The organism is Pantoea osteomyelitidis, assembly GCF_044342975.1.
Classification (GTDB): domain Bacteria; phylum Pseudomonadota; class Gammaproteobacteria; order Enterobacterales; family Enterobacteriaceae; genus Pantoea; species Pantoea osteomyelitidis.
This window is the reverse complement of record NZ_JBGFSN010000012.1, coordinates 115,153-171,624: the sequence shown is the minus strand read 5'-3', so window position 1 is coordinate 171,624 and position 56,472 is coordinate 115,153. Positions and strand designations below refer to the sequence as shown.

General features: G+C 53.0%; 54 protein-coding genes and 2 pseudogenes (1 of these 56 only partly in view). 40 read left to right on the top strand and 16 right to left on the bottom strand.

The window, feature by feature from the left end; all coding sequences use genetic code 11:
* Positions 1 to 622 precede the first annotated feature (622 nt).
* Complete coding sequence (locus tag ABU178_RS19900; protein WP_397218180.1) at positions 623 to 1,369, top strand: SDR family NAD(P)-dependent oxidoreductase; 747 nt, start codon at positions 623 to 625, stop codon at positions 1,367 to 1,369.
* A gap of 50 nt (positions 1,370 to 1,419) precedes the next feature.
* On the opposite strand, the gene rarD is transcribed toward ABU178_RS19900, so the two are convergent.
* The 4 genes from rarD to ABU178_RS19880 all read right to left on the bottom strand — a co-directional run bounded on the left by rarD (position 1,420) and on the right by ABU178_RS19880 (position 4,571).
* Positions 1,420 to 2,325 (bottom strand): EamA family transporter RarD, encoded by a 906-nt coding sequence (gene rarD / locus ABU178_RS19895; protein WP_397218178.1) that lies wholly within the window; start codon positions 2,323 to 2,325, stop codon positions 1,420 to 1,422.
* Between the two features lie 100 nt (positions 2,326 to 2,425).
* A complete protein-coding gene (locus ABU178_RS19890; RefSeq protein ID WP_397218176.1) occupies positions 2,426 to 3,412 on the bottom strand; it encodes a saccharopine dehydrogenase family protein in 987 nt (328 codons plus the stop codon).
* Entirely contained in the window at positions 3,409 to 3,810 is a 402-nt protein-coding gene (locus ABU178_RS19885) for a VOC family protein (RefSeq protein ID WP_397218174.1), read from the bottom strand. The genes ABU178_RS19890 and ABU178_RS19885 overlap by 4 nt, the downstream gene beginning before the upstream one ends.
* A gap of 17 nt (positions 3,811 to 3,827) precedes the next feature.
* Positions 3,828 to 4,571, bottom strand: coding sequence for an SDR family NAD(P)-dependent oxidoreductase (locus tag ABU178_RS19880; protein WP_397218172.1), 744 nt, complete (start codon positions 4,569 to 4,571; stop codon positions 3,828 to 3,830).
* Between the two features lie 136 nt (positions 4,572 to 4,707).
* On the opposite strand from ABU178_RS19880, the gene ABU178_RS19875 reads away from it, so the two are divergent.
* Positions 4,708 to 5,616 carry an AraC family transcriptional regulator gene (locus tag ABU178_RS19875; RefSeq protein ID WP_397218193.1) on the top strand — a complete coding sequence of 303 codons (909 nt, stop codon included), beginning with the start codon at positions 4,708 to 4,710 and terminating at the stop codon, positions 5,614 to 5,616.
* A 122-nt stretch (positions 5,617 to 5,738) separates the two neighbouring features.
* On the opposite strand, the gene ABU178_RS19870 is transcribed toward ABU178_RS19875, so the two are convergent.
* Together ABU178_RS19870 and ABU178_RS19865 are read right to left on the bottom strand one after the other, a co-directional pair.
* Positions 5,739 to 6,131 (bottom strand): VOC family protein, encoded by a 393-nt coding sequence (locus ABU178_RS19870; protein WP_397218170.1) that lies wholly within the window; start codon positions 6,129 to 6,131, stop codon positions 5,739 to 5,741.
* A 16-nt stretch (positions 6,132 to 6,147) separates the two neighbouring features.
* Positions 6,148 to 6,747 (bottom strand): TetR/AcrR family transcriptional regulator, encoded by a 600-nt coding sequence (locus tag ABU178_RS19865; protein ID WP_397218168.1) that lies wholly within the window; start codon positions 6,745 to 6,747, stop codon positions 6,148 to 6,150.
* Between the two features lie 138 nt (positions 6,748 to 6,885).
* On the opposite strand from ABU178_RS19865, the gene ABU178_RS19860 reads away from it, so the two are divergent.
* Positions 6,886 to 7,632 (top strand): SDR family NAD(P)-dependent oxidoreductase, encoded by a 747-nt coding sequence (locus ABU178_RS19860; RefSeq protein ID WP_397218166.1) that lies wholly within the window; start codon positions 6,886 to 6,888, stop codon positions 7,630 to 7,632.
* Positions 7,633 to 7,903: 271 nt separating this feature from the next.
* On the opposite strand, the pseudogene ABU178_RS19855 reads toward ABU178_RS19860, so the two are convergent.
* The 3 genes and pseudogenes from ABU178_RS19855 to ABU178_RS19845 all read right to left on the bottom strand — a co-directional run.
* Positions 7,904 to 8,229: pseudogene (locus tag ABU178_RS19855) on the bottom strand (mechanosensitive ion channel family protein); the annotation flags it as partial.
* A gap of 263 nt (positions 8,230 to 8,492) precedes the next feature.
* Positions 8,493 to 8,990, bottom strand: a complete 498-nt coding sequence (locus tag ABU178_RS19850) for a hypothetical protein (protein WP_397218164.1) — start codon at positions 8,988 to 8,990, stop codon at positions 8,493 to 8,495.
* Between the two features lie 171 nt (positions 8,991 to 9,161).
* The gene (locus ABU178_RS19845) at positions 9,162 to 9,878 is read right to left on the bottom strand and encodes an HNH endonuclease (RefSeq protein WP_397218162.1); all 717 of its coding nucleotides are present in this window, start codon (positions 9,876 to 9,878) and stop codon (positions 9,162 to 9,164) included.
* A gap of 178 nt (positions 9,879 to 10,056) precedes the next feature.
* Here ABU178_RS19845 and ABU178_RS19840 point away from each other — a divergent pair, with 178 nt between their 5' ends.
* From ABU178_RS19840 to ABU178_RS19805, 8 genes are all read left to right on the top strand, one after another.
* Complete coding sequence (locus ABU178_RS19840) at positions 10,057 to 11,358, top strand: DUF1173 family protein (protein ID WP_397218160.1); 1,302 nt, start codon at positions 10,057 to 10,059, stop codon at positions 11,356 to 11,358.
* Between the two features lie 415 nt (positions 11,359 to 11,773).
* Positions 11,774 to 12,280, top strand: coding sequence for an antirestriction protein ArdA (locus ABU178_RS19835; protein WP_397218158.1), 507 nt, complete (start codon positions 11,774 to 11,776; stop codon positions 12,278 to 12,280).
* 776 nt (positions 12,281 to 13,056) lie between these two features.
* Complete coding sequence (gene ssb / locus ABU178_RS19830; protein WP_397218156.1) at positions 13,057 to 13,605, top strand: single-stranded DNA-binding protein; 549 nt, start codon at positions 13,057 to 13,059, stop codon at positions 13,603 to 13,605.
* Between the two features lie 52 nt (positions 13,606 to 13,657).
* The gene (locus tag ABU178_RS19825) at positions 13,658 to 13,900 is read left to right on the top strand and encodes a DUF905 domain-containing protein (protein ID WP_397218154.1); all 243 of its coding nucleotides are present in this window, start codon (positions 13,658 to 13,660) and stop codon (positions 13,898 to 13,900) included.
* A gap of 69 nt (positions 13,901 to 13,969) precedes the next feature.
* Complete coding sequence (locus ABU178_RS19820; protein ID WP_397218152.1) at positions 13,970 to 15,973, top strand: ParB/RepB/Spo0J family partition protein; 2,004 nt, start codon at positions 13,970 to 13,972, stop codon at positions 15,971 to 15,973.
* A gap of 43 nt (positions 15,974 to 16,016) precedes the next feature.
* Complete coding sequence (psiB, locus tag ABU178_RS19815; RefSeq protein WP_397218151.1) at positions 16,017 to 16,448, top strand: conjugation system SOS inhibitor PsiB; 432 nt, start codon at positions 16,017 to 16,019, stop codon at positions 16,446 to 16,448.
* Positions 16,445 to 17,173 carry a plasmid SOS inhibition protein A gene (locus ABU178_RS19810; protein WP_397218148.1) on the top strand — a complete coding sequence of 243 codons (729 nt, stop codon included), beginning with the start codon at positions 16,445 to 16,447 and terminating at the stop codon, positions 17,171 to 17,173. The genes psiB and ABU178_RS19810 overlap by 4 nt, the downstream gene beginning before the upstream one ends.
* A gap of 228 nt (positions 17,174 to 17,401) precedes the next feature.
* Entirely contained in the window at positions 17,402 to 17,581 is a 180-nt protein-coding gene (locus ABU178_RS19805) for a hypothetical protein (protein ID WP_397218146.1), read from the top strand.
* Positions 17,582 to 18,229: 648 nt separating this feature from the next.
* Here ABU178_RS19805 and ABU178_RS19800 read toward each other — a convergent pair.
* The gene (locus ABU178_RS19800) at positions 18,230 to 18,688 is read right to left on the bottom strand and encodes a transglycosylase SLT domain-containing protein (RefSeq protein ID WP_397218143.1); all 459 of its coding nucleotides are present in this window, start codon (positions 18,686 to 18,688) and stop codon (positions 18,230 to 18,232) included.
* 469 nt (positions 18,689 to 19,157) lie between these two features.
* Between ABU178_RS19800 and traM the strand changes: the two genes are divergently transcribed.
* The 27 genes from traM (at position 19,158) to ABU178_RS19665 (ending at position 49,343) form a co-directional block, all read left to right on the top strand.
* Positions 19,158 to 19,544 (top strand): conjugal transfer relaxosome DNA-binding protein TraM, encoded by a 387-nt coding sequence (gene traM / locus ABU178_RS19795; protein ID WP_397218141.1) that lies wholly within the window; start codon positions 19,158 to 19,160, stop codon positions 19,542 to 19,544.
* Positions 19,545 to 20,211: 667 nt separating this feature from the next.
* Complete coding sequence (locus ABU178_RS19790; RefSeq protein ID WP_397218139.1) at positions 20,212 to 20,487, top strand: helix-turn-helix transcriptional regulator; 276 nt, start codon at positions 20,212 to 20,214, stop codon at positions 20,485 to 20,487.
* A gap of 219 nt (positions 20,488 to 20,706) precedes the next feature.
* Positions 20,707 to 20,883, top strand: coding sequence for a hypothetical protein (locus tag ABU178_RS19785; RefSeq protein ID WP_397218136.1), 177 nt, complete (start codon positions 20,707 to 20,709; stop codon positions 20,881 to 20,883).
* A gap of 125 nt (positions 20,884 to 21,008) precedes the next feature.
* A complete protein-coding gene (gene traA, locus ABU178_RS19780) occupies positions 21,009 to 21,368 on the top strand; it encodes a type IV conjugative transfer system pilin TraA (RefSeq protein WP_397218134.1) in 360 nt (119 codons plus the stop codon).
* A gap of 1 nt (position 21,369) precedes the next feature.
* Positions 21,370 to 21,675, top strand: coding sequence for a type IV conjugative transfer system protein TraL (gene traL, locus ABU178_RS19775; RefSeq protein WP_397218132.1), 306 nt, complete (start codon positions 21,370 to 21,372; stop codon positions 21,673 to 21,675).
* Positions 21,676 to 21,694: 19 nt separating this feature from the next.
* Positions 21,695 to 22,258 carry a type IV conjugative transfer system protein TraE gene (traE, locus tag ABU178_RS19770; protein WP_397218130.1) on the top strand — a complete coding sequence of 188 codons (564 nt, stop codon included), beginning with the start codon at positions 21,695 to 21,697 and terminating at the stop codon, positions 22,256 to 22,258.
* Complete coding sequence (gene traK / locus ABU178_RS19765; protein ID WP_397218128.1) at positions 22,248 to 22,988, top strand: type-F conjugative transfer system secretin TraK; 741 nt, start codon at positions 22,248 to 22,250, stop codon at positions 22,986 to 22,988. The genes traE and traK overlap by 11 nt, the downstream gene beginning before the upstream one ends.
* Complete coding sequence (gene traB, locus ABU178_RS19760) at positions 22,975 to 24,336, top strand: F-type conjugal transfer pilus assembly protein TraB (protein ID WP_397218126.1); 1,362 nt, start codon at positions 22,975 to 22,977, stop codon at positions 24,334 to 24,336. Before traK ends, traB begins: the two co-directional genes overlap by 14 nt.
* A gap of 110 nt (positions 24,337 to 24,446) precedes the next feature.
* Complete coding sequence (locus ABU178_RS19755) at positions 24,447 to 24,671, top strand: TraR/DksA C4-type zinc finger protein (RefSeq protein ID WP_397218125.1); 225 nt, start codon at positions 24,447 to 24,449, stop codon at positions 24,669 to 24,671.
* A 63-nt stretch (positions 24,672 to 24,734) separates the two neighbouring features.
* Entirely contained in the window at positions 24,735 to 25,349 is a 615-nt protein-coding gene (gene traV, locus ABU178_RS19750; protein WP_397218123.1) for a type IV conjugative transfer system lipoprotein TraV, read from the top strand.
* 10 nt (positions 25,350 to 25,359) lie between these two features.
* Positions 25,360 to 27,951, top strand: a complete 2,592-nt coding sequence (traC, locus tag ABU178_RS19745; protein ID WP_397218121.1) for a type IV secretion system protein TraC — start codon at positions 25,360 to 25,362, stop codon at positions 27,949 to 27,951.
* Entirely contained in the window at positions 27,948 to 28,397 is a 450-nt protein-coding gene (gene trbI / locus ABU178_RS19740; protein WP_397218119.1) for a type-F conjugative transfer system protein TrbI, read from the top strand. The genes traC and trbI overlap by 4 nt, the downstream gene beginning before the upstream one ends.
* The gene (gene traW / locus ABU178_RS19735; protein WP_397218117.1) at positions 28,397 to 29,035 is read left to right on the top strand and encodes a type-F conjugative transfer system protein TraW; all 639 of its coding nucleotides are present in this window, start codon (positions 28,397 to 28,399) and stop codon (positions 29,033 to 29,035) included. Before trbI ends, traW begins: the two co-directional genes overlap by 1 nt.
* Positions 29,028 to 30,029: a conjugal transfer pilus assembly protein TraU gene (traU, locus tag ABU178_RS19730; protein ID WP_397218115.1), complete on the top strand. Its 1,002-nt coding sequence runs from the start codon at positions 29,028 to 29,030 to the stop codon at positions 30,027 to 30,029. Before traW ends, traU begins: the two co-directional genes overlap by 8 nt.
* Before the next feature lie 104 nt (positions 30,030 to 30,133).
* Positions 30,134 to 30,748, top strand: a complete 615-nt coding sequence (gene trbC, locus ABU178_RS19725; RefSeq protein WP_397218113.1) for a type-F conjugative transfer system pilin assembly protein TrbC — start codon at positions 30,134 to 30,136, stop codon at positions 30,746 to 30,748.
* Positions 30,745 to 32,574, top strand: a complete 1,830-nt coding sequence (gene traN / locus ABU178_RS19720) for a type-F conjugative transfer system mating-pair stabilization protein TraN (protein WP_397218111.1) — start codon at positions 30,745 to 30,747, stop codon at positions 32,572 to 32,574. Before trbC ends, traN begins: the two co-directional genes overlap by 4 nt.
* The gene (gene traF / locus ABU178_RS19715; RefSeq protein WP_397218109.1) at positions 32,571 to 33,350 is read left to right on the top strand and encodes a type-F conjugative transfer system pilin assembly protein TraF; all 780 of its coding nucleotides are present in this window, start codon (positions 32,571 to 32,573) and stop codon (positions 33,348 to 33,350) included. Before traN ends, traF begins: the two co-directional genes overlap by 4 nt.
* Positions 33,351 to 33,375: 25 nt before the next feature.
* Complete coding sequence (trbB, locus tag ABU178_RS19710; protein ID WP_397218106.1) at positions 33,376 to 33,981, top strand: type-F conjugative transfer system pilin assembly thiol-disulfide isomerase TrbB; 606 nt, start codon at positions 33,376 to 33,378, stop codon at positions 33,979 to 33,981.
* A complete protein-coding gene (traH, locus tag ABU178_RS19705; RefSeq protein ID WP_397218104.1) occupies positions 33,981 to 35,342 on the top strand; it encodes a conjugal transfer pilus assembly protein TraH in 1,362 nt (453 codons plus the stop codon). The genes trbB and traH overlap by 1 nt, the downstream gene beginning before the upstream one ends.
* Before the next feature lies 1 nt (position 35,343).
* Positions 35,344 to 38,238: a conjugal transfer mating-pair stabilization protein TraG gene (traG, locus tag ABU178_RS19700; protein ID WP_397218102.1), complete on the top strand. Its 2,895-nt coding sequence runs from the start codon at positions 35,344 to 35,346 to the stop codon at positions 38,236 to 38,238.
* A gap of 14 nt (positions 38,239 to 38,252) precedes the next feature.
* Positions 38,253 to 38,813, top strand: coding sequence for a protein traS (locus tag ABU178_RS19695; RefSeq protein ID WP_397218100.1), 561 nt, complete (start codon positions 38,253 to 38,255; stop codon positions 38,811 to 38,813).
* Positions 38,814 to 38,991: 178 nt separating this feature from the next.
* Entirely contained in the window at positions 38,992 to 41,166 is a 2,175-nt protein-coding gene (gene traD / locus ABU178_RS19690) for a type IV conjugative transfer system coupling protein TraD (protein WP_397218098.1), read from the top strand.
* The gene (gene traI, locus ABU178_RS19685; RefSeq protein ID WP_397218095.1) at positions 41,166 to 46,472 is read left to right on the top strand and encodes a conjugative transfer relaxase/helicase TraI; all 5,307 of its coding nucleotides are present in this window, start codon (positions 41,166 to 41,168) and stop codon (positions 46,470 to 46,472) included. Before traD ends, traI begins: the two co-directional genes overlap by 1 nt.
* Before the next feature lie 239 nt (positions 46,473 to 46,711).
* Positions 46,712 to 47,431: a type-F conjugative transfer system pilin acetylase TraX gene (traX, locus tag ABU178_RS19680; RefSeq protein WP_397218191.1), complete on the top strand. Its 720-nt coding sequence runs from the start codon at positions 46,712 to 46,714 to the stop codon at positions 47,429 to 47,431.
* 430 nt (positions 47,432 to 47,861) lie between these two features.
* Positions 47,862 to 48,062: a hypothetical protein gene (locus tag ABU178_RS19675; protein ID WP_397218093.1), complete on the top strand. Its 201-nt coding sequence runs from the start codon at positions 47,862 to 47,864 to the stop codon at positions 48,060 to 48,062.
* Positions 48,063 to 48,182: 120 nt separating this feature from the next.
* Complete coding sequence (repA, locus tag ABU178_RS19670; protein ID WP_397218091.1) at positions 48,183 to 49,115, top strand: plasmid replication initiator RepA; 933 nt, start codon at positions 48,183 to 48,185, stop codon at positions 49,113 to 49,115.
* Positions 49,116 to 49,175: 60 nt separating this feature from the next.
* Complete coding sequence (locus ABU178_RS19665; protein WP_397218089.1) at positions 49,176 to 49,343, top strand: hypothetical protein; 168 nt, start codon at positions 49,176 to 49,178, stop codon at positions 49,341 to 49,343.
* Between the two features lie 1,396 nt (positions 49,344 to 50,739).
* On the opposite strand, the gene ABU178_RS19660 is transcribed toward ABU178_RS19665, so the two are convergent.
* Together ABU178_RS19660 and ABU178_RS19655 are read right to left on the bottom strand one after the other, a co-directional pair.
* Positions 50,740 to 51,165: a hypothetical protein gene (locus tag ABU178_RS19660; protein WP_397218087.1), complete on the bottom strand. Its 426-nt coding sequence runs from the start codon at positions 51,163 to 51,165 to the stop codon at positions 50,740 to 50,742.
* Between the two features lie 15 nt (positions 51,166 to 51,180).
* Positions 51,181 to 51,465 (bottom strand): hypothetical protein, encoded by a 285-nt coding sequence (locus tag ABU178_RS19655; protein ID WP_397218085.1) that lies wholly within the window; start codon positions 51,463 to 51,465, stop codon positions 51,181 to 51,183.
* Positions 51,466 to 51,845: 380 nt separating this feature from the next.
* Here ABU178_RS19655 and ABU178_RS19650 point away from each other — a divergent pair.
* Positions 51,846 to 52,964 (top strand): annotated as a pseudogene (locus tag ABU178_RS19650) (IS3 family transposase).
* A gap of 102 nt (positions 52,965 to 53,066) precedes the next feature.
* The gene (locus tag ABU178_RS19645) at positions 53,067 to 53,429 is read left to right on the top strand and encodes a hypothetical protein (RefSeq protein WP_397218082.1); all 363 of its coding nucleotides are present in this window, start codon (positions 53,067 to 53,069) and stop codon (positions 53,427 to 53,429) included.
* A 155-nt stretch (positions 53,430 to 53,584) separates the two neighbouring features.
* Here ABU178_RS19645 and ABU178_RS19640 read toward each other — a convergent pair whose 3' ends face one another.
* From ABU178_RS19640 to ABU178_RS19625, 4 genes are all read right to left on the bottom strand, one after another.
* Positions 53,585 to 54,175, bottom strand: coding sequence for a cupin domain-containing protein (locus ABU178_RS19640; protein ID WP_397218080.1), 591 nt, complete (start codon positions 54,173 to 54,175; stop codon positions 53,585 to 53,587).
* A 78-nt stretch (positions 54,176 to 54,253) separates the two neighbouring features.
* Positions 54,254 to 54,952 (bottom strand): DUF1989 domain-containing protein, encoded by a 699-nt coding sequence (locus ABU178_RS19635; RefSeq protein WP_397218079.1) that lies wholly within the window; start codon positions 54,950 to 54,952, stop codon positions 54,254 to 54,256.
* The gene (locus tag ABU178_RS19630; protein ID WP_397218077.1) at positions 54,949 to 56,205 is read right to left on the bottom strand and encodes a M20 family metallo-hydrolase; all 1,257 of its coding nucleotides are present in this window, start codon (positions 56,203 to 56,205) and stop codon (positions 54,949 to 54,951) included. The genes ABU178_RS19635 and ABU178_RS19630 overlap by 4 nt, the downstream gene beginning before the upstream one ends.
* Positions 56,198 to 56,472 carry the 3' portion of an amino acid ABC transporter ATP-binding protein gene (locus ABU178_RS19625; protein ID WP_397218075.1) on the bottom strand. 538 nt of this gene lie beyond the right edge of the window, so 275 of the gene's 813 nt are visible here — the last part of the coding sequence; its start codon lies beyond the right edge, outside the window; the stop codon is at positions 56,198 to 56,200. Before ABU178_RS19625 ends, ABU178_RS19630 begins: the two co-directional genes overlap by 8 nt.

Here is a 56,472-nt window from a genome sequence, read left to right as displayed (position 1 = left end):
CATTGAACCGGCATGCGGCGTGTCTCTCTCACTCTTGTACGAGCACAAAATCAGGTTTAACCCTGCTAATAATGTACTGGTAATTGTTTGCGGCGGGGCATCGGTCACGCTGGAAGGGATCGTAGGCTGACAGAAGAACAAATTAATCCTGCCAGAGTTTATGAGCAAAAGGATCGGCGAACTGCCCGGTTAATCAACTTGTTTTGAAGTGAGTTGAGTCCGTTTTGTCACAAAGCAGACTGGCGCGTGGGTCAAGGTCCGCTATGAGCGAAAAGCGGACGTTGTTACGATCGGGGTAACGTATTCTAACTCACCATATGGCAACGGGTTGCTTTATCTCAGACTATAACTTCGCAAGTTCATCAACCAATCAGGGACCTTCGACATAAAGCAACATAGTCTGTGCAATAGCCATTTTGGCATCGCGAAAAATGCAGGACATCTCAGGCTGTTTAAATATTAATCATGTAGTAATCGCTAAGCTTGTTAGCATTAAAGGTTAAATTTATATTATTGATTGTATTGATTATATTTTATTATCCGCAAATTGCTATTGTATGCCCTGCCATTTGAGTGTAGTGATCACTACATTATCAGCCTGCAGCAATGAGGAGAAAAAACAATGACTCAGTCTTTTCAGAACAAAATCGCAGTTATAACTGGAGCGTCATCTGGCATTGGTCTGGGAATAGCACAGGAGCTTTCAGCACTCGGTGCAACCGTAATCATTACAGGGCGAAACAAAAATAAACTGGAACTGGCAGTCAGTACGCTTGGCCCGAATGCGTGTCAGTTTCAGGTGGATGTGAGCAATCTGACGGAGCTGAATACATTTTATGAGCAAATCCGTTCCCGGTTTGGTCGCATTGATATTCTGATAGCAAATGCAGGCATGGGAGAGATTGAACCTCTCGGGCAAATTACCCCGGAAAAGTTTGATCTCCAGTTCACCACAAATGTCAGGGGTATCACTTTTACCGTACAGAAAGCCTTGCCGCTTATGAAGCCCGGCAGCAGTATTGTTATCACAGGCTCAACTGCTTCTATTAATCCCGGAGAAGGACTGAGTGTCTATGGCGGTACCAAGGCCGCCTTACGCGCTATGGTTCGTAGCTGGATACTGGATATCAAGGGTGCCGGCATTCGCATCAATATCCTCAGTCCCGGTCCGGTTGATACGCAGTCCCTGCGCGATTTCCTTCCAGAACCGGTGGACGCAATCCTGCAGTCTTTACGCGACCGCAGCCCGCTTGGTCGCATTGGGCGGACCGAGGAAATTGCGAAAGCTGTAGTTTTTCTTTCCAGTGATGCCGCCGCTTATATCAATGGCGCAGAGATATTCGCCGACGGTGGTGCTTCTCAGATCTGACCGAATCTCTGAAGAGATAAGATCTGTGGACAGCCCGTATGTCCGACGATTCACTGTTTTCTGCTGTAGTGCGCACTGGCTTTCACTTTTTTATACCCGTCAGCCATCAGAGCCAGAACGGCGAGCCATATCGGGATATATGTCAGCAGCGATGCCAGGGTCAGTTTTTCTCCTGGCAGAAAAAGTGACACCAGAAATAACAGCAGGGGCTCGACATAAGACAGCATGCCAAACACCGTAAACGAGAGGCTACTGCTTGCAAGCAGGAAGCAGAGTAATGCAGAACCGCTCAGTAATCCCAGCCCTGCCAGGATGACCCATCCGCCGACAGGACCTGCGGGTAACCATTCTTTTCCGCTTCCCTGATAAAACAGCAGGGCAATTGCTGGCATCACAAGTAGTAAGTTTTCTGCAATTACGCTAAAGAAAGCGTTATTTTGCAGCTGACGTTTGATAATGAAATACGGCGGATATCCCAGCATAACGACAAGCGCCACGAACGGAAGAGAACGCACTATCATAATTTCAGCCGCAACGCCGCAGCCCGCCAGCAGTACAGCAATTTTCTGCCACCCTGACATCTTTTCACCGTACAACGCTCTGCCGGTTAGTACCATGGCCAGAGGCAACAGAAAGTACCCGAGTGCAAGTGACCGGCTTTGCCCGTTGACGGGTGCCCAGCAGAAAATAATTATCTGCAGGCCAAGAAGCGCGGCGCAGGCAAGTGTTGCAATGAGCAGTCGTGTACTTTTTATCACTGACGTTAAATAGTGCCAGAAACAACCCAGATTTTTTCGAAAGGCCAGTGTCAGAATCAGCAACAGCACGGTTGTTACTGCGCGCCATCCGGCTATCTGCCATCCATTCAGCGGGTGCAGAAAAACGCTGTAATAGCAAAGCCCAGCAAACAGCACTGATGACGCTAATGACAGCGTGATGCCCTTATGTGCAGACATATCTCCCCCTGAAACTTTTACGGGAAAAACAAGGTGGTAATAAAAATGCGAAGCACCAGTCAACAGATACTCCGCTGACCGGTGCGTCTTATAAGCAGACTCAGGGCAGCTGAATCGACGTACCCGGAATTGTCAGTGCAAACTCAGCACCAAACACGATTGCTGGCGTATGAAAGCCGGGGCAGCATTCATCACTGAGAACGCGCCTGGCAGCCTCAACGGCCGCAAGCGGCGTATAGGAATACCCGTTAACCGTTTCGATTACAGCCCGTTGCACAGTCCCGTCCGAGCCGGTGACTTCGGCTACGGCGCGTGCACGACTGGCATCACGTTCCTCCTGCCCGGGCCCGTCAGGAAGCAGGGACAAATCACCCTCCGGAAAAGCATCTCCGGTCACATGGACAAACATCTCAATATCCGGAATACCGGTTGAATGCCATGCCGTCACCAGATCGCCAAAGGAAAGCGGCGCACAGGCGACAGGCCCCTCACCAAAATCAAACCAGCCGGGTTGCGTATTCTCTTTCGTCATCAAAGTACCGTTAACGCGTTCCAGCAGACCGGCGCCGATAATTTCACCTGCGCTGACAGCAGAACCCCGGGACATAGATCCGGCCACCTGTAAGGCTATGCGCAGCCGCCGGGGTTCATGTACCTGTCGGGCAAGGCGAACCGCCAGACAGTCAGTCGGCACCACATCCCAGCCCACGCCGGGCATCAGCATGCTGCCAGCCCGCGTAGCCACATCCCCCAGTGATTCGGCCAGCCGGTAAATGTTAATTTCCGCCGTGATATCGAGGTAGTGAATACCCTGCGCGATACAGGCTTTCATCAGCAGCTCTGCCGTGCCGGCGAACGGCCCGGCACAGTTCAGCACGACGCTTACTCCTTCCAGCTGGCGAATGAGTTCATCTTTATCTTCAAGGCTGAAAACCCGCATCCCGGCATCAAGTGATTCTGCGAGCGCGGCCAGAGGCGGCTCTTTTCTGCCGGCAACAATAATGTTGAGGCCGGCAATTGTTGCCTGTGCGGCAATCATGCGCCCCGTATAACCGGCTGCGCCATATATCAGTAATGTCTTTATCATTGAGGGTGCTGCCAGTCTTTGTAAACAAATTCCAGGCTGTAGCCATCAGGATCGAATACACCTGCTGCGTAATAGCGTGGATCGTAGTGAAGCCGGGCACCGGGCGCACCGTTATCAGTTGCGCCGGCACGCATGGCTGCAGCATAGGCTTCATTCACCATGGTCTGATTCCGGGCAACGAACCCGACGTGCACGGCAGACGGAGCCACAACGCCTTCGCGGAGCCAGAAAAAAATCCGGCCCTGAGCACCAAAACCTTTCAAATCCGGGTGTCCGGGATGCCCGTCTTTTCCGTCATAATCATGACGCACCGTGATGCCGAGAGGGGCAAGCGCTTCAGTATAAAAATCAACGGAACGGCCAGTATCGGTGACCGACAGGAACACGTGATCAAGCATAAATACTCCCCAATATTTCAGATTTGATAGCCGCCCGCGACCTCAATCGACTGTGCGTTAATCCAGCCATTACGTTCAGAAGCCAGTCCCGCAATAACACGACCGACATCATCAGGTTCGCCCACCCGCCCAAGAGAAGTTTGCGAGGCCAGAAGTTGCTCAAACTCATCATTCAGTCCTCCCCCCAGAGAGGTGCGAATAGCGCCCGGCGAGACTGAGTTTGCCCTGATACCCCGGGGCCCGAATTCTTTTGCCATATAACGTGTCATCACTTCCAGTCCGCCCTTGAAGGCGGCATAAGGGGCGACGCCGACAGTCGCTACGCGCGTGGTCGCGCTCGTGATATTAATAATATGGCCACCGTCGCTTATCAGCGGCAGAAGCATCTGAGTCAGAAAAAAAGGGCCTTTCAGATGAACCTGGAACAGCTCGTCAAACTGATTTTCGGTAACGCTTTCAATCAGGTTAAACAGGCCAAATCCGGCGTTATTAACCAGTACATCAAGGTTATCGCGGCCCCAGAAATACCTGAGCATATTCTTAAGCTCATCCCGAAATGCGCCAAATGAGTCGGTACGGGCCACATCAAGTTTCAGTGCGGCAGCCTGACCTCCCGCTCGCTCAATTTCTTTTACTACATCCTCAGCGAAATCCGGGTGATTGTTATACGTAACGATGACGCCCATTCCGTCTGCCGCGCACTGTCTTGCAGCACTGACGCCAATACCACCGCTGCCACCTGTGATCAGTACAACTTTCATGGTGCTTTTCCTTATTCATTGCGATATGAAAAGGTTAAAGCACTCGTCATCACAGGGCTTCTGTGTTCCTGCTCGATTCTTGCCTTTTTCTGCTTTATGCTCGTTTATCTTAATTCTGAGGAGACTGGCGGTGACACTGGATCCCCTGCTTGATGAGTTACGTCAGCTGACAGCCCATGCCCGAAACTGGCGAACAGAAACCGGTATCCCGCGGGTGGCAATGGTTCAGGGCGATATCCCCGCACATGCGCTGGCTGCGGTTTATGAGCCGATGGTAAATCTCATACTGCGGGGAAGAAAATCCATGACGGTGGGTGACCGGATATTCAATTACGATCCTGCATCTTACTTTGTCATGTCAGTCGATTTGCCTGCGGTAGGCGACGTACATCCTGATGCCAGTGGCGCACCTTATCTTGCTGTCAGCCTGACTCTGACGCCGGAACGGATTGCAACGCTGCTGGCTGATTTACCCCCTCTGACGGCTGATTCACAGTCGGGTGCTTTTTCGGTCGCCGCCGTTACGCCCGAACTGCTGGATGCGTGGGTAAGAATACTTCGTCTGATGAAAACGCCTGAAGACATCCCCGCGCTCGCACCGGTGTATGAGCGGGAAATCCTTTATCACGTTCTGAAAGGCCCACACGGCTGGATGCTGAGGGATATTGCTTTACCGGGAACGATGCTGGCGCGCATTGGCAATGCCATTCGATGGATAAGACACAATTTTGCTTCAGAGTTCGTGGTTGAATCACTGGCCGGGCAGGAAGCCATGAGCGTATCGGCTTTTCATCGTCATTTTAAGTCCGTAACAAACATGAGTCCTGTCCAGTATCAGAAACGCGTCCGCCTTCTGCATGCCCGGACGAAACTGCTTGCGCGGCAGCAGAGCGTCACGTCTGTTGCTATGGAGGTGGGTTACCGCAGCGTGCCTCAGTTTAATCGTGAGTACGCCCGGTTCTTTGGCCGCTCTCCTTTAAAGGATGCTGCAAGCCTCCACAAGGAGACTGATGAGGCAGAGAGTTTTATAAATCACCACATTTAGTGATGATGTGAACTTAGCTGGCGTAATAAAGGAATCACTGACCTCACGGTGCTTCACTTAGTGAACAGCAGGCCTGACCTCAGACGTAATTTATTTCGCAAAGTGAGTGCCGGCAGCCTTACTCATGCATTTTGACACACGACTTCGATGTTATTACCGTCCGGATCAAAAATGAAAGCCGCGTAGTAGTGAGAATGGTAGTGGTTGCGAATTCCCGGCGCGCCATTGTCTCTGCCGCCCGCCTGTACAGCGGCATGCCAGAATTCATCAACTTTGGCGCGCTCCCTGGCAGCAAAAGCTAGATGCACTGAAGCGCCAGGCATGTCTTTATCGTGCAGCCACAGCCTCGGGTATCCATCCGGGCCAAGCCCATACCGGGATCCACCGGTAATAGTTCGCTCCGGTGGCACAGAAATAATCAGGCTGAATCCCAGCGGAGCGAGAGCTGCTTCAAAAAATCTGAGCGATACCTGAGCATTTTTTACGGCAATTTCAATATGGTCGATAACGGACATCGCTTTTACCTCCGGGTTAAACAGTTGCTGGCGTCAGCAGAGCGCTGAATGCCTGACCGGCCAGCTGAGCCACGGCAGCTAACCTGGCTTTTGACAGGCCCGTTGAAGCGGCTGAAGAAAAGCCCCGCAGCGTTGTCACAACATAATCAGAAAGTTCGCGGTCCCGCACAGGCTCATACTGCCGGATATAGTTTCTGATGAACTCAATTCCTGCCTCACCATAGCGACATGCCAGTTCCCGGGCCTGCGGATCATCGGCACGCATACCTTCAGCCACAAGACAGCCCCGCTGTACCGGAGACCGGGCGTACAGACGCGCAGCAGTAACAAAAAGGTCTGCAACGGCCTCATTCAGCGGTCTGCCCGGCGTCAGAATTTTGTCAGCCGGCAGGTTTCCTTCGGCAACATACAGCTTCAGGCAGCGCTCAAACAGCCCGGCTTTACTGCCGTAAGCGGCGTACAGGCTGGGAGGGTTTATATTCAGCGCCTTCGTCAGTTCCGTTATGCCTACAGCATCATAACCATGCTGATGAAACAGTGCCTTAGCCGTCTGTACGCCGGACTCTCTGTCAAACGTTCGCCTGCGTGGCTTTAGCAATTTTTCGATATCACTCATATACCCATGTCCTCGTTACGCCAGAAGTGTGTCAGTTGTCATCTTAAAACTTTCCTTTAGTGATCGCTACAATAAGTTAATGACAGCCCGTTCAGGTCTGTATATAGTGATCACTACATTAACTATTAAGGTATTCATATGAATCAGTCTGTTAACAAAAAAGTTGCCGTCATCACTGGTGGCAGTAGTGGAATTGGTCTGGCTATAGCAAAAAGGCTTAGCGATGAAGGCGCAAATATTGTTATCACCGGCCGGACGGAAGAAACCCTCAAAAAGGCGGTAATGAATCTGGGTGAAAATGCAAAAGGTATCGTTTCTGACGTCAGCAGCAAGGCAAGTCTGGATGCGCTTTATGAAAGGATTAAAGCAGAATTTGGCCGCATTGATATTCTTGTCGCTAATGCCGGCGGCGGGGTCCATGCCCCGCTTGGCAAAATTACTGAAAAACAGATTGATGACCAGTTCGCCACAAATGTTAAAGGCGTTGTGCTGACTGTTCAGCAGGCTTTGCCCCTGCTTGGAAAGGGATCAAGCGTAATCATTATTGGTTCGACGGCCTCTGTAGACCCGGGTCCAAACATGAGTATTTATGGTGCGACCAAAGCCGCAGTCAGGAACATGGTGAGAAGCTGGGTTACAGAGCTGCATGGCTCCGGCATACGGATAAATATTGTCAGCCCCGGTCCTGTCAATACAGAGTCACTCAGAGCCGCATTTGGAGAAAATGCCAGAGAAGGGCTCTCATTCCTGACCGCGAAGAGTCCCCTGGGGCGCATTGGTGAGCCTGAAGAAATTGCTGCTGTTGCAACATTCCTGGCCAGTGATGCCTCAGGTTATGTGAACGGAATTGAGCTGTTCGCTGATGGAGGAGCATCTCAAACCTGACAGATGTCAATACTCAGAGTTTTAACACAATAGCTTGCTGCCCGAGGTGATCGTTCTGACCTCATATCTTCCTGATGACAGTTCTTCAACAGCAGATTTAGCTAAATTAACAGTAGATAGCTATTTGCTTCACATTTGTAGGTTCGCAACCCGCTTCTGGCACAAATCCACCTGAAGCGGGCCTACTGTCGACTAAGAGCGAGAAACAGAAGTACAGCTTCTGTACGTTCCGCCCCGGTAAACGAGTGTACTCAATGACTGAACGTCCGGACTATCGATCTCCGGAATCGGTCAGTGTAGCCCTCAGGTGAGGAAGACTCTGCGGATATTTTGCTGAATAAACTCAATCATTTTCTCCCGCACGTGACAGCGTAAATCTCAGGCGGTAGGGGAGTTCTGCGCCGTCATCAGCATCCTGATCGTCATGGTTTTGTCATTAGTGTCGGTAACCTGAAGCACCTGAGTTTGTTGATACCAGAGTTTTGTTTCACTGAGTACTTTTTCAAAGTGCTTGCGGAGAGGTTCTAATGGCATGGAGTAATCAAGGTAAAGAAAAACAGAGCCTAAAAGTTGTGCATTATTACGCGCCCAGTTTTGTGGCCCCCTCCGACGCCTCAGCAGGCCGGGCCGTCAGCCCTGTAGCGCTAACCAACAGAGCCGGTAAGCTCGCGAACCGCGTTGACGCGTTTCGGGCCTGTCGGCTGAGGTTTTATGGCAGAAGAAACACAAGAGGTTGGATGAACCAATCTTCCGGATTCCGTGTACGCTGACATAAGATCAATAAACAGCGACCGTAAAGGAGAGGGGGCCCGCTCAGAGGTTTTTTGAAAACGGATCAAAACAGAAAGGGAGAAATGTACTTAATCGTCATCCGACTCTGCCAGTGTTTCAGTATCAGGCAGAATGAGATCAAATGAGCGAACCGCCATAACATATTTAACCGTTCTGCCGTCAATCTCTTCAAACAGACAACAGGCGGCCAGGCGGAAGTTAAGCGGCACGGCAGACTCCAGGTAACGCTTAATCAGCGTACCAGGCAAGGTGTCGAGGGGTTTGATGTCAGCTGATATCAACAGACTGCCGTCCTCCAGCCTGTCTTTGTAGGCCTGCACCAGTTGAAAGCCGTACAGGCCGGTATTCTGAAATGACTCCCAGTCGTTATAGATTGGCTCATTAGTTACACCGAGGAAAAATTTGCCTTTCAGGCTTTTCAGCAATCGGGCCTCATAATCCGGATGCAGGCGAACCAGACCGCCGTTGACAGATTCTGCGTCCAGTACGGAAAGATTTACGCGGTAAAGGCCATTGCTGTCTGGCTTTATCGGGCCGTAGTTGATGCCCTGTGTTTTACGAACCATCTGTCACCTTGTTCGGGACGCTGATATACCTCGTCCTGATGTGTTTTCATGTCCCTGTAATTTTATCATGCCTGAGACAACTGACTGTCGGAATGCTTAGCCACCGGGCCCCGGTTGAGTATTTTGTGAAGGGATTAATCTGCTGGCTGGATGGTGCTTGCGGTATCGGATTCACACTGACCGGATTTGCAGGAAGCGGGCTTTGAGTGCTTCAGCATCTTCTCCGAAATGCGCCTGGCGGTGATCGTTCGGACAAAGAACGATTAAATTAATCAGTTCATCCGCACCGCCAGAGCTGACTGGCTCAATGTGGTGGACCTCTGCGAAAATTTCTCCTTTCGCTGTGCGAAATCCGGTTGAACCGCAATGCTCACATATTCCCTTACTTCTTTGCATTGCCAGAGTCCGTAATTTTTTACTGCGGATTACTGCCTGGGAAGTATCTTCCTCTGTTGATCCGGCGGCTCCGCTTTTTTGATCCACATAAACAACACGCTTTTCTCTGATCAGGGTGAGTTCGTTATTTGAAGGGTTATAGTCAGCAGACCAGAAAGCATCATCAAGCACCCGCAGAGAATTTCCTTTTTCAGTATGTAATATCACCTGCACGGGTATCTGACGTTCAGCTATAGCCCTGTAGACCTTATCCATTGCACGCCCTTTATGTTTCTTTCCAAGAGCAATATAACGGGTAACATACCCACCAGGTGCGGATTCTGATTGGTGCACATTATCCAGCCAGATATTCACCACAGCTACATCGTTTTCCAGCCATGCCCATTGCATGCTCAGGGGTGAGGCGGGTCCGGACCAGTTTTCTAATTTCATTCCTGCCTGTTTCAGTAAATCATAAATGCGGGTGCCTGACTGAAGTGCCGGTAAGCTCATATATCCTCCTGAGTGAAAGTTACTTATTAATCGGCAGCAAAGCTTGCCGGTTTATCCGGTGCGGGGTTATTTACAATTTTCCGGGAGATTACATGAGATTCATGTGCGCTTCGGTTACCGACGAACTGGCATAAATACAGGAGCCTGTTAAGGTATTGAAAAACCAGGAAGGATGACGATGGATAAGAAACGCTACCCTGTCAAAATTACGCGAGACGGTACAATAAAAACGTACTCCCCGGATTTTCAAACGTTGGAGAGCTTTACCAAAAGCTGGCAGTCAGTTTTGAAACGGCATCACGGTACTAATGCACTTGTCCAGTGCATGTGTCCAGGAAAAGCGGAGCGGAAGTTCTACATTGGGCTTCGTCAGACATCAGATCTGTATTACCTGAGCAGATTTAAGAACAGTGGCATTGAGCACTACGACGAATGCCGGTGGTATTCATCTGCGTCGATCAGCGGGCAACAACATTATCAGGAAGGTGTGGTTACTGAAGATGACAATGGGTTTTTGCGGATCAGGCTGGCGGTCTCTCTCAATGCCGGAGAACCGGTCGAATGCACGCCACCTCCCGGAGTAAATGAGAATCCTCAGGAAGGAGGCCGTTCCAAAGCACAGATGAAGCTGGCAGGGCTACTCAGTCTCCTGTGGACTGAGGCCGGACTGAATATGTGGTATCCCAAAATGGAAAAAAAACGTTTCACCAGCTCTGTTCACACCTGGTTGCAGCAGGCGGCATGCGGGATTAAGGTTGGTCGTACTACCCTGAATAAAGTGCTGCTGGCTGGAGCGCTGAATGATTCCGATCAGGCAAAACAGAACGAGCAGAAGCTTTCAGAGGCAGCTGCCAATAACAAACGGCTTGTGGTTACCACTTCTCTGGCTAAATGGTCCGCTGAGCGGGAATGTGATCCGGGCCGGGTCCCCGTTAAGGACTTCTTTGGTCTGCCGAAGCTGTCAGTTGATGCTTCTCTATGGGCCGGGACGCTTAAAAGCCATCCGACAGAGTTAGCAGCCTGGCAAAGAGATGAACGAATAATCGTGATTGCGCTGACTGATGTTCCCGAAGGGGATGAAGCCGACGTTCTCCGCCTGGCCCTGATGCATGTCAGTAAACGCTGGATCCCGCTTGATTCATCTCTTGAGGGACTCGTTGAGGACAAACTGGTAAGAGAGAAACGAAAATTCATCAAGCCGATGCGCTTTGATGCAGAAAAGGATGATGTCTTCGCTGATTTTCACCTACTGGACACGCTCGTGCACCACCAGCCTCTGGAAGTGTTTGGTATGGATACAGCGGAATATAATACGCGTAAGGCAGTTAAAATGCAGCATTATGACAGCAAATACGGCGTCGGCGGATGGTGGTACTGGGATGCGATTGCTGAGCCTGACGAAAGTAATATTCCTGCCTTTCCGCCAGCCAAAATCCGGGCTTTAAAGAATGTCGGTGCGGAAAATAGTGACGGCTCATAAATACCGTAAAGTAGCCAAATGACCCGGCTGCGCCGGACTGACAGGGAAAAGGATGTCGCGTGGGCGCTCCGCTTTACCGGCTTAACCTCCACGGTGTTCCGGTTTCGCGGTGATAAAGGTCCGGAGCCGCCTGCGGCTTACGCCGTGCCTCTACTGTAGCCGGGCCGCGGCAGATGCAAGGGAAGCGTAAACGCCGTCACCTTCACCCGGTCGCAGTTTATTTCAAAAGGCTTTATCCGCCGTCTTCCCGTCGTTTGCCGGCTCAATTTTCGCCGTCAAACCGTCCAGCCTGCTTCTGTTTTTTTTACTGCGCTGCGGCTTCGGTGACGCCCTTGCATCCTCCGCTTTTCGCCCGGCTGTCGTGTCGGCACGGCGTAAGCCGGAACTCAGACGACATTGATCACGGAGGATTTTTATGAGCATGACTACCACTACTCCTGCTGTATACGTTGGCACTTACCACAAATACAACAGCGGTAGCATTTTCGGTAAATGGTTTGACCTGACGGCATTTGACGGTAAGGAGGACTTTTACGCGGCCTGCCAGACGCTGCACGCCGATGAAAGGGACGCCGAATTTATGTTTCAGGACTGGGAAGGCATTCCGACACAGTTTGTTTCTGAATGCTCCATAGACTGGGATTTTATCGCCGCTTATAAACGTGCAGAGGAGGAGGGCATGGAGGCCGCCTTTATCGCGTGGGCGGAGTATACCGGCGAGTGTGACTATGACGCGTTTGAGGATGCATACCGCGGCGAAGCAGAAAACGAGGAGGACTACGCACAGGAACTTGTTGAGCATAGCGGCTTGCTGAATGAGGTGCCGGAGTCGCTGCGCGGCTACTTTGATTTTGAGGCTTATGCGCGTGACCTGTTCAGCAGCGGATATGTTTTCCATGACGGCTATGTCTTCAGCAACTGATTAATCCCCGGCAGGCGGTGCAGCCGCCTGTCAGCCCGCGCGAAAACCCCTGGCAGGCCAGGCCTGCCGGCGAAAACCGCCGCGCCTTCGGCGCCACTCTTCTCCGCCTGTCTCTGCTGATACAGTGGCGTCCGTTCCCGATTATCCATGCACTGCAACGGGCTGAGGATATCCCTGTTCCGGTGATAACTCCTGCCCTGGCTCTGGCGTTGTTACTGCTGTTGCCGACGCTTTCTGTTCGGGGACTTCTGACATTGTATCGCCATCCTGCGGGCGACTTCCCTCCGGGAAACGGGGCTGTCGTAAACGGAGCCGGTAAACCGTCTCCGCCCTGGCGGGCTTCCATCCCACTGTCGCCAGGTCAACATCACGCTTGCAGCATCCGTTCACGGATGCGCCGCTTTCACCAGCCCGGCGATACTGCTGCCGGGCCTCTTCGGGGCAACGCCGTTTCGCGCCCGCGCGTTCCGTCGTTGCGGCGGGTTCCTGCTCATTCCTCTGCCGGGTCATTTCACCCTTTTGAGTCCTTTCGCCGGGGCTGAGACAAGCACAGTCGCTGTCAGCTGTCCAGGGTAAATGGCACGCGGTAAACCGCGCCCCGGACAGCAGCCATCGCCCGCGCTGGTTTACGCCCTTGCGGCGAACGGCTCTCAAACGGGTGAAGGTAACAACCAGCGGGCGCGTTCAGCAGGACCCCGCAAAACGTCAAAACCGCGGCCCCGGCAACTCAACGGGTGAGGGTTTTTAAAGGAAAAACAACCGAAAGGAGATTCATCATGACAGTACGTGGCATCAACAAAGTCATCATTGTGGGCTATCTGGGGCAGGACCCGGAAATCCGTTACATGCCCAACGGCGGCGCAGTGGCAAATCTCAGCCTCGCTACTTCTGAGTCCTGGCGCGATAAGCAGACCGGAGAAATGCGTGAAAACACCGAATGGCATCGTGTGGTGCTGTTTGGCAAGCTCGCTGAAGTGGCGGGTGAATACCTGCGTAAGGGCACTCAGCTGTATGTCGAAGGTCAGTTGCGTACCCGCAACTGGCAGGACGACAACGGCCTGACCCGTTATATCACCGAAATCGTGGTCGGGCAGAACGGCACTATGCAGATGCTGGGCGGTTGTCGTGATGGCGGTCAGTCACAGAGTGCTGCACCGCAGCAGCCAGCGCAACCGCAGACTCCGGCACAATCTGCTGACGCATCGTCTGCATCCCTGAAAGCGAAGGGAAGCAGAAAAGGCCGTCAGAGCACCGCGCAGCCTCAGCAACCGCCACAGCCGTTACCGCAGGATTTCCCGCCGATGGATGATGACGCCCCGTTCTGACAGACATGATGAAAACGCCTCGCGACCTACGGGGCCTGAAAAGGAGATAAACATGACGAATCTGAATGCCCGACCGCTGAAATCCTTGCCCGATGGCACGTTCATCCGCCAGCAGGCCTTCGCGGTGGTATCGCAGTTTGAAAATGTTTCGATTGAGGACGATCAGGGTACGCATTTTCGTCTTGTGGTTCGCCACGAAGGTTGCATGGTCTGGCGGGCATGGAATTTTGAACCGGGAGCCGAATTCGAGCTGAACCGTTTCACAGAACGCTATGGTATCCGTAAAGCGCAATAAGAAGGTGCCCTGCCGGAGCAGCAACTCCGCAGGGCCGGACAATCATCAATATCCAGTGAGGTATCAACGATGTCAGTAACCGAGTCTAAAGCAAAAACGCCTGCTAAAACCAGCAAAAAAGCAGTTAAACCTGCCGAAGCGGCTGCCCTCAAAGCGGCGTTTGAGGCAGCACAGATTGAAATGGTGCCGCTGTCGGCGCTGGTCAAATCCCCGCTGAACGTCCGTACCATCCCGTATCCGGTGGAGAGCGTACGCGACCTGGCTGACACCATTCTGGCTATCGGCCTGATCCAGAATCTGGTGGTTCACACGTTGCCGGACGGCCTGTCAGGCGTTGCGGCAGGTGGTCGTCGCCTTGCCGCACTGCAACTGTTGCTCAGTGAACAGCGCATCGATGCCGGGTATCTGGTTATCGTCAAGCGCGTCAGCGACGAACTGGCGGTGGTAGCCTCGATGGTGGAGAACAGCCAGCGTGTGGCGATGCATCCGGCAGAGCAGATCAGCGGGTTCCGCACGCTGTCTGAGCAAGGGAAGACCCCGGCGCAGATCGGTGACCAGCTGGGCTATGGCTCCCGCCACGTCCGGCGCATGTTGAAACTGGCAAACCTTGCCCCGGAACTTATTGCTCTGCTGGCAGAGAACAAGCTCGACGTGGAGCAGTGTCAGGCGCTGAGTCTGGAGAACGATCCAGTGCGTCAGGTAGAGATTTACCAGCGCGTGAAGGCGCAGCACAGCTACGCCCCCGCGCACATGCTTAAACGCGCTATCACTGATACCGAAATCGGCGTGAACCACTCCCGCTTCGTGTTTATCGGGCGCGAGGCGTACGAGGCCGCAGGTGGCGTGGTGCGTGAGGATTTGTTCAGCGCCCAAGAAGAGGACGGTACGGCAGACGGTGTGCTGGTTGAGCGTCTGGTGCAGGAGAAGCTGGAGTCCGCCGCGCTGGCAATCGAACTGCAGGAAGGGTGGTCATGGTCACTGGCACGGGAGGGCGCGGTCAGAAACTACGGTGACGACCGCGAACATTATCTGCTGTTACCAGAGCCGGAGGCACAGTACACCACTGACGAGCAGCAGCGTCTCGATGAACTGTACGCCACTCAGGAGGCCACTGAAACTTTTGAGGACGAAGCCGCGATTCAGGTGCTGATTGACGAAATTGAAAATGCAGCATCGATCCGGGCGTGGACACCGGAGCAGAAAGCGGCCTGCGGTGTGGTGGTCAGCCTGTATGACGGTGAACTTTGCGTCCAGCGCGGGGTGCAGAAGAAAGTTCAGGACGAGAATACCGGAGGGCAGGGAGTGGGGGACGGCAGCGGTTCCCTTCATGTGGTCACCCGCAGTACGCCGGATGCGGCGGAAGGCATCAGCGCCCCGTTGCTCAAAAAGATGTCTTCCGAGCGGACGCTGGCGGTGCAGGCCGCTCTGGTACAACAGCCCGAAAAAGCGGTTGCCCTGATGGTCTGGCGACTGTGTGCCTGCACCTTCGATTATAGCAACACCACCCGACATCCATTCGTGATGCGCCTGGAAGTCCATCACAGCGGGCTGACCAGTGAAGCCCCGACCGGAAAGAATGGTCAGGCGTGGCAGAGTCTGATGCAGGAGAAAGCCCGTCTGGAGGCGCTGCTGCCGGAGGGCTGGAAGAAGGACTACACCACCTTTTTTACGCTTGACGGACAAACCCTGATGAGCCTGATGGCGTTCTGCACCGCCTGTTCGGTGGACGGGGTTCAGACCCGGACGATGGGCCATACCACACAGAGCGACCTTAATGGCGTGGAAGCGGCGCTCGGGTTTCACCTGCGCGACTGGTGGCAGCCGACTGCGGCGAACTTCCTCGGCCTTCTCAGCAGGAATCAGATTGTGGATGCGCTGAAGGATGCCGGACTGACCGGGGCCGCATCTGATGCAGAAAAAATGAAGAAGGGAGATGCCGCCAGCCACGCTGAACAGTGGCTTTCCGGTACGCGCTGGGTTCCTGGCTGGATGCAGTCCCCGGACACGGTCAAACCTGACGGCACTGATGATGATGCGACAGACACTGATAACGATACGGAACACGCAGCCTGATAACGGAGACGCCGCCCGGCGAGGCGGCGATAAGGAGATCCTCATGCGCAATGTTATTACCACTGCAGTTCTGAAAACCATGATCCCCGGCGAACTGGAAGATTACCGTGCCATTGGCGAAGATTTTCGCCGGGAACTGACCCATGCTGTGATGCGTGACCTGAATGTCCCCGAACAGTGGGACATGAATGGCGAGTACCGCAGCGAGTTCGGGGGATTCTTCCCGGTGCAGGTACGATTCACACCCTCCCACGGCAGGTTCGGCGTGGCGGTATGCAGCCCCGGCGACGTCAGTCCTGTCTGGATGGTGATGGTCATCACCGCCAGCGGGCGCCCGTTTTCTGTCGTCAGGACGATGCCTGCGTTCAGCCCGGATGTTATCAACCACACGTTAAGCCTGGTGGCCTGTCTCGATACGGAAGGTTTTTCCGCAGACAGTATCATCAGTGTTCTGTTGAGGGAGAGCGCAAAATGATCCCGAACAATCTGTCACTGGTACCCCTGAGCCATGAGCGTCGTGCTGTGATGCAGGCCATCGCGGAAGTGGAGAAAAAACATGAGCGGGGCGTTCATATCGCTGATTTCGCCTATGCCCATGCTTTTTTCCGCATCCTGAACGGCAGCAAACGCGTCACTGTTAAAGACATTGGCTGGTTCTCTCCCGGGCTGAACGCACAGACGCTGCGGGGGAAAAAGCAGGACTGGCTGGCGGCGATCGACCGGCTGATTGAAAGCCGTGGTGCATGCTGCTGGTTGCCCCTGTCCCTGTATGACTGCTGGCGGCTGTTCCCGGAAACGAAGTTTCAGACGTCGGAACGCTGCCGCAGGCAGAGTGAACTGAGCGCCGAAAAATATACCCGTCAGCGCCGCAGGGAGGCATGCCAGCGTGAAACCGCGTATCAGGCACTGGCAGGCCAGGCGGAAATTGAGCTGGCTTTCCATACGCCTGAAACGGTCAGCAGCTGGAGTGCCCGCTGGTCGGGAACAGCACTGCGCCGGTATGATATTGAAGAAATGTTCTGGCGCTGGAGTGCACGTTTTCCGTCACTGGGATCCCTGGAGCGCTGGACAATGGCGAACCAGCCCTTCTGGGCTGTGCTGGTTGAATCAGATGCGCTGGCAAAAGAGAGCGCTGAGTCTGTCAGGCAACTGGAACGCTGGATGGTACCCAATAAGCTGACTGACCGGAGCCGGGTATAGCGTGGCGTTACTCGCTGAGCCGGGACTTGCTGTGGATACCGTGTCCCGGCCTGCATAAACTGGCGTCATAGGGAGTGGGGGTCGGTCAGCAGGCGCCTGAATCTTGAAGCCTCTGCAGGTGACAGGTGCCGGGTATGCGGTATGCATGCATATTATGTGGCAGGCCGGTCAGGCGCTGCAGCGACAAACACTACATACACTCAGTAACAGCCTTAAAGGAGTAAGGAAATGTACTATATAACTGATATTTGGAAGGACGAACCGGATATTCTGACACCTCTCAGAAATAAAAGACTTGTCATTAAAAACCTGGAAGGACAGGTCATTTACAGCCGGGACGCGCCAGAAGATGGGTGGACCCATGAGCTGCTGACTGAAATACAGCCGTCTGGTGCAGGACGGCGCTAATGCCTATCTTGGCGATGAGTAGATAGGATCGACCGAAGTGTGAATTAGAGAGGCCCGACAACTGAAGCATCAGCTGTTGGGCCATAAAACTCGGGCTGATGCCGCTACGGCAAAAATAGAAATTTGCGGTCGGATAAGACCTATGCTGATGCAATGGCTCTCCTGCTCCAAATTTTTATCAGGCTTATCTGACAGTCATTGTTTCACTTTTCCCGCAGTGAATCCGGTTGTTCCTGGTTTCACCTTTCGCTATGTCTGTTTCATTTTTTTGTCTTTGGGCGTCGTCCCTGAAGAGACACGGCTGTCGTAAACAGAGCCAGCAAGCTGTCTCTGCCCTCCGGGCTTCCATCCTGACGCAACGTCATATTAACGCTTGCTGCATCCTTAAAAGGATGCGCCGCTTTCACCGTGTCGGTAATAAATTCCCGACACTCTGATGGCCGTAACGGTAATTCGTCTTAAGCCGATTTTCCGTTACGGGTTCTATGCATTCTCCCGGTCTGTATTACGATAAAGAATTCTGGAATTACCGGGTTATTCAGTAGGGTATCGGCAGGAAAGTAGCTCCGAACAGAATTATCTTTACCACGACAAAAAACAGGTTTATCGTGCCTGAGGATAAGCAAAGCAATAATATATTTGATGCCGCTATTTATAATGGTGTTTTTTTTGTTTAATGTTTTCATAAATCGTCTGAACTTCATGTGCATACTTCAGGCGCTTTCTTTCCTGTACTTTGGTTTTGCTAAATCCGGCATTATAAGCTCCAACAGACCGCCATGAATACCCCCAGCGTTTAAAGGCAAGTGCCAGATAATATGCACCAGTATAAATATTCATGCAGGGATCACGATAAAGTTTTGCAGGAGTGATACCAAACTGAGCCAGGTGCGAAAAATTTTGCGAATGGATCTGCATCATTCCGATAGCATAATTTTCGTGGGTGACAACATTCATCGCCTCCGCTCGCCATGATGACTCTCTGAACGATACCGCCCGCAGTAAATCTGGGTCAATACTGTAATCTCTGCCCGCCATTTCAAAGCAATCTTGTGCAATGACCGGACAGGTCAGCGCGAATAATCCAGAAAGCAAGATTTTCCTCATGCGCAAAATCCCTTAATTTACTTTCGCCGTGCCAGAGTGCCATTTTTGACTAAAAACGGCAATGCCTGGAAATACTGAATCCTACCCGGCCAGCTATTTAGCGTATGCCTGCTCCTTAACATCAAGGTCCCACACACCTCGCAAGATTTCGTCTTGCATGATTATTCTTTAAAATTATATCTTTATGTTTTTTTTCATGATGGTTTTAAATAAAGTATAAGTTAAATAGAGTATGATTATACTCTTTGGATACTCTGATCAAAGTGTGAATCATACTCTAACTAGAGTGAGGTGGTAATTTCAGATAGTTAAAGAGAGTATGCTCGCGAGTATACTCTTGTTTTTAGGTATCCTATACTCGCGGTTATACTCTGTTTATTTTAATGATATACTCGTCTTACACTATGGATAAGTGTATTCATGTAATATTAATGCTTAAACATACTTATTGGTTTCAGAAGGATCCACGATGCCACGTATACAAACTTTTGTCAGCAATCAGGTTCGTGAGGAAATAGAGGCTCTGGTTACAGAGCGCAGGCAGGAAGGGGCAACAGAAAACGATGCTACGGTATCATCTGTAACCTCAATGCTTATAGAACTGGGTCTAAGAGTATATAAAATCCAGAGAGAAAAAAAGGAAAGTGCATTTAGTCAGATGGAATATAACAAAGTGATTCTGGACAATGTCGCAAGAGTCCGGGCTATGTGTACAGAAATAATGAAAATGAGTGCGTTAAGCCACGAAGCAATCGAATGCGGTGATTTTGACCTTGATGTTCTGAAAAAATCAGTAGCAAATTTTGCAGAAGATCAGGTTAGTGTTTTCTTTCCTGAAGAGCACGAAATCGACTGAGTTTATAAAGCTATAATCCAGCCTCTTGTCCCACATCTATGGCGCAGGGGGCTTTACTTAAGAAATATGTTTTGTTCAGTTAGTGCAGCAGAGTTGCTACTTCTCTAAAATGAGAGGTTATGTGTCTGGGATCTCTGAGGAGCGATGAGCCTGAATGAGCAACAGTCTCTGCTAAATTCAACCTGCACATTTTATAATTGACAATACCTGCTCGAAATAGACAGTTATACTGGAGCAATGATGACTTTCTGGTGGTTATTTTTTTACCGGGTGATGGATGCACGTTTGGGTTTTTTCCTGTCACTTGAAAAGATAAGTTGATGGTGCATTTTGCAAGATATTTTTTATTTCACTCCCAAAGCGCTAATCATTTTCTGGATTTAAATTGTACTCTGAGTCGTGCAGTTCATGCATTTTTACGTCAGATTTTTTATTTCCTTTTTAAATTTTAGTTTTTTTGTGAGCGCAATCATAAAGTAATGAGTAAGGTTGTTATGTATTGAGTAGAGATCTTCAATGTTGTATATTTGGCTTAAGGTAAATGAATCTTTATTAAGAAATGAAGTGTCCTTTTTAAATTAATTAACTTCTGTCGCGATGACAGGGGAGGCAACCCCTGCCATCGCTGGCCACCAATAACCTGAACGCTTTTAACAGGAGGTTGCCGATGGTTATCATCGATCCTAGCTATACAGTTCATTTACGCAAGATCTTTCCTGAGATCAGTGAGTCTAAGATTGAGATATTTACACTTTTTGTCTACGGAATGACTTGTAAAGACATTGCCAAGCTTAAAGGTGTGAGCCCTCAAGCAGTTTCTAAAGTACTACGCGAGATTTGTAATATGTACGGAGTAACAAATCTCGATATGCTTAAGAGCGTCTATGCTATCCGACTCGACCTTTACACTCATCTGAATTTTAGCTTTGAAGCTTACGTCTGACAGGTATTTTCCAAAAGCGTGATGTGATGTATGTCACGCTTTATTTTTGATATACATCAATTCGTGGTTGTCAGACATTTCCTGGAATTTCCGTTTTCTAATTAATAAACATATGGTTGCTCGACTTTTTTGTTGGTTGATTCTTACAACTGGCGAGGAAATATTTTTTCTGGCATGCTTTTTTGCAGCTTAAAACATCTTCTGAAGAGACGGTGATTGATGGAAGAAAAAAGAAAAACTTTTCTGCCAGTGGGTAGGTATGTGAATATTTTTTTGGATATAACGACGTATGGACAACTTAAGCAGCAAGCTGCTAAAGAACGTCGAACCATTGCCAAAGAGGCTAAGCATATTATTGAGCAGTGTTTTGAGTCTGAGGGGAAAGATAATCAGTAGAGTTCGGTTGTTGATGTTGAGGTATCTGTTGCAGCGCCGTTTAATTATTTGATGGTTCTGTGCCGGATTGACTTAACCCGTCAATTCCGCTCTGGGTTTTTGTTAATCATATAAATGGAGTTTTTATGAATTCAACCTTATCAAAAGGCGGCTTCCCCGCGTCTGTGAAAAATCGTGCATGGCAATACTGCCAGATGGCATGGCATGGTGTAACCAGTAAAAAAGCGTTGTCCCGTCTGACTGCGCTGTCTCCGCTGCTGTTACTCGGGGTGGGACAGATTGCCAATGCAACTGACTTGCTGGCCGGGGGCAAAGATGATGTTAAAGCCACATTTGGTGCCGACTCATTCGTCATGATGTGTATCATCATCGCCGAACTGATTGTCGGTGTGGCGATGTACATCCGCACCAAAAACCTACTAATTCTGCTGGGCCTGGTTGTGGTTATCGTCTTCACCACTGTCGGTCTGTCCTTCATCAACTGATATGACGGGAAACGATTTAGACAAATACCGTTTCCCGAAAACTCTGTCTGAGCAGAACCGCATTATTGGACTGCCCCTTGATGAAGCTATCCCCGCAGCGGTTGTTTTGCTGTGGGGATTTTTCACCAAGAAATATTTATTCAGTCTGATTGTCGCGGCAGTTATCTGGCAACTGATCAGAGCGGCGAAACGCGGAAAAAGCTCCCGCTGGTTATACAACTGGTGTTACTGGTATTTGCCCACTGAATTATTTCGGGTTGTCTACCGCGTTATTCCCGATTCCAGTTTCAGGAAATGGATTAAATAAATGTACGCAGGGCCATATTATGGAAATCAGTGCTCGCAATTCATCCACTAAAATTATTGCCATTTTTATTCTGTCGCTCACGACAATGGTCTTTATTCTGGGTTTTGCCGTGGCATGGCTGGCTGTGACCAACAGAACACTCATCCATGAGCAGCGTACGGTTGTCACGCCGATGACTTATAACGCGCCTTTCGTTGTATCGGAAACAAAAGCCGATACCGAGTTTTTCCGGATGATGACGCTGTCCTTCCTGGCCCTGCGTCTTAACGTCTCCCCCGAAACGGTGGATTCCAACCATGCTTTTTTGATGTCTTTTGTCGAACCGGAAGCCCGCAAGGAATTTAAACAAGTTCTGCAGGAAGAGGCTGCACAGATTAAAGCCAGTGATGTGAATTCCACGTTTTACACCACTGAAATCAATGTTTATCCCGTTGACGGGCGCATCGATGTACGCGGTGTGCTGAAAATGTGGATTGGCAACTCAAAACCTGTCACGGAATTAAAAACCTACCGGCTTCGTCTGAAGTACACCGGAGGCTTTACCCGTATTGGCCGCTTCTATGAGGTGACCAATGAAAAATAACCTTCCGGCGTTGTTGTTAGGTACCGCCATGATGGTCGCCTTGCCCTGGACTGCGCAGGCGCAGTTTCCGGTTACGCTCAGTTTTCCGCAGGGCGGACAGTTCCGGCTCAGTATCAGCAACACCGATCCCAACATGATTTTCATTCCGGGTGACAAAGTCACTGCGATCACCGCTCAGGGCGGAATGCTGGCAGACAAGCGACTGACGTCTGCCGGTGGGGTGCTGTTCACCTCTGTAGCCACCCGGACCTTCACGCTGTATGTGGAAAGCGCGCTGGGCCAGACGTTCTCTGTCGTTGCCACTCCCGTGAAAGGTGAAGGGCGCGTCTACCGGCTGATAAGCGCAGAGCCGCCGGGACGTCCGGAAACCCGTAAATGGGAAACCTCTCAGGCTTACGAAAAGCTGCTCATCAGTCTCAACCGTGGCGTGCTGACAGGGGTTATGCCTGACGGCTATGGCGAAGTGAAACCGCTGGCAGACGGCATTCACGTTCCCGGCGGGTTTTCAGTTACGCCACAAAAAGCCTGGGCTGGAGATCAGCTGCGGGCCGACAGCTATGAACTGCGCAATACCAACAGCTGGGGAGTGACGCTCCGGGAGCAGGACTTCTGGAAGCCCGGAGTCCGTGCAGTGATGTTTGGTAATAACGCGCAGTCTCTGATGGGCGGAGGAACGATGACCATCATCGTCATCCGTGAAAACGGGGAGAGTGAAGATGGCCAACATTAACAAAGTTGTCCGTCGTCGTCAGGTTGCCCTGCTGGTAGCCCTTGTTCTGGGGATAGGGGCAGGCGGAGCCGGGACCTGGATGTTCTCAGAGATGAACCTGAAGAAAACCCCGCCCGCAAAAGTGCCAAAAGGTGAACCCGCGCCGGACATGACCGGGGTGGTCAATCAGTCCTTTGACAATAAGGTCCAGCGTTCCGCCATTGCGGAAGCGCAGCGGCTGAATAAAGAAACTCAGACGGAAATTAAAAAGCTACGTACAGAAATGGGGCTTATTGGTCGGGATCTGACAGATTCACAGGATCGGATTCGTGAACTGGAAGACGAGAACAAATTGCTGCAGACACAACTCGAAGCCGGTAAGAATTTCGATTCTCTCGATGCCGAACCGTTGCCGGGAGCACTCGCCTCTCAGGGAAAACCTGCTCCGGCAGGTGAGGTTCCCCCTCCAACCAGTTTCTGGCCAGCAGGCGGCGCGCAGGCACCTGCCGCACCGGTGATGACCCCCGTTCAGCGTCCGGGAGTGATGGACAGCCAGGAATTCGGCCTGCCGGATACCGGACCGAATAAGCCCCGTTTTCCGTGGATTTCTTCCGGCAGTTTTGCCGAAGGAATTGTGGTGGAAGGAGCAGATGCCAATGCGTCCGTTACCGGCGACAAAAATACCGCCCCGATGCAGTTACGACTGACCGGCAAAGTGCAGATGCCAAACGATGCCGAATTCGACCTGACCGGCTGCTTTGTGACGCTGGAGGCCTGGGGTGATGTTTCCAGTGAACGAGCCATCGTTCGTACCCGAGCGATCAGCTGCAAGCTGGGTGATGAAAACATCGACCAGAAAATTGCCGGTCATGTGTCCTTTATGGGCAAAAACGGCATCAGGGGTGAAGTGGTCATGCGTAATGGCCAGATCCTGCTTTACGCGGGAGGGGCCGGTTTCCTCGATGGTATCGGCAAGGGGATCGAGAAAGCCTCATCCACAACGGTCGGAGTGGGCGCCACCGCCAGTATGAGTGCCGGCGATATCGGCCAGGCCGGGCTGGGCGGCGGCGTCAGTTCTGCGGCAAAGACACTTTCTGATTACTACATCAAACGTGCTGAACAATACCACCCGGTTATCCCGATCGGGGCGGGTAATGAGGTCACGCTGGTTTTCCAGGACGGCTTCCAGCTTGAAACGCTGGAGGAAGCCCGTGCGAAAGCTGCGGCACGTAAGAAACAAAATCAACCCTCTGCCTTATCAGCACCTGCGGCTATGCCGGGTAGCACGCCGGACATGCTGAAGCAATTGCAGGACTTCAGGGTAGGGGACACCGTCGATCCGACCAGTGGTCAGGTCATTACGCAGTAAACGGGAGCCGGTAAACCGGCCAGAACAACACAATCCGGAATAGTCAGTGCCCTGGAAGACGTGAAAGGGATGGGCGGTAGCGTGTCCGGACAGCATAAACAGGAAGGGCAATGGCAGACGAACTGGATCAGTTGCAGGAGCAGGAAGACCTTTTGAACAGGCTGCATATTCAGGCAGTAAGACAGAAATTCAGCGCGAAGGGGGAAAGCCTTACCCGATGTGAGTCCTGTGGAAACGCCATTCAGGAAAGGCGTCAGAAAGCGGTACCCGGTGTGCGTACCTGTACTGAATGTCAGCGGAACATTGAAATTCGGCAAAAACATTATTTGAGATAAACGATGGAAAGCAAAAAAGGGAATGTGCTGGTCCGAGGGAACAGGGGAAGGGGGAACATAGAGATGAACAAAATCACACTCTTGCTGGCAGGCTGCACCCTGCTGTTATCCGGCTGTGCCGGTGTAAAAAGCAGCTTCGACTGCGATGCCACAACGTCTGATACCTGTATGACCATGACGAAGGCTAATCAACTGGCCCGGGACAAGGCGGCAAAACAGGCGGGAAAGCAGGCTGCGGGCGGACTGCCTTCCCTGGTTAATCTTCCGACTACCTCTGCGACAGCTGTATCGTCGGCATCCCGTACCGTCGTCAGTTTCCCTGCCGCGACCAGGCCAGTCAGCACCGCGCCTGCCGTTTCTGCAGGCACATCCGCAGGTATAAATACGCACTCTGAAACGTCCACACTGACATCCCGTCCGGTTGACGGAACGCAGGTAACAAATGTTTCGCGACCACCGGCTTTACGTCCGGCGGCATCAGCCATCGTTCCGGCACCGTCATGCCAGAGCGTGCGCTGTGACAATCCCGGATCTGTGCATCCACAACGCAGTCAGGAACAGATCGCCACGGTCTGGATAGCGCCCTGGGTGGACAGCGATAACGCCTTCCATCAGCCCGGTCGTGTGTCTTTTGTGGTCCGTCCGGCGGACTGGGTTCTTCCGTCCCGGGTGAATTGAGGAGTTTCGGGTGAAAAAATTTCTGAGCGTGCTGGAAAATCTGCAGAACGCCTTCCGGATGCCCGATGGCGCGTCGGAGATGACGCGCAATCTGGCCAGCCTGGACTTTCCGCAGCTGACCAGCGTCCTGCCGTACCGTGACTATGACCGTGACAGTGGGCTGTTTGTGAACCGCAGTACGGTGGGCTTTCTGCTACGTGCAGAGCCTCTTATCGGCGCCAACGAACAGATTGTGTATGTGCTGGAAGATCTCATCAAAAGCAAGCTGCCGCGCAAGACGCCGATTTCATTCCACCTGGTGTCCAGCAAGCTGATCGGCGATCAGCTTGACCGTGGCCTGTCCGAGTTCCGCTGGCAGGGGAAGCATGCTGACAAATTTAACCGTATCACGCGGGCGTATTATCAGCGCGCGGCGCAGCAGCAGTTCAACAGCCCGACCGGCCTGCCGCTGACCCTGCGTGACTACCGTCTGTATATTTCTTACTGCGTAAAGGCGAAGAAGCGGACGGCGGCAGTGATGACGGAAGTCGCTCATATCCTGAAGGTTCTGCGTTCCTCGCTGGACGCGGCAAAAATTTACACGCAGGCGGCAGATGACCAGGAGCTGGCCACGCTGGTTCACGGGATGCTGAATGCCCGTCATGATCAGTTGTACCCGGATAACGTACGTGTCGGTAAATTTGATGAGCTGCATCAGCGCTGCATTGACCAGCGTATCGGCATCGATATTTTTCCTGACGATGTACGCATCAGCCTGGCCGATCGTCACGGCAGCATGACCACCTCGCGGGCCATGAATTTTATGTTGGAGAACAACCCGGATATGTTCATGCTGTGGATGGGGGGCGATAACCTGTCCAACCTGCTCAGCCCCGATCTGACAATCGCCAGCCCGTTCGTCATTACGATGGTGATGGAGGCCGAAGACCAGGTGGCGACGCAGGGGGAAGCCACGCGCAAGTATCTCGACCGGGAGAAAAAAGCCAACTCTCCCTATGCCACCCTGTTTCCCGGCGTGGCCAAACAGGCTAAAGAATGGAAGGAAATCCGCGAGCATCTTAACAGCAACCAGACCTGTATTGTCCGCTATTACTATAACGTCACCACGTTCTGTCCGGATACGGATGAGGATGCGCTGGTCTGCGAACAACAGGTCATTAATACCTTCAAGAAGAATGGCATAGATTTGTTTTCCCCGACCTATATGCAGTTCCGTAACTGGATAGCGATGATCCCCTTCATTCATGCGGAAGGGCTGTGGGAAGATATCAAAATGGGCGGAGCCACATGCCGGGCGGAGAGTATCCAGGCCGTGAATCTGTTGCCGGTGGTGGCCGACAACCGGCTGGGTCAAGGGGGATTGCTGACGCCGTCCTACCGTAACCAACTGGCGTTCCTCGATATCTACGGGGACGGGATGGGCAACACCAATTACAACATGGCGGTCACTGGCACTTCGGGGGCAGGTAAGACCGGTCTGGTGCAGCCTATTCTGCGCAGCGTGCTGGACTCCGGCGGTATCGCCTGGGTGTTTGATATGGGGGACGGCTACAAATCGTTCTGTGAGAACGTGGGTGGCACATACCTTGACGGTAAGTCATTAAAATTCAATCCGTTTGCCAATATTTCAAATATCAATGAGTCCGGGGAACGTATCCGTGATCAGCTGGCGGTGCTGGCCAGTCCCAATGGCACGCTGGATGAAGTACATCACAGTCTGTTGCTGCGCGGTGTGCAGGAAGCCTGGGAAGCGCACAGGGAAAAAGCACGTATAGACCACGTCGTCCAGAAACTGACCGCCATCCGTGAGGATGAGAAATATCAGAACTCGCCGGGTATCACCAATCGCCTGGATGAAATTATCGAACTGCTCGGGAAGTACTGTTCCTGGGGGATCTATGGCGAATACTTCAACAGCGATGAACCGTCACTGACCGATAATGCCCGCTTTATCGTCCTGGAGCTGGGAGGGCTGCAGGATAAACCTGACCTGCTGGTTGCGGTGATGTTTTCCCTCATCATCTACATCGAAGACAAAATGTACCGCACGCCGCGCAGCCTGAAGAAATGTTGCACCATCGACGAAGGCTGGAAGCTGCTCAACTTTAAAAATGAGAAGGTCGGTCAGTTCATTGAAACAGGCTACCGCACGGTACGCCGCCACCGTGGCGCTTTCATCACCATCAGCCAGAACATCAAAGACTTTGACGCCGATGATGCCTCCGGCGCTGCAAAAGCGGCCTGGGGTAACTCTGCCTTCAAGGTGATCCTCAAACAGGATGCCTCTGAGTTTAAGCAGTATAACCAGAACCGTCCCAACCAGTTCAGCGAGCTGGAGCGCAATGTTATCGGCAAGTTCGGCGATGCCAAAGACCAGTGGTTCTCTTCCTTTATGCTGCGCATCAATGATACCTGCAGTTTCCATCGGCTCTTTGTCGATCCGCTCAGCCGGGCCATGTTCAGTTCAAAAGGTGATGACTTCGAATTTATTCGCCAGTGCCGGGAACAGGGCATGGATATCCATGACGCGGTATACCAGCTGGCACAACGTAACTTCCCTGATGAGATGCGCGAACTGGAAGCGCTGGCGGAGGCCGTATGACAACGCAGCATCCTGACACAGAACCACAGGTTAATGATGTCCCGGGAAAAGAAAAACCTGTCAGGAAAAAAATGACACAACGCGAACGCCAGAAGCGCCGCTGTCTGCGCAGTCTTCTGCTGGTCACCGCCACGATCCTGTGTATCAACGCTGCTGTCACGTCATTACTGATTAGCTGGCGCACGCCGACGGTTGTGTCATTTGATATGAAAAAAACGCTGGATCAGTTCACCGAACAGGCCAGGGAACACTTGCTGGATGAGACGCAGATTACAGCATTGACAGATCGATTTATGACCAGCCTCAATGCGGAGTTACAGGACTGGCAGCGCCGCCATGATGCGTTGATCCTGGTGACACCCGCAGTGGTCAGCGGAGCCGCAGACATCACCGCTGAGATCCAGAACGGGGTGGCGCACCGGATGGCTGAAGATGGTGGCAACTGATGAAAAAAGGGCTGCTGGTACTGTTACTGATATCCGGCATGGTTCAGGGAAAAAATCTGGGGACATGGGGGGAGATGTATCCCATTACCGAACAGGACATACTCACCACCATCCAGACCCGCCTGAAGGCAATGGAGGCCAGCGGCGAGATGGCCCGGGCGCAGGATGCATTCAAACAGCGCGTCATTGAAAACACCCTGCGCCCGAAGCCGGTAGAAGGACTCACCCTGGCACAGAAGAACACCACGCACTATATCGATCCGTCGCTGACCGTCGGGGAGGATCTGAAAGACCATCAGGGGCGGGTGTTTGCCCGCAAAGGGCAAGTGATAAATCCGCTGGATACCGTCCCGTTCACCGACACGCTCTACTTTATTGATGCAGATAACCCGCAGCAACTGGCCTGGATGAAAGAGCAGAAGCCCGGAACGCTGACGTACCGCGTCATTCTGGTCAACGGCGATATCCGTGAAGCAACAAAAGCCCTGGACACGCGTATTTATTTTGACCAGGACGGCACGCTAAGCAGGAAGTTTGAACTGACAGCTATCCCTGCCCGGGTGACGCTTTCAGAAGATCGTCGCCGCCTTCGGGTAGATACCTTTGCCATTCCTGGCCCCGGAGATGCCCATGAATAGGACACTTGTTCTGTTGCTCCTGACTTTTGTCCTCAGCTGGCCGTCAGTGAGTCAGGCTGCAACAACCAGCGCTTCCGTGGAGTGCGAAGGCCGTTTTGTAAACCCGATCACCGATGTCTGCTGGGAGTGCATTTTCCCGGTCACCATTGGCAATGTGCCCGTGGCAAAAGGACGTCAGCCGGATACACCGAATCCGGGCATGCCCATCCAGTTTTGTCCGATGGGGATTTTCTATCGTGTGGGGCTGGCCATTGGCTACTGGGAGCCGATGGCGCTGACTGATGTGACCCGCTCCCCCTACTGCATGGTGAATCTGGGCGGTTTCAATATTAACGTGGGGAATGTCGGTACCGGGACCGGCGGACAGGAGAACAGGGTAAACGCCGGCGCGTTCTACCATGTCCACTGGTACAAATACCCGCTGACATACTGGCTGAACATCATCACGTCGATGGGCTGTTTGCAGGGAGGAGACATGGACATCGGATACCTGTCTGAACTTGATCCGATGTGGGACAGCAGCTCGCTCAGCATGATTATCCAGCCTGAAGCGATTCTTTTCGGCAACGTTATTGCGCAGGCAGCCTGTGCAGCAGACGCCGCCGCAAGCCTGGTGCATATGCCACTGGACCCTTTGTTCTGGTGTGCCGGCTCTCAGGGAAGTATGTACCCGTTTAATGGATGGGTATCGAACGAATTCAGCCCTATGCAGACCTCCCTGCTGCTCAGTGAACGTATGGCCTTCAAGCTTCACCGGCAGGGCATGATCATGAACTCCGTTGGTTCGGATACGGCGGTCTGCTTTGAATATCCGTCTCCCATCATTCCGAAAAGCCGCTGGCGTTATCACCTGGTCAACAAATATCCCGATGCAGGACAGTGCCATCCGCTGGGACGCAGCGTGACCCGCTGGGAAACCGGCAAGAACATGCCCAACGACCGTCGAAACTTCGGGTATCTCTTCTGGCGTAAACGCAACTGCGTTTTCCTTTAAGGAGCACAGTATGTTTGTGAGCAAAAAAAGTATGAGTTTGTCTTCAGCCGCTCCGCCGAAATGGCTTATGGCCCGGCATACTTACTGCCAGAGGAGCCAGCACTGTGAGTAAAACACTGCTTCTTCTTCTCGCCCTGTTTACCGCAGGGCTGGCTCAGGCAACTGAACATGCGGAAAACCGCCAGTTTATCAGGGAACAATTAAAGCTGGACCGTCAGCGATTTCAGTCTCTGCAGACGCCAGAGCTTCTGAAGCAGGCCCATCCGCTGGCGCCGCAGGAGCAGTCGTTCATTGAGGCTCAGGCGCAGCAGTTCCGGCAGTCCATGCAACCCGGCGAGCGTCCTGTTGATGCTGCGCTGGTTTTTGTCTCTTTCTCAATGCCACCTGATGAGCTGAAACAGCGAGTTCAGGACGCGGCGGTCCTCAATATCCCGGTAGTTATCCGGGGGATGGTGAACGGCGACATGCGGGCCACGGCGAATGCTGTCGCCGGGCTGGTGAAGGAGAGTAATACCGGCGGTGTGCAGATAGACCCGACTACTTTTCGTAAATACAACATCACTGCCGTACCGGTACTGATTGTCGCCTGCGGTAATCAGGGCGATAAAGTCGACCGTCTTCAGGGGGATCTCAAGCTGCATCAGGCACTGAAACGCGTGGCAGAAGAGGGCGACTGTGCGCAGACCGCTAAAAGCCTACTGGGCGAGGCGGCTGAATGAAACGGAAACACATTTTGTTGATGGCTGTGGCGCCAGCCTTTCTTGTGCAATCGCTCATCGCTAACGACCAGTTTAATCAGGGAATGCAGCTGGGGAAAGCGAACAAAAGCCAGGGCGCTGATGCCATTCAGGTATTTAAGCCCGCTGAAGTAATCCCCGGCTACACGACGTCTCCTTCTGAAAGCGGGTACTACGGCGGGGTGACCGCATCAGGCGTGGATATGACATCGCCGGGTTCTGCCGCGCTTAACAGTTCTGAAGCCGGAAAAACCATCACGGAATTCATCCTTAATATCCCGGCAGACAACAAACCATCGCTGGATGCACCGTTTATCTCCGAAGGACTGAATATGCAGGCGAAAGCGGAAACCATCACCGGCGGCGGATTCGATGGCTGCGTGGACCAGCCTGCGAGTTTTACCGAAATCACAACGCATCAGTGTCTGCGGGACACGAAAATTGAGCAGTACTGCTCACGCACAGCGACCATTGTTGGCGACTGGAAAGAGACGACAGAGATTAAAACCTACACCCTTACCGCCTTTAATTTCAGTCGTTCCGGAAAGCAGATCGTCTTCAGTGTGGCCGCTCCGGAAGCGGGCATCATACGCAGTGCAAGCCTGAACGTGACCACGCAGAATTATCTCCTGAATTCCCGGGCGAGCTTTATGAATACCACATTCAATCTGACCTGGAATGACACCGTTGCACTTGGAGGTGCTACTGGGATGACACTGACCAAAGGACAGGCTCTCAGCGGGACAAGCTGCAGCGGTAACGGCAGCTGTACCGGGACGCTGGATAACAATATCTTCAACGATTTGACCAGTGGAAAAACGCGCTTAACGCTGACACTGGTGATGCAGGTTAAAAGTCGGGAGTGGGTGCCACGAGTAGAATGGTCGGAAAGCTGTCCGTTCAGCAAGACGGAAGGGGCAATGACCGGCTCTCAATGTGTTGAGCCGGGAGGCAACCGGACAGTTGTTGTTGAAGGAAAAACCTACAATATCCACCAGAACTGCTGGAAATGGCAGGACATATACCTGACCCAGACAGAGACGGAAGGAACATGCGGGGAGTATATGAGGGACCCTGCCTGTACGGTGACCCGTAGTCAGTGCGCCGACACGGTGGATGGTTTTTGTGTGAGTCAGCAAGTGACTTACTCCTGTGAACGAAAAAAAACGGGTAACGGACAGATTTGCGGCGGCGAGTTCTTTTGTACGGACGGCAGCTGCGCTCAGGGGCAGACAGGAACCAGTAACATGTTTGGTCAGGCTGTCTCCGTGCTGGCTGCTGTCGCGGCTGCGGGCAAAGACGTGGCTGAACTGAATGGTGAAAACGTCCGGGCTTTCACCGGCGAAGCCAAATCCTGCAAAAAAATGGCGGCGGGCTTTAATAACTGCTGCAAGGATTCCGGATGGGGCCAGGATGTGGGGCTGTCGAGCTGCAGTAGCGATGAAAAAGCGTTGGGCAAGGCCAAAGAGAAGAAACTGACGGTTTATGTCGGGGAATACTGCAGTAAAAAAGACCTCGGGGTGTGTCTGGAGAAAAAGCGTGGCTACTGCCAGTTCGACTCCAAACTGGCCCGCATAGTCCAGGAGCAGGGTCGTCGTGACCAGCTGGGCGTGGGCTTCGGCAGTGGCAAATCTCCGGACTGCCGTGGCATCACGGTGGATGAACTGCAGCGTCTGGATTTCGGCAGAATGAACTTCAGCGACTTTTACAGTGATCTTAATACCGGCAGTGACATTCCGGAAGATCAGGCGCTGCTGAAAAAAGCGCAGGATATCATCGCGGAAAAAATGAAGGAGAATGCCCCGTGAGATATGTCATCGGTGCGATTGTGCTTCTTATTACTGCATCGCTGCAAGCCGCTCCTGAAGAGGTGCTGGCACCCAACTATGCCCGGGAAGAAGGATGGCAGTGGTATAACCCGCAGGCGCAGGAGGCTGAACCTGAACCCGTTCCGGTACCGAAACTGCACGAACGACTGGTCAGCATGACGCCATCAGAGCAGAAAAAGGTGCTGCAACAGGCGACCCGCGAAGCGCTGGACACAGCCATCCTGTATCCGTCTGCAGAAAATTTCCGTCGTTTTATGACGCTGCAAAACTTCTGGACCGACCGCGCGACCGATTTTACCCAGACGGCAAAACTGGCACGACTCAAGTATCCGGAGCTGGACTACAACGTAAAACGCAGCCATTACAACAGCACGGTTGAAGCCCGCCTGACAGAAGAGAAGAAGATCCAGAGCGCGGTGATAAGCCAGGTGGAGCAGCGTTACGGTCTGTTTTTCTTTTACCGGGGCAACAATGCCGTCGACAACCTGATGGCCGGGGTGATACGGGCTTTCTGTGAAGATCGGGGGATCAGCCTGATGGCCGTCAGCGTGGACGGTAAACTCAGCGAGCAGCTTCCGCAAAGTCGCCCTGACAGCGGACAGGCTGAAAAAATGCGTGTCACCCACTTCCCGGCCACGTTTCTGGTTGATCCGAAAACTCACCAGTGGCAACCCCTCGCATGGGGTTTTATGAGCCACGACGACCTGGACCGCCAGATGGTCAGCGTTCTGACCCATTTTGCTCCGGCCTACTGATAACACCTGTCCTTTAAGGTATCCCATGCTTATTACTGTATTGCGGACCGCCATTCTGATGGCGGCGATGCTGCCCGGCTGTCTGCAGGCCGGGACACTGGATGATATTCGTGCTCTGGAAGCCGGGAAAACGGGCCGGCGCGCCCTTGCGATGGATTCTCCCGGGCTGCCAGAGAACAGGGCGTCGACGACCACAGACCGTGCTGCTCAGAATACGGCTCCCGTCTGGTATGCGCTGAGTGATGGCAGGAAAGTGAATTTGCAGGACTGGAAGGTGGTGCTGTTTATGCAGTCGACCTGCCAGTACTGCCGCCAGTTCGCCCCGGTACTGAAAACCTTTTCTCAGCAGACCGGTCTTGGTGTCTTTCCCATCAGCCTTGACGGGAAGGGCGATGTTGAGTTTCCCGATGTACTGCCGGCAACCCCGGATGTGATGGTGGAATATTTCCAGAACGGGCTGCCGGTGGCCACCCCGACCACTTTTCTGACCAACGTCAACACAATGGAAACCTGGCCGCTGTTGCAGGGGGCGGCAGGATCCGGTGAGTTCCGCAACCGGCTCAATGATGTGCTGCGCATGGCGCTGAACAGACAGGCAGGCAAAAATCCTCAACCTCAGGGAAAACAATAATGCGACTGAAACCGCTCTGCCTGGCGTTTACGCTGTGCCTGTACAGTACAGGCACAGCGCTTGCCGGGCTGCAGGATGACATGAACTCTTTTTTTAATGATATGAGTTATGCCAGTAACACCACCTCTGCAAAAGTCTGGCAGGGACAGGCCGCCCGCTACGTGTCCGGAGGCTCATTCTATGCCCGTACCGGTAACAAGAACATTCAGCTGGTTTCCATCAGCCTGCCTTCCATCAACGCCGGCTGTGGTGGCATCGATATGTATCTGGGCGCGTTTTCTTTCATTAACTCTGACCAAATTACGGCTTTTGTGAAACAGACGATGGCCAACGCTTCGGGATACTTTTTCGACCTCGCGCTGGAAACCACCGTGCCGGAGCTGAAAGCGGCGAAAGACTTTCTGCAAAAGATGGCCGCCGATATTAACCGTTTCAATATGTCCAGCTGCCAGTCGGCGAAGGCAATGGTCGACAACGTGGCATCCTTATGGGGGGAGAGCCAGCAGAACGTCTGCCAGTCTGTCGGCGGGCAGAAAAGCGTGTTTTCGGACTGGGTGGCTTCCCGTCAGGGCTGTACCTCAGGCGGGAAATACGGCTCTGTCACTGATAAAGCCACAGGCGCGGAAAAGGACCAGGTGCTGAAAGATATCAACCTGATGTGGAATGCGCTTGGTAACAGCACGCTCAGCAACAATGCGGAGTTGCGTCAGTTTGCTATGAGTATCAGCGGATCGGTGATTTTCGGCAGTTCCGGAGAGGTGCGTATCCTGTCTTCGCTGGCATCCGATCGCAGCCTGCTGACAGCAATGATGAGCGGCGGCAGTGCGAAAGTGTACGTCTGCGATAACCAGAATAAATGTCTGTCCCCGACCCTGAGTAATGTGACGATTTCTGCAGACAAATCTCTCATTAAGATGGTGCAGGACATGCTGACCAGCATCGAGAACAAAGCCATCACCGACACACCGCTGACGGAAAAAGAGAAGCAGTTCATCAACAGTACCTCCATTCCCATCCTTTCCTGGATTGTTGACCAGTCGTCCCTGAGTGTCTCGCAATCCCTGTTTGCCCAGCTAACGGATTACATCGCAGTCGATATTTATCTCCAGTATCTGGAAGCCGTAATGAAAGTCGTTCATGGTTCGCTGGCCACCAAAGACTACCCGGGCGCCAACATGAAGGAACTGAGAAACGGGCTGGCCGATGCGCGGCAGGCGCTTAATTCGCTGCGCATGGAGGTACAGATTAAGGAAGACGCGCTTATTTCCGCGCAGCAGCAAATCCGCTTTATCCGCCAGCAGGTCTCCTCGAAGATGAGCGATCGCGTGCTGGGTAACTACCAGTTCAGCAGAGTGAATTAATATGGACGTTGATACGATTTATACCGTTGCAGGTGGGGCGTGGTTTCAGGATACGCTTAATGGCGTGGCGGCGTTTTTTAACAGCAGGGCGGGTGATGCGCTGATTACAATGGCCACTGCCGTTTCAGTGATTGTCGGGGCAGCGACCTATATCCGGACCCGTAACATTATGGATCTGGTCAAATGGGCAGGATTTTACGTTCTGGTGATTGCCGTTCTGGTCGTCGACAAGCGGAATGTGCAAATTATTGACCTGTCGGAGCCTGCTGCGATTTATCAGGTGGATAATGTTCCCGCGGGGCTTGCCGCGCCTGTGAGTCTGATTACCCGCATCGGTGCCGGGATGGCGCAGATTTACGATACGATTTTTGCCCGCCCGGATGCACTGACCTACAGCAAAACCGGGATGCTGTTCGGGGCGCAGCTGGCGGCGGAGAGCAGTGACTTCCGGTTTTCTGAGCCGGAAATCCAGCGTATGTTCTCGGATTACGTGCATAACTGCGTGGTGGGCGACATCATGCTGAATAACAAGTACAGCATTGGCGACCTGATGAACACTACGGATCCGTATGCGCTTATATTCAGTAAACCCAGCCCGCTGCGCGGCCTGTATGACAAAAACCGCAACTTTCTGACCTGCGAACAGGCCGCAACGAAAATTAATACTGAATCAAGTGATATCAGTGGAAGAAATATGTCCCCGTTTTTGCAGCAGGTTTTAAATCGTATGCACGGCTTCACGAATCAGGTTTTTGGTCCGACGAACGGCGCCAGTACGGCACTGTTCACCGAAATGCTGGGCGACAGCTATAACTATTTCCACGGCAATTCCATGACCTCCACAGAAATCATTCGCAAGAATGTGGTGATGAATGGCCTGCGCAGTAGCCTAGAGAGTTTTTCAGCCCAGAACGGCGATACTGCCGGACTGATCAATACCGCCACGCAGACATCGATGACGAAAATGCGCCTGTCACAGGCAACCAGCGCATCCATTGCTGCCAATACACTGCCGGTGATGCACAGCGTACTGTTGGGCATGACAATGGCGCTGTTCCCGGTACTGATTGTTCTGGCCGTGGTGAGTTCCCTCTCCTGGATTATTATCAAAGGCTATATCTACACCATTGCCTACCTGCAGATGTGGCCCATTCTGTTCTCCATCCTGAACCATGCGATGAATTTTTATCTGCAGGGAAAACTCAACAGTACGGCAGTAACGCTGGCCACTTTCGATCAAGTGCAGAACACTTACTCGGATATTGGCACCACAGCGGGTTGGCTTGCGTTGTCCATTCCGTTTATTGCCTGGGGCATGGTGAAGGGGCTGGGGCAGGTGGTATCGCAGGCGGGGAACTATCTCGGTCAGACTCTGCAGTCTGCCTCCACCCAGTCGTCGTCTCAGGCCGTGGACGGTAACTGGTCCTATAACAATATGACGACCGGAAATGTGCAGGGTAACAAGTGGGACACCAACTACAGTCATCGTGAAGGGCATATGACGAACCAGCTGGAAAGCGGGGCCACGAAGACGCTGACATCGTCTGGGCAGCAGGTATTCAGTAATGCTGAGTCCATATCAAAATTGCCGGTGGATATTATGCTGGGTAAAACCGCAACAAGCAGCTGGCAGAAACAGCAGCGCGATGCCATTAGCGAGGCTCAGAGCCTGAATAACAGTCTGTCTCAGACGTCCAGCCTGGCGACGTCTCAGTTAAATCAGTGGAGTCAGCAGCGTGGAAACAGCGATACCACTGTGTCAGGGACTGACTCGTCGACTAACAGTAATCTGACCAAAGCGTTGAGTACCATTCAGTCCATTGCTTCGCGATACGCCCGGGATGAAAATACCACCCTGGCGGAAGGGATACGGGCTGCGGCAACCAAGAGCCAGGATATGAGTGCTGGCGCAGGCGGAAGTGCTCAGATAACTTTCGATTCTGATCGACAGATTTTAGGGAAAATTGCTGGACTTGCTACAGGGATGAAAGGCTCGGTAGAGGGGCATTTGAAGACCGAATATACTGGCAGGAGTGGCTCCTCGCATGGCACCAGTTCCGATCTGACCCATCAGGGAGGAACAAGCAAAGGATTTAGTGCTCAGGAGCTTAAAGATTTCCGCGATGCGATGGACGTTGTGACCTCCACCCGCATGACGGACAGCGGCAGTCATACCGACAATGCTTCATCATCCCTTGCTAATCAACTTTCATCGACTTTTTCCAGCCTGAAAAGCCAGGCATCGCAGTTTAATGATGCGGTTACCCGTAGCCATGAATACTCACAGCTGGCCAGTTATGCAGAAAATAACAGTGCTAACTTTAATCAGAACTACTCTCAGGAGTTTGTTGGTTATGTCACCAGTAAGCGTCCGGGTGAAGCGGATAGAATACTGGCAGATGCCGCCAGCCCTGAAGTGCGTGCAGAACGTGACAAACTGGTTCAGGAATTTGTGGAAGATCGCATGAAACCTCAATTGCTGCAGGAGTTTGAACAGAATAAAGGTCGTACCGATGACGGGATTGGTAGTGTTGGCGCATCATCAGGTCACATTGATCTTCAGGGGGAATACGCACAACAGCAGGGCAGCATGGAATCACTGGCCAGTGCGAACGGAGTCAAACAGGAGGGAGAGGTTGGCGCTAATGTTCAAAATCGTCGCAGCAGCGTTAAATCTCAGATCGATACTGACAAAAATTCTGTGAACTCATCCGATAATTCTGAGAAAGCGGATTACAATCGCTTGAAGAAAGAATACGAGCAGGGTAATGAAAACTTTAATGACGCGAGGGTAGAGGAAGAAAAAAGACAAAATGATAAGATTGGAGATAATGAAAGTGGAAGGGATAAGTTAAATATAATTAAAGAAAATGTGCAGAAAGAGTTTAATAAATAGTAAGAGGGGGAAGGATGAAACGCTCAGAACTGGAAAAGGATGCTGCTTATATTCTGGATGAGTTTAAAAATCGAGATTATGAGATTCCAACAAATAGCCAGATCCTCAAGGTTGTTTTCAGCAGGCTAATGGTTGTATACGCAATTCAGCTGTTATTTATTGTTTTTGATATATTTATTAATTGTGCTCATGGGGAATATCATTACTTTGATACGTTGGTGCTGGCCGTGGGCTCTAATGCTTTTTTTAGTCTTGTATTCTTAATGACCACTTATAATCTTGTCTGCATGAGGATTGCATTAGGCAGCGAGATAAGAAATCAGTCAGTTTTAATCGGGATGATTGAGAAAAAAATCCATTTTTACAGTGTCTTTCTTTTACTCGTGAATACCGCTGTAGGTTTGATTTTGCTGCGCGCTGGAGAGAGTTTTGTTGCGGGCTTGGGTTTCTCATGGTTTGTGACTTTTCTCATAAGTGTTCTTTTTTTACAGAGTTCCTTATCCCGATATTTGACTCCTGCGGTGGTGAGCAGCCTGTCGAAAGTAAAAGAACTGCTCTCTGACTCCACAAAATAAGCCGTATCTCCTGGTATTTGTCCATGAGCAAATGACCCGGAGTTTGAAAGCTTGCCAGGCATCAGCCGCATGGTTGATGCTTTTGTTAATAATGTTGAATGTGACTAACTTCGTTATTTAATTCGCAGAAACACTGTTCATGTATTTCTGCGAATTAGTCTGCCTTCGGAAAAATACAATGAGCCTGAATCCTCGCGACTTAACGCAGGGCGGTCAGGTCGCTTTCATGCGCCTGAAAATGTTCCTGCAGATAAATAACCTGATATCTTATTATGTCATCATGGGAACTGTGCTGTTTGGTTTTGCCGTCCTGTTGATGCGAATGAGCATTCAGAACCTGATTAACGGAATTGTTTACTGGTTTGTCCGGGTGATGTCACCCTTTACTGAAAAAATGGTCAGTCAGCCGGTATATACCATTCGTTATTATGAACATAACCTGAAATACAGCGCCAGACAGGTGCTCAGTGATAGTTACACCGTATATTGTGGTCAGTTACTGAAACAGGAGCTGGTTATTGCCAGCTGCGCCTCGTTGCTGGTCGCTTTTCTGGCCACGCTCGCTGTGTACTGGTACCTCGGGCGTACCGGTCGTAAGCAGAGCGAAGATGAAATCATTGGGGGCCGTGTACTCAGCGATTCGCCAAAAGACGTGGCGCGCCTGATGAAAAAGCGCGGAGAGGCGTCTGATATCCGTATTGATACCCTGCCGCTGAAGCTGGATTCAGAGATCCAGAATATGGCGATGCATGGCACAGTATCGACCGGTAAATCGACCCTGATGCGCAAGATTATGAAGCAGCTTCGTGACAGGGGCGATCTGGTCATTATCTACGACAAGGGCTGTACGTTTGTGGAGGATTTCTACGATGAATCCCGCGATAAAGTCCTGAACGCGCTGGATGCCCGTTGTCCGAACTGGGACCTGTGGGAAGAATGCCGCACTATTTCTGAACTGGAGAATGCCAGTGCCACGTTAATTCCGGCCAGCAGTGGTGAAGACCCTTTCTGGCAGGGCAGTGCGCGTACCATCTTTGCTGAAGGTGCAGAGCGCATGCGTAAGGATGGCGATCGCAGCTACAACAAATTCCTGCGTACACTTCTGGCCATTCAGCTGGATCAGCTGCGTGCTTTCCTTGCCGGTACACCTGCATCCACGCTGGTTGATGGAAAGATAGAGAAGACGGCCATCTCTATCCGAAGCGTACTGACCAACTATGTTAAGGCGATGCGTTATCTGCAGGGTATTGACCGTCCGGGACGGGAGAAATTCACCATCCGGGAGTGGATGAAGGGACAGGCCGATAAATCGAAGAACGGCTGGCTTTTCATTACCTCCGATGAACAAAACCATGAATCTCTCAAACCGCTGATTTCGCTGTGGCTCAGTGTTGCTGCCACCAGTTTGCTGGCAATGGGCCCTAACCGCCACCGGCGCGTCTGGTTTTTTTATGACGAACTGGCCTCCCTGCATAAATTGTCCTCACTACCGAGGATTATTTCTGAAGCCCGGAAATTTGGCGGCTGCTTTGTGCTGGGCTTTCAGAATATCGCGCAGATGGAAGAAATCTACGGCCCTAAGGCGGCTGCGGGGCTTTTTGACCTGTTGAACACCAAATTCTTCTTCCGTTCCCCGAGTGCTGAAATAGCGAAGTTTGTTGAAGAGGATCTCGGGGAAACCCGTCGCCTGAAGTTTAGCGAACAGACCAGCTTTGGCCATGAACAGGTACGTGACGGGATTTCCTTTGGCAAGGAGGAAGAACGCGTCACGGTGGTGACCTACTCCGACGTCCAGTCCCTGAACGATCTCCAGTGTTATGTCACTCTTCCCGGAGACTATCCGGTCGTCAAACTCTCCATGAAATATGAGGCGATGCCCAAAGTGGCTGATGCCCTGTTGCTACGAGAGGTACAGACCAGTCTTGACCGGAACATTGAAGAGGAACTGGTCCGCCGTACCGATGAGGAACGCCGCAACCTGGACGGGCTGTTTAACCCTGTGACACCGGCACCTGAAAATACCCTCCTTCCTGAGACGTCGTCACCAGACTCTCAACAAGCGGTGTTGCCATCCTCCTATTCTTCGGCAGCGGATACGGCGGGTAACGGCGCCACGACTGTCGTCGCTACCACGACCGCCTCTGGAGGGACAGAACGGGATATTGAACAAGAGTTACCACAGCATATGCCGCCGGGGCTGAACAGCGACGGTGAGGTGGTGGATTTTGCAGCGTATGAGGCTTGGGCTCAGACCTCACATCAGACCCGCGATATGACCCGCCGGGAAGAGGTAAACATCAATCATGCATCAGGCAAAGAACACGATCATGATGACGGAAGGGAGGTTTACTGATGCTGTCGATTTCCGCGATAAAGGGTGATGCTGGCTATTACAGCCACGAAGATAACTACTATGCCAGTGGCTCGCTGGAGTCCCGCTGGCTGGGTGAAGGTGCTGAGAAACTGGGCCTGAAGGGTGAAGTGGCTAATGTCGATATGGATGCGATACGACAGGGAAAACTCCCGGACGGCACCGATCTCTCCAGGATGGTCAATGGCGTGAATAAACACCGCAGCGGCTATGATCTGACGTTTTCTGCCCCAAAAAGTGTGTCAATGATGATTCTGATTGGTGGCGATACCCGGCTGCTGGATGCGTGGAATCGCAGCGTGGAAAACGGGATAAAAGAGGTTGAGAAGCTTATCAGTGCGCGTATCACGGATGGTGGAAAAACTGACGCCGTGCTGACGGGAAATATGGTGGCTGCGCTGTACAACCATGATACTTCCCGCGCATTAGATCCGCAGATCCATACCCATGCGTTAGTGTTCAATGCCACGTTTGCGGAAGACAAATGGCGGGCACTGGCCAGCGATACGCGTATGAAAACCGGATTTGGCGAAAATCTTTATGCGCTGCAGGTGGCAATCGGAAACCTTGTCCTGCAGCCATTCAGACAGGAGGCGGAAAAACTCGGCTATGAAACCGTTGCTGCCGGTAAAAATGGCCTCTGGGAACTGAAAGATGTTCCCGTCGCGTCGTTTTCGACCCGCAGTCAGGCTATCAGCGAAGCCGCAGGGCCGGATGCGTCTAAAAAATCCCGCGATGTCGCGGCGCTCGATACCCGTCAGGCGAAAGCCTGGGCAGACCCGGAACTGCTGAAAGCTGAATGGCGCCGGCGGTTAACCGATGAAAAATTCGATATCGATAACTATATCAGCCAGGCGCAGAAGCACGCAGAGTCACCTGGTCCTGCTGTCGGCGGTACAGAGGGTATTCGTGCTCCGGGCCAGCCCGGTAGCGCGTTTTCCGGAGAGATTTCTGAATCAGAGGTGCAGAAAGCCGTCAGCGACACGATTTCGGCGTTGTCTGACAAAAAGGTCCAGTTTACCTGGTCGGAGATGCTGTCCGGCACGGTCAATCGCCTGCCTTCAAGGCCGGGCCTGTTTGAGCAGGCGCGTACCGGCATTGATGCCGCGATTGAAGGTCAGCGTCTTATCCCCCTGGATCGGGAAAAGGGCATTTTCACTTCCGATATCCACCTGCTTAACGAACTCAGCGTCCATCAGCTGGCGCGCACGGCCCTTCAGGAGCAGACCGTGCTCGTCTTTCCGGAACGGGCACAACAACGTGATATGCCGGCAAGTGATGCCGTATCGGTGCTGACACAAGATAAAAGTCCGGTAGCTATTCTCAGCGGTCGCGGAGGCGCACAAACCCTGCGTGAACGCGCGGAGGACGTGGCGATGATGGCGCGATCACAGGGCCGGGAGGTGATGGTGATAGCTGCTGACGGTCGCAGTGGCCAGTTCCTGTCAGAAAGCCCGCACCTGGCAGGCCATGTGATGCTTCGCTCGCAGATGAACGCTGAGACAGTGTTGCCAGTACAGGGAACGGTCATCATTGACCGGGCAGAGCGTCTGTCGCTGAAGGATACCGTGCTGCTGCAGGAAAAGGCGCTCAACGCCGGAGCGCAGTTGATTTTCATGGATACTGAGAACCGGCAGGGGACGGGCAATGCTCTGTCGGTACTGAAAGACGCCGATATCCCACAGTACCGATTTTACGGCACGCAGTTACCGGAGGTCCGCCTGGTCAGTGAAGCGGACAAGCGGAGTCGTTACAGCCAGCTGGCGCAGGAATATGTGCGCCTGTCCTCAGAAGGGCGCGAAGTGGTAGCCCAGGTGAGCGGCGCCCGTGAACAGCAACAGCTGACAGACATTATCCGGGATGCCCGGCGTGAAGCCGGTGAGTTGGGCCGGGAGCAGGTAACGCTCCGGGTACTGGAGCCGGTGTGGATGGACAGCAAAACCCGCCATCAGCGCGATAACTACCGGGCCGGGATGGTGATGGAGCAGTGGGACGCAGAGAAGAAAGCCATGACCCGCTACACCATCAACCGGGTGGCAGAGGCGACAAACAGCCTGGTATTGCAGGGAGAAGATGGAAACCGCCTGACCCTGAAAGTGACGCAGACGGACGGCAGCTGGAGCCTGTACCGCAGCCGGACACTGGATATTTCTGCGGGTGACCGGGTAAGGGCACTGGGACGTGAGCTGAAGGGCGCTATCCGGGCGAAAGAGCAGCTGACGGTGACCGGGCTGGAAGACGGTGCGATACGGCTGCGCAGCGGGGATCGGGAACTACGATTGTCAACCGACCGGGCTGTGAAGCTGGCCCACGACTATGTGGAAGGAACCGGTGCCGGTATCAGCGCCTCCCGGACTGTACTTGCCGCCGTGGGTCCGCGTGGGCTGAGTAAACAAACCCTGAATGCCCTTGCGCAAAGCGGCAGCAATATCCGGATTTATACCCCCCTGGAGGCCGGGCAGGCGGCGCGCAAAGTGGAAAGCGTGTCTGCCGTGCGCCTCGCCAGTGACCAGGTTCGCCAGTCGACGGGCGAAAATAATCTGGAGAAGGCCATGCAAGCCAGCCGGGAGCGTCTGATGTCGGATACTGAGCAGGCGGTCAGTCTGGCTATCCCGCGGGCGCAGCAGGGAAAGGTGCATCTCAGCGAGATTGCGTTGCTGTCTGAGGCCGCGAAGTCAGGCCAGCCGCTGAATGATATTCGGGCTGAAATCGCCCGTCAGGTGAACAGCGGAGAACTGATTTCGCTGGATACGGTTGCCGGGGCCGGTATCCGCTTGCTGGTTCCGCGTGTGGCGTATGAGATGGAAAAGACCATCATCCGCCACATCGCTGAAGGCAAGGATGCCGTCACGCCCCTGATGGCCCTGACGCCCGCCTCGGTGCTTAAGGGACTGACCGTCGGGCAGCGTGAGGCCACCCGGATGGTACTTGAGAGTACCGACCGCTTTATGGCTATTCAGGGGTATGCCGGGGTAGGGAAAACCACCCAGTTCCGCGCGGTGATGAGCGCCCTGAACACCCTGTCTGATTCTGTTCGCCCGCAGGTCATTGGCCTGGGGCCAACACACCGCGCCGTGCATGAAATGCGTGAAGCCGGTGTCGAAGCCCGTACGCTGGCCAGTTTCCTGAGCGAAACCCGTCAGGCCATTCAGGGCGGCGAAACGCCGGATTTCCGCAACGTGCTGTTCCTGACGGATGAAAGCTCGATGGTGGGTAACCGCGATATGGCGGAACTCTATCAGCTTGTCGCCGCCGGTGGCGGGCGAATGGTATCCAGCGGCGATACCGCGCAGCTGCAGGCTATATCAACCGGTCAGCCGTTTCGGCTGGTTCAGCAGCGCAGCGCCATTGATACGGTCGTGATGCAGGAGATTGTGCGACAGTCACCGGCACTGCGTCCGGCGATCGAAAGCATCATCGCCGGGCAGGTTGATACGTCGCTGCGTCAGGTTGACGAGGTCACCCCGCAGCAGGTACCGCGGCAGGCCGAAGCATGGGTACCCGACAAGTCCGTGATGGAAATTCGGGCGCCGAAAAAAGAACAGGACAATCCTGCTGCTGCCGAACAGACAGCCGGACAGCAGGCAATGCCACCGGAGCCGTTGTCGCTGGCCCGCACCGACATCATCGACGCCATCCGGGATGACTGGATGGGGCGAACGCCGGAGGCGCAGCAGCAGACGCTGATTGTGGCCGAGCTGAACGCCGACCGTCATGCCATAAATGAAGCCATTCATGCCGCACGGCATGAGAAGGGCGATACCGGGGCGGAGGAACGCACGTTCACCGTGCTGGAGCCGCTGCGGGTACCAGATAACGTTTTGCGGGCCGTCGAAACGTTCGCAGAGTACACCGGCGCGGTGGCCATGATGAACGAGCGCTACTGGACGGTGGCGGAGGTGAACACGGAGGACGCCGTGGTCACGCTGCGTAATGCCGAAGGAGAGTCGGTGCTGATTTCGCCGCAGCAGAATACCACGCAGGATATTTCCCTCTTCACCCACCGCGAACTGACCCTGAGCCAGGGGGATCGGGTACGTTTTACCCGCTCTGACACCGACCGGGGCTATGTGGCCAACAGTCTGTGGGAGGTAGCCGGGTTCACTGACGACGGTGCCATCCGGTTCCGCCAGGGCGATCAGGAGAAAGTCGTCGACCCGCAGGCGATGACAGAAGACCGTCATATCGACCTTGCTTACGCGCTCACCGTCCATGGTGTACAGGGTGCCAGCGAGCGGTTTGCCATTGCTCTTTTCGGTGCCGAAGGTGGGCGAAAAATGATGGCTTCGCTGGAATCCCTTTACGTGACCATGTCACGTGCAAAAGAGCATGTCCAGGTGTTCACGGACAACCTGGAGCGCTGGCAACAGCTGGTCGCGCAGTCTGACGGCGGTAAAACCGCTCATGACCTGCTGCATCAGGAGAGTGACCGGGATGCTGCCACGGGTAACCGCCTGCTGGCTACGGCGTCCCGGCTCGACAAAACGGCGCTCGGACGCCGGATACTGGCGGAGAACGGGCTGGAGGGGGAGACAATGGCCCGCTTCATCGCTGCCGGCAGGAAATACCCGACACCGTATGTAGCCCTTCCGGCCTGGACCCGTCACGGTAAAGAGGCCGGGGCGCTGCTGACGGAAATCCGCACTGAAGATGACGGGATGCGCGTGGTGCTCAGCGAGCCGTCCCGGCTGCGTGGCGGAGAAGATGCGCAGTTTGCAGGGCTGCAGGCGAGCCGCAACGGTCAGACGCTGATAGCCGACAGTGCGGAAGCGGCGCTGCGGCTGGCACAGGAGAATCCGGAGAGCGGGGTGGTGATACGGCTGCACGGTGAGGACCGGCTGCTCAATGCCATACGGCTTACCGGGGGACGTATCACGGTGCCTGAAGAGGTCGCCCGGACGGTGCGTAGCGTGGCGGACGCCGACGCGGCGGCGAAAGTGGAAGACCCCATTACGCTGCCCCCGGATGAGCAGCAGAAACTGGCAGAGGCACAGGAAAAAGCGGCCCAGGAACTGGCGGAGCAGGCCAGGCGTGAACTGCTGCCGGCAGTGCCGGGTGAGGAGAGCACGAAGCCCGAACCACTATTGTCTGCCGATGAAGAACGTCGCCTGCGTGACGGTACAGCGCGGGGAGAACGTGAGCTGGATGAGGCCATCTATGAAGCGGTGGCGGATGGCCGGGGTAGCCGCCAGCAGGTACGCGAGCAGATGCTGCGTACCGAACGTGAGTGGGTGGTAAATATGCCGGAAAAAGACATCAAACTGGAAAAAACACTCGGCGGGGACTGATCCAGGGAGAAAAAACGTATGTCTGTTGCTGTAGTCATTATTGTCGTTCTGCTGGCCGGGTTCGTATTACTGTTCAGACAGACCGGTCAGGCCAGTCAGCGGCGTGACCAGCTGCCGGAAGATATCCTGAAGTAGACGGGTATCCCGCTGTTGCTCAGCGATGACGAACTGCAGCTGGCGGAACGCGTCACGGCAGACCCGGGCGCACAATGTCCGGAGGGTACAGCGTGAATACCGGTATGCCTCTCTCCTTACGCCTCGTCAGCCCGGTACTTAACCTGTCCGCTCTGCAGCGCGATACCATCCGGATAGTCGCATTTATGGCAATGGTGGGAGATCACATTGCCACCGCCTTTCAGCCGGATATGCCGTTGCTGAATATGGTTGGACGCTGTGCATTTCCCCTGTTTGCTCTGGTCAGCGGCTGCAACCTGGCGGGACGGGCTGTATGCCAGCGCAGCCTTAACCGACTGTGGCTGATGGCGCTCCTGGCACAGCCCGGCTACTGGCTGGCTTTCAGTGACGAAGGGTTACAATGGTGGCAATTAAATATACTGTTCACCTTTGCCGTTGTCATCCAGGTGGCTCGCTTCCTGCAGGTTGCGACTGTGTTCAATGGCGTTGCGGCGTTCGCGACCCTGGCGGGGTATCTGCCGCTCAGTTCAGCCAGTTACGGGATATCCGGTCTGCTGATGCTTGCCGGCGCGCTGCTCGTCTGGCAAGTCAGGGACACATTGCGTCCCGCCCTGTTTGCCATCTGGCTGCTACTGGTTGCCCTGCTTAATGCCCGTCACGGTGATGTGATGATGCTCTCCGGAGTATTGTTGACGCTGACGGTGCTGTTCTGTGTACATGGACTGGTTCCGGCTTCCGGACGGCGACTGCAGGTCGGGCGCTGGTTTGCCCCGGCGTATGCCATCCATCTGCTGTGCATCAGTTTTCTGGTCATTGTTGTCTGACCTCTCTGTCGCTACTTCTCTGCAATGAAGGAAATCATATGAAAAATAACTTAATAAATCTTACTGCAGTTATAGCCGGTAGTCTGTTATCCACCAGGCTGACGTTTGCCGGCACCGCGTCCCAGCTATCTTACTGACACAACCTTCTTAACCGTCCGTAACGCCGGAGCAGCCCGTTCGCCAGCGATTGTTCAGGTGTCACAGGAAAGGCATTTTTTTGATTTAGCTTATGTTCTGCTGCGGAAAGTTTTTTTATGCTGCAAGGTACGGGCATGAGACGCCGTGGTCCAGTAACATTCTGTTCCGAAAAGAAATGCACCCGTAACAGAGAGCTGCCAGCTCGTGACAGGGACCGCGCTTGCGCCTGCCAGCCGGAGAAAAGGCGGGATTCGTAAAGCATACAGTCTTGTTATCAGGCCTGAAAAACTGATTGAAGCTGAAGCTCGAAGTAATGGAGTGCTGCGACCAAATCCCATCGTTGATGGAAGCGCTTCTGAGTTATAAATTACGGACAGATGAAAATTTATGGCTGGCCACGCCTGAAGGTGGCAGGGAGCTGAAACGGCATGACGCCGCGTCAGAAAAGAAAAACCCCGTTAATCCCTTCAGTTTGGCGACGGATGAAGATTAACGGGGCCCACTATAGTTCTGCACAGGATTTTTGCCCTGTGCAGGGAGTATAGTTTTATGCTCAGGAAAAGACAATCCGTTCTGTGCTTACTCCGCTCGCGCAATATAAGCGTTGGACGGCATGTATAAGCAGACAACCTTCCCTGCTTCTTCACGGCCTGACAAGCGCCACCGTGGCGATCATTCCACTGCCTGCAAATGCGCTAATCCGGAGTGGTTTGCACCAAAAGGCTACCGGCGTCTGCCCGGACAGATGGGCCATGCCATGAGCCGACTTGTAATCAAGGACAAGTGCACAGGCAAAATGAAGCTGCGCCAGCGTATGTCGCGCCACCCATACTTTGTTCAGCTGCGCGACGTCGCCGGACGTAAACGCGATTTTCGGCCGGAAAAGCAGGCGCTGTATGACGCAATATGGCCGTTGCTTGTGCAACGCGCTGACCTGGCCACGTCTGTAGTCACCTTCAACGGCAGCAGGCTGGCTGACGAGCTGAGTCCCAAAGATGAAAACGGCGACGTCATTCCGGAGACACGTGTTGAGCCCAGCCGGCTCTCACGTCTGTTTGAGGAATGGGAGCGCTACGGCCTGATAGAGAGGCCGGATCTGGAAATGGACCCGGTTACGGGCTACTGCATGCCGCGCCATATCGTACTGACCGATCAGTTCTGGCAGCTGTGCGGCATCGACATGGACAAATTCCTTGCGGAGCGCAACGAGCGGCTCGCCGCTGAAGCCGACGGTATCCTTGAGCCGGGTACGCACGCCTCCGTTCGTGCAGCTCGCCGACGCTGGTATGAAAATATGCGCATGGCCACGCTGATAAGCCGCCGTGATAAAATATCAAAGCAGAAGCGCCGCAAACGTTTGAGTAAATTGCCGCTCGACGACAGGCGTAACGCGATGGCCAAGCTGCTGCGCGCGCGTCCGGCCCACGTATGGGGAAATCTTTCGCCGGAAGACTTTGATTGCTTGGTCTGGAAGTGTCTGCGACAGCTGGAGCTGGGCCCCGAATATGAGCCCGTGCTGCCCGAAATACCCGATATCGTTTACTGACGTCACCCTGTAATTTTTACCGCCTTAACTGGCGGTGGTGGCGTTTGTGCCGGAGGTAGAATGTGCGCTTTGGTGCCGGTATTTGCTGCGAAGAAGCGTGAAAAAACGGCCACAGACGGTGCGCCGCATTTTTTTATCACAGTTATCCGCAATCAATATCTTGCGCTTGCCTGCATACATAATCACCGCTATCCGCAAGACAATCCTGACTTACGTCAGAAAGAATAATCAAAATAATAAATAAGGTTTTCATACCGGCATCTGGCGTGGATAAGTTTAATGCCTTCGCCTGCAGCGGCCGCAGGTGTCCGCGCCGCTCAGAATCGAAAGTAGCTCCCGCCGACAAGCGGCGGGCAAAGCATATTAGTTACATCATTCGTTAGAACTATCTTTAACCCCACACCCGAGCAGAGCCTGAAACCTCGCGCCCCTCTCCGGCAAAATCCCGGAGCCGGATCTGAAGCCCGGTTGCCCCCACTGACCAGCCCCGGCCGCCCGGCCCGGAGGGCCGGTACTGCTGTCGCTGTTAGTGAATGGTGTAACTAAAGTAGCGGTGCCGCTGTGGGTGGTGCGCCTGAGGCGTTCTTTCGTCTGCGACCGGCTGGGTTCTGTGCGTCTGCAAGGCCGCTGCTTAAACGGCAGTTGCACAGGGTAGGGGGGTTACGCGGTATGCGAAGGAGAGGGCGGCTGCGCAGCGCTACCGGCGCCATTCGGTTGCAGGGTGAGATTCGGCACCGGCTGGCGCCTTCATGCCGCTACGCGGCATAAAGAGGCTGAATGCGTACTGTCCGCCTACGGTTGAGGGATAAGCCCTGTGTAGCTGACCGAAGAAATGCACTGGAATTCGAGGAAAAATTTTCCGGCTGACTACCTGCATCGTTCTCAAACTGGCTGATACAGGCTAAAAACTGCTGCCTTATTGAAATAACGGAGTTGATTCACGATTCTTAGTCGCTTAGACGAAAAGTAATTATCAAAGATCGGACGATATTAACGATATTAATAATCTACCAAAAAGGAGAACTTATATGAATTGCCCGTTTTGTGGTACTGACGTACCGAAAGGATATACCGTATGCACGAGGTGTCACGCATTTTACAGAGAAGAAAAAATATCTGGGTGCAGACCGGCAATACCTATGCTCACAGGTTTAGCCCTGATCCTGGGCAGTCCGATGCTTGGTGAGGCGAGTCATGGTAAGATATTGCCCGCATTGATTACATTTTTAACTGGCTGTGTGATGTTTTACTTCGGCAGAAAGCGGCTGGTAAAAGTTAATAAGTCCCTGCCAGTACAGGGAAAATGGTATCGGCAGCATTACAGACGTTAAAGTGATCTGACGCTCAGTGGAACGCCCCCCCACGTTAAGCAAGGTTTTCTTCCTCTGACACCTTTTTTAATGCCCGCAGATGCCCCTGGTCACCTGTTCTGCGACCGTTATATAGTAGCGGCGGCGAATGAATAGCTCGGCAACCTCAACACTGCTGAGTATGTAAAGCATGTGTTACCTCCGTTAAAAACAATGCACCTAAGTCCAAGGTTTGTGTTTTCGCCGTGAATAACAATAACGTCCATTTTGAGCGGTTCGAGACATAATGAAAATGCCCCTAGCGGGGCAGCGGACTATTTCACTCTGTAGGCAGCTTTTTTGATGGCAGGTAAATAGCTGGCTGGCAGCGTTCCCAGCTCTGGCGTGGTCGGCACTGGGTGGCCTTCACGCGCTGGTGGTATCGCAAACCATTCCGAATTGTAGGGCAGATTCACCTGGCGGCTCATATCGAACTTGGTGTCGTATGAAAGGCCGGTCAGGTGGTAATCAGGATCGGTCTTCCTGACCACAAACTCCGTTGGGTAAATCCTGTCTGTCTTTTGGCTGGTGCCGAACACCACTTTGACTGCATGATGCTCGCGGGATACAGCTATCACCAGCGCTGGTCTTGGGTACGGCCCCGGTACACCTATGGTATGCGGAAATCGCACCCAAACCAGCTTTGCTAATTGCGGTAACACCGGGTATTGCTGTGGTTCATTAATTTCATCAGAGGCCATCTAAGCTGTTCCTGTTTAGAATAGTTTTTCTGTGAAACTCTCCTCCGGTATATCCGCTGCCGTGCTGACTTCGTTTATACGCTGGTATTGAGCTTCGGTTAACGGTCCATTGTCCTGGTCGTAATAAGGCAGGTAGACATTTGCCAGATTACGCAGGGCCAGATGGGTTATTTCCGTTTTGCTCAGGCCGGTTTCTTGCATCAGTTTATCCAGGGTATCCGCACTTACACCTGTTGGGGTGTCTTTGCTTCGTAACCTGAACAAAAAGCTACTAGCTTTTGATTCGGCGTTGAGATTCATGATTTTTTACCTATTTTTAAGCAGTTTAACCGCGATTGTATAAGGACCATTACCTACCATTTACATCTACCCGCCCCCTATATCGCAGATGCGACGATTTCACCCGGGTAAATGCACAATAATTAGAGGCGTACAGTTACGCCCCTTAAAAATGATAGCAAATCTATATCACCCGTCAACAGGTGATATATATTTTATATCAATCTAAAAGTGTTACTAGCTGTGAGCTGGCGGCGGCGAGGCGGGGATTAGTGGAGGTTTTTCAGGTAGAGGTAAAAGGTTTCAGACCAGATAGGGGCCGTGTTACGTTGACCTGCTCCCCATTGATTAGCACCCCCCGATGTTAATAATGTCTTCATAAGCCACGTGAGGACATCCCCATGAAGAAACGTTTTTCTGACGAACAGATCATCTATTCTCCGCGAGGCCGAGGCTGGCATTTCCGCCCATGAGCTTTGCCGTAAGCATGCTATTTCTGACGCCACCTTCTATACCTGGCGTAAGAAGTTCGGTGGAATGGAAGTCCCTGAAGTAAAACGCCTTAAGTCGCTCGAAGAAGTGAACGCTCGTCTTAAGAAGTTGCCTGCAGAAGCCATGCTGGATAAGGAAGCACTACAGGTGGCGCTGGGCCGAAAGTACTGACGACAGACCAGAAGCGGGAAGCCGTGGAAGTCATGTGTGAGGCCGCAGGTTTGTCGCAACGTCGTGCCCGCAGGCTGGCAGGTCTGTCCCTTTCAGCCTGCCGTTATTCGGCTCAGCGTCCGGCGCTTGATGCGTATTTATCCACGCGCATCACTCAGCTGACTCTTGAGCGCCGGCGTTTTGGTTACCGCCGTATATGGCAACTACTGCGACGAGAAGGCCTGCGTGTTAATCACAAGCGCGTGTACCGCCTTTATCATCTCAGCGGCCTGGGTGTTAAGCGCAGACGACGTCATAGAGGATTGGCAACGAAACGTCTTCCATTGCTTCGTCCTGCTGCTCCTAACCTGACGTGGTCAATGGATTTCGTCATGGACTCACTGGCTACCGGAAGCAGGATCAAGTGACTGACCTGCGTCGATGATTTCACTAAGGAATGCCTGACAGTCACTGCTGCCTTCGGTATATCAGGCATTCAGGTCACACGTATTCTGGACAGTATTGCGCTATTTCGTGGCTATCCGGCAACGATCATAACAGATCAGGGACCAGAGTTTACCTGCCGGGCACTGAACCAGTGGGCCTTTGAGCATGGCGTTGAGCTTCAGTTTATTCAGCCGGGCAAGCCGACACAGAACGGGTTTATCGAAAGCTTTAATGGTCGGTTTCGGAATGAGTGTCTGAATGAGCACTGGTTCAGCGATATTGTTCACGCCAGAAAAATCATCAACGACTGGCGGCAAGACTATAACGAGTGTCGGCCTCATTCCTCACTGAATTATCTGACGCCAGCGGAGTTTGCAGCGGGCTGGCGAAATGGAAAAAATGAAGGTAAACCAACCGACATTACTAACTGACTGTTGTGTTTAATACTGGGGGCAGGTCAGCGCTGTTCGCTGTCTTCCGACAAAAATGCCAACCACCCGCTCAGTATTGCACCGGGTGAAACTAAATGGGTGATGGTAAGCAGCACCATTGATTTGCCGGGGATGGCCGATCTGCTAGACCAACCTCCTTTCAGCGAGGTGTTTGTTGCAACACCCGAAGAACCTTATACCGTAGCAGAACATAATCTGATTGCTCCATTGAACAGTCAGTTCCCAAAACTCTATGGTCCCAATGCGGCAATCGAAGCAACTGTTAACGTCGGACCTGACGATGAACCACACCATTACAGTTTTCCGCTCGCAAAAGGCAAGTCGCTCTTTGAAAAAGATGGCAGCTTGCAACATGACTGGCTTTTAGCTAACTGGAAATATCCCACCGCAGGATTGTGGAGTAGCCTATCGAAATCCTGTCTGGTGCCAAATGATTTTGAGTAGATTCTTTTCTGATCGTATCGCCAGTCTTTACTGCTTTAATGATCAATATACCGGTTTAGCCGTCTCGCTGTCTGACAATTTAGTCATCATGTTTAACTTCGCTCAGGTACTGCCTGACCAGAGTACTGGGCTACCAGCCTGTACTTAATACACCATCAAAAGGTGACAGGAGTATTTACCCACAACACTTTGGCAACCGTTGTGCCGGTATTGCGGTAACCGTGCGGCACGTTGCTGGGAAAATAGAACGAGTCCCCGACACTCAGTTCGTAAACCTGATCGCCAAGGTAAAGCGCAACCTCTCCCTCAAGCACATAGCCCATCTCTTCTCCATGATGTTCAATCTGTCCGTCACTGGCGACACCGGGTTCAATAACATGAATATTGCCCTGCAACAGGCCGCCTTTATGGTGATGTGTTAGGTTTTCCAACTCAATGCCACCTTTCCTGTTACGGTGCACAAAGCGTTTGCGTCGGCGGCTCTCCGCCTTCATCACGGGTAAATCGGCCACCCAACTTTCAGCCATCAGGTCAGAGATGTTGGTTTCAAGTGCGGTGGCCAAACGGTGTAGCATTGCCAGAGACGGTGCAGCGACCTCATTCTCCAGCTTCGACAGCAAACTCTCTGAACAGCCGACTTTTTGCGCCAGTTGCTTCAGGGTGATCTCCTGCGCTAAGCGCGCATGGCGTAGTCGCATGCCTAAATCTGATAACCCTATTCCACTGGCTTCGCCGTTTTTTTTCATACTTTGCTTCTGTCACTTTCTATTAAAACGCCCAGCATTGGCCGGGCACGTTAATGCCTGAACGAGCAGGCTGGCTTATCAATCCGCTACGTAGAAATGCACCGGCTGTGGATCACAGCTGTTAATTGGCACGATATCCTGCGGGCATGCCGACATCACCACAATACAATCCAGCTCGGCACGAATCTCTACGTAGTCGCCTGCCTGGCTTACCGTCGGCAGCCAGGAGATGGAATTGTCGGCATTGACCGGAATATTCATCCACAGGTTCAGTGGCTGCGGCACTTCACGGGCGCGCAAACCGATAGCGTTCAGTGCCAGGCGCATATTGTCGGCACAGCTGTCGTGATATTCAGTCACGCCTAAATTTGTGTAACGATGCAGGTCACAAGCGGCTATCAGCGTATCGTGAATGCCTGGCGAAGTGTCAGTCAGCAGCGTACCAATCGGACGACGTTGGTTGGTGACTAATGCATCGCCTTCCTTCGGGATGATCTTATCAATATAGGCTCGGGTATGTTCCATCGAGGAGAACTCGCTGAGATCATCGCTGTTGAACAGCCAGGTATCGCAAACCTGACTGCCGGGCGTGTTGATAATACGGATAATTTGCCCCTTTCTCAAACGCACGGCGCAGCCGCAGCGTGCCGGCACAGTGTACAGCTCCCCGGAAATCGGCGTACCGTCTGCAGAAATCGCGGAAGATAACGTGGCGTTGCTGCCCAGCGCGCTGCCGTTGTCTTTGTCACAGCATGCAGGATAGGTTGATGTGCTCATGGATTAACTCCTTCAGGTTGATTGGCCAGTTCTGTCAGGCAGTGCGCTAACGCTTTGGCGCCAATATACAGATATTGAGGGTCAGTGTGCTCAGCCGGGTTATGGCTAATACCACAATGGCTGGGGACGAAAAACATGCTGGTTGGGCAGTGTCCGGCAAGATGCATCGCATCGTGGAATGCGCCGGACATCAGCTTCATCGCCGCGATTCCCAGCGCCTCAGCGCTGGCATGCTGCTGTGATATCAATCCGACGTCAAAGGCCACTGGCTGATGATGAAACAGGCTTTTGACCTGAACATTCACGGCGGCAAATTGCTGCATGACGGCGTCAAACTCCGCGAGAACTGAGGTGTCAGCATGACGAAAATCTATGGTAAAACTCACCCGCGAGGCGGTGGTGTTAATGGCGTTTGGCGCTATGTCCCAGCGCCCAAAAGTCAAACGTAATTCTTCCGCTGGCAGATGCGCCATCGCCAGTTCGACCTGATGAGCCGTGCGACGGGCGAGCGTCATCGCATCCTGACGCACAGCCATGGGCGTTGTGCCGGCGTGTGCCGATTCGCCGTAACAGGTAACCTGATACCAACGCACGCCCTGAATACCGCTGACCACAGCCAGCGGCAGCGCGGCCTGCTCCAGCACTGGTCCCTGCTCAATGTGCAGCTCAATAAAGGCAGCAAAGGGAACGCGGGCACGGCGGGGTAAATGGGGAAAACGCTCATGGCACTGTTGCAGCGCTTGCGCCACCGTGGTTCCCCTTGCATCCTGATGAGCCAAATAATCGTTCAAGCGCGTAGGTTCGACATAAGCGCTGGATCCCATTGCGCCCGGTGAGAAACGACTGCCCTCTTCATTCATCCAGACCGCGACCTCGATTGGACGACGCGTCGTAATCCCCGCGTCATGCAATGCGCTCAGGCACTCCATTCCCGCGATAACGCCATAGCAACCGTCAAGATTTCCCCCAGACGGTTGGGTATCAATATGGCTGCCGGTGACCACAGGCGGTAAAGCCTCTTGTCCGGCACGACGAATGAAAAGATTGGCACTGTCATCGGTTATCACTTCACAGCCCAGTGAGCCGGCCCAATCGATCAGCCAGGCGCGTGCATCCAGTTCCACAGTCGACAGCGCCTGGCGATCAACGCCACCATTTTCCTGCGCGCCAAAGCGGGCGAGTTGCGCCAGCCTGTCTAACAGACGCTGCTGGCTGACTTGCGCCACGACCTGCATCGGGGTGATATCAGGCATCGTTTATCTCCCGTTCGTCCAGTTGTAACGGGCGCTTAAACCAGGGCGCGAGGAAATTCTTCAGTCGATCGGTCTGGGGCTGACGAAACAGCTTATCTGGCGCACCGCTTTCAATAATCGAACCGCCCGCCATGAATACCACGCGTGAGGAAATTTTGGCCGCGAATGACATTTCATGGGTCACCATCACCATGGTCATCCCGTCATTGGCCAGGGCTTTCACCACGTCCTGTACCTCCTCCACACGCTCCGGGTCAAGTGCAGAAG

Bases quoted from the DNA above. Each gene is read 5' to 3' on its own strand.
- ABU178_RS19900 (WP_397218180.1), top strand. From the start codon at position 623: ATGACTCAGTCTTTTCAGAACAAAATCGCAGTTATAACTGGAGCGTCA.
- rarD (WP_397218178.1), bottom strand. From the start codon at position 2,325: ATGTCTGCACATAAGGGCATCACGCTGTCATTAGCGTCATCAGTGCTG.
- ABU178_RS19890 (WP_397218176.1), bottom strand. From the start codon at position 3,412: ATGATAAAGACATTACTGATATATGGCGCAGCCGGTTATACGGGGCGC.
- ABU178_RS19885 (WP_397218174.1), bottom strand. From the start codon at position 3,810: ATGCTTGATCACGTGTTCCTGTCGGTCACCGATACTGGCCGTTCCGTT.
- ABU178_RS19880 (WP_397218172.1), bottom strand. From the start codon at position 4,571: ATGAAAGTTGTACTGATCACAGGTGGCAGCGGTGGTATTGGCGTCAGT.
- ABU178_RS19870 (WP_397218170.1), bottom strand. From the start codon at position 6,131: ATGTCCGTTATCGACCATATTGAAATTGCCGTAAAAAATGCTCAGGTA.
- ABU178_RS19865 (WP_397218168.1), bottom strand. From the start codon at position 6,747: ATGAGTGATATCGAAAAATTGCTAAAGCCACGCAGGCGAACGTTTGAC.
- ABU178_RS19860 (WP_397218166.1), top strand. From the start codon at position 6,886: ATGAATCAGTCTGTTAACAAAAAAGTTGCCGTCATCACTGGTGGCAGT.
- ABU178_RS19850 (WP_397218164.1), bottom strand. From the start codon at position 8,990: ATGGTTCGTAAAACACAGGGCATCAACTACGGCCCGATAAAGCCAGAC.
- ABU178_RS19845 (WP_397218162.1), bottom strand. From the start codon at position 9,878: ATGAGCTTACCGGCACTTCAGTCAGGCACCCGCATTTATGATTTACTG.
- ABU178_RS19840 (WP_397218160.1), top strand. From the start codon at position 10,057: ATGGATAAGAAACGCTACCCTGTCAAAATTACGCGAGACGGTACAATA.
- ABU178_RS19835 (WP_397218158.1), top strand. From the start codon at position 11,774: ATGAGCATGACTACCACTACTCCTGCTGTATACGTTGGCACTTACCAC.
- ssb (WP_397218156.1), top strand. From the start codon at position 13,057: ATGACAGTACGTGGCATCAACAAAGTCATCATTGTGGGCTATCTGGGG.
- ABU178_RS19825 (WP_397218154.1), top strand. From the start codon at position 13,658: ATGACGAATCTGAATGCCCGACCGCTGAAATCCTTGCCCGATGGCACG.
- ABU178_RS19820 (WP_397218152.1), top strand. From the start codon at position 13,970: ATGTCAGTAACCGAGTCTAAAGCAAAAACGCCTGCTAAAACCAGCAAA.
- psiB (WP_397218151.1), top strand. From the start codon at position 16,017: ATGCGCAATGTTATTACCACTGCAGTTCTGAAAACCATGATCCCCGGC.
- ABU178_RS19810 (WP_397218148.1), top strand. From the start codon at position 16,445: ATGATCCCGAACAATCTGTCACTGGTACCCCTGAGCCATGAGCGTCGT.
- ABU178_RS19805 (WP_397218146.1), top strand. From the start codon at position 17,402: ATGTACTATATAACTGATATTTGGAAGGACGAACCGGATATTCTGACA.
- ABU178_RS19800 (WP_397218143.1), bottom strand. From the start codon at position 18,688: ATGAGGAAAATCTTGCTTTCTGGATTATTCGCGCTGACCTGTCCGGTC.
- traM (WP_397218141.1), top strand. From the start codon at position 19,158: ATGCCACGTATACAAACTTTTGTCAGCAATCAGGTTCGTGAGGAAATA.
- ABU178_RS19790 (WP_397218139.1), top strand. From the start codon at position 20,212: ATGGTTATCATCGATCCTAGCTATACAGTTCATTTACGCAAGATCTTT.
- ABU178_RS19785 (WP_397218136.1), top strand. From the start codon at position 20,707: ATGGAAGAAAAAAGAAAAACTTTTCTGCCAGTGGGTAGGTATGTGAAT.
- traA (WP_397218134.1), top strand. From the start codon at position 21,009: ATGAATTCAACCTTATCAAAAGGCGGCTTCCCCGCGTCTGTGAAAAAT.
- traL (WP_397218132.1), top strand. From the start codon at position 21,370: ATGACGGGAAACGATTTAGACAAATACCGTTTCCCGAAAACTCTGTCT.
- traE (WP_397218130.1), top strand. From the start codon at position 21,695: ATGGAAATCAGTGCTCGCAATTCATCCACTAAAATTATTGCCATTTTT.
- traK (WP_397218128.1), top strand. From the start codon at position 22,248: ATGAAAAATAACCTTCCGGCGTTGTTGTTAGGTACCGCCATGATGGTC.
- traB (WP_397218126.1), top strand. From the start codon at position 22,975: ATGGCCAACATTAACAAAGTTGTCCGTCGTCGTCAGGTTGCCCTGCTG.
- ABU178_RS19755 (WP_397218125.1), top strand. From the start codon at position 24,447: ATGGCAGACGAACTGGATCAGTTGCAGGAGCAGGAAGACCTTTTGAAC.
- traV (WP_397218123.1), top strand. From the start codon at position 24,735: ATGAACAAAATCACACTCTTGCTGGCAGGCTGCACCCTGCTGTTATCC.
- trbI (WP_397218119.1), top strand. From the start codon at position 27,948: ATGACAACGCAGCATCCTGACACAGAACCACAGGTTAATGATGTCCCG.
- traW (WP_397218117.1), top strand. From the start codon at position 28,397: ATGAAAAAAGGGCTGCTGGTACTGTTACTGATATCCGGCATGGTTCAG.
- traU (WP_397218115.1), top strand. From the start codon at position 29,028: ATGAATAGGACACTTGTTCTGTTGCTCCTGACTTTTGTCCTCAGCTGG.
- traN (WP_397218111.1), top strand. From the start codon at position 30,745: ATGAAACGGAAACACATTTTGTTGATGGCTGTGGCGCCAGCCTTTCTT.
- trbB (WP_397218106.1), top strand. From the start codon at position 33,376: ATGCTTATTACTGTATTGCGGACCGCCATTCTGATGGCGGCGATGCTG.
- traH (WP_397218104.1), top strand. From the start codon at position 33,981: ATGCGACTGAAACCGCTCTGCCTGGCGTTTACGCTGTGCCTGTACAGT.
- traG (WP_397218102.1), top strand. From the start codon at position 35,344: ATGGACGTTGATACGATTTATACCGTTGCAGGTGGGGCGTGGTTTCAG.
- ABU178_RS19695 (WP_397218100.1), top strand. From the start codon at position 38,253: ATGAAACGCTCAGAACTGGAAAAGGATGCTGCTTATATTCTGGATGAG.
- traD (WP_397218098.1), top strand. From the start codon at position 38,992: ATGAGCCTGAATCCTCGCGACTTAACGCAGGGCGGTCAGGTCGCTTTC.
- traI (WP_397218095.1), top strand. From the start codon at position 41,166: ATGCTGTCGATTTCCGCGATAAAGGGTGATGCTGGCTATTACAGCCAC.
- traX (WP_397218191.1), top strand. From the start codon at position 46,712: ATGCCTCTCTCCTTACGCCTCGTCAGCCCGGTACTTAACCTGTCCGCT.
- repA (WP_397218091.1), top strand. From the start codon at position 48,183: ATGTATAAGCAGACAACCTTCCCTGCTTCTTCACGGCCTGACAAGCGC.
- ABU178_RS19665 (WP_397218089.1), top strand. From the start codon at position 49,176: ATGTGCGCTTTGGTGCCGGTATTTGCTGCGAAGAAGCGTGAAAAAACG.
- ABU178_RS19660 (WP_397218087.1), bottom strand. From the start codon at position 51,165: ATGGCCTCTGATGAAATTAATGAACCACAGCAATACCCGGTGTTACCG.
- ABU178_RS19655 (WP_397218085.1), bottom strand. From the start codon at position 51,465: ATGAATCTCAACGCCGAATCAAAAGCTAGTAGCTTTTTGTTCAGGTTA.
- ABU178_RS19645 (WP_397218082.1), top strand. From the start codon at position 53,067: ATGGTAAGCAGCACCATTGATTTGCCGGGGATGGCCGATCTGCTAGAC.
- ABU178_RS19640 (WP_397218080.1), bottom strand. From the start codon at position 54,175: ATGAAAAAAAACGGCGAAGCCAGTGGAATAGGGTTATCAGATTTAGGC.
- ABU178_RS19635 (WP_397218079.1), bottom strand. From the start codon at position 54,952: ATGAGCACATCAACCTATCCTGCATGCTGTGACAAAGACAACGGCAGC.
- ABU178_RS19630 (WP_397218077.1), bottom strand. From the start codon at position 56,205: ATGCCTGATATCACCCCGATGCAGGTCGTGGCGCAAGTCAGCCAGCAG.